Origin of the sequence: Achromobacter spanius (genome assembly GCF_039673305.1) — a bacterium.
Classification (GTDB): Bacteria; Pseudomonadota; Gammaproteobacteria; order Burkholderiales; family Burkholderiaceae_B; genus Achromobacter; species Achromobacter spanius_F.
The window spans coordinates 1-54,590 of sequence record NZ_JBDJLJ010000020.1 but is presented as its reverse complement, the minus strand read 5'-3'; the positions used below and the strand labels follow the sequence as shown (position 1 = coordinate 54,590).

Genomic DNA, 54,590 nt, shown 5'->3' with positions numbered 1-54,590 from the left:
CATGATCATCGTGGTGACGGTGGTGCTGATGATCGCGCTGACGCTGTTCATCAAGTATTCCCGCATGGGCCGCGCGTCGCGCGCCTGCTCGCAGGACATGCACATGGCCAACCTGCTGGGCATCGACACCAACCGCGTGATCTCGTTCACGTTCGTGATGGGCGCGATCCTGGCGGCGGTGGGCGGCGTGCTGATCGCCATCACCATCGGCAAGCTCAATCCCTTCATCGGCTTCCTGGCCGGCATCAAGGCCTTCACGGCGGCGGTGCTGGGCGGTATCGGCAGCATCCCCGGCGCCATGCTGGGCGGCGTGCTGCTGGGCCTGGCCGAGACCTTCGCGGCCGCCTATATATCGTCACAGTACAAGGACATCGTGGCGTTTTCGCTGCTGGTCCTGATTCTGCTGTTCCGTCCCACCGGGCTGCTGGGCAAACCTGAGGTGGAAAAAGTCTGATGTCCAAGAACAATCTCAAAAACGCCACGATGGCGGCCGTGCTGACGGCGGTCATCGTTACCCCGGTCTTCGGCCTGCAACTGATCCGACAGGGCGCCCGCACCTCGATGGAATCGAACTGGTCGCTGGTGGCGATTGCCGCCGCGGTCGTGTTCCTGTTTCAACTGTTGCGGCCCTGGCTTGCGATCCCGTTTCAGAAGCTCAAGACGGGCCTGCCCACCTTGCCGTCGGCGCCGGCCAAGAACAACAAGGCGCTGATGCTGCTGTTCCTGGCCATCGCGGTGATCTGGCCGTTCTTCGCGGGCCGCAGCTCGGTCGACATCGCGACGCTGGTGCTGATCTACGTGATGCTCGGCCTGGGGCTGAACATCGTGGTGGGCTTCGCGGGGCTGCTGGACCTGGGCTTCGTGGGCTTTTACGCGGTGGGCGCCTACACCTACGCCTTGCTGTACCACTGGGGCGGCTGGAGCTTCTGGGAAGCGCTGCCGTTCTCGGGCGCGATGGCGGCGCTGTTCGGCTTCGTGCTGGGCTTCCCGGTGTTGCGGCTGCGTGGCGATTACCTGGCCATCGTGACGCTGGGCTTCGGCGAAATGATCCGCCTGCTGCTCATCAACCTGAACAAGCTCACGGGCGGTCCGGACGGCATTTCGGGCATTCCCAAGCCCACGTTCTTCGGACTGGAAATGACGCGCCGTCCCAGCACGGAAGGCGGCACGACGTTCCACGAGTTCTTCGGACTGACCTTCCAGAACCAGGACATGGTGATCTATCTGTACATGATGGCGCTGTTGCTGGCGCTGATCACCCTGTTCGTGTCCACGCGCCTGATCCGCATGCCGGTCGGCCGTGCATGGGAAGCGCTGCGCGAAGACGAGATCGCCTGCCGCTCGCTGGGGCTGAACCCCACGCGCATCAAGCTTTCCGCGTTCACGCTGGGCGCCATGTTCGCCGGCTTTGGCGGCGCATTCTTCGCCGCCCGCCAGGGCATGGTGAACCCGGAGTCCTTCACCTTCATCGAATCCGCGCTGATCCTGGCCATCGTGGTGCTGGGCGGCATGGGGTCGCAGGTGGGCGTGATCCTCGCCGCCGTCCTGCTGACCGTCCTGCCCGAGCTGGCGCGCGAGTTCGCCGAGTACCGGATGCTGATGTTCGGCCTGGTGATGGTGTTGATGATGATGTGGCGTCCGCAGGGGTTGTTGCCCATGAAGCGTCCCCACGTGGAGCTGTCTAAATGAGCGAGGCATTGCTGAAAGTTTCCGGACTGACCATGCGCTTCGGCGGCCTGCTGGCCGTCGACAGCGTGGCGTTCGAGGTCAAGTCCGACGAGGTGTTCGCCATCATCGGCCCCAACGGGGCCGGCAAGACCACCGTGTTCAACTGCGTGGGCGGCTTCTATGCCCCCACGGCGGGCGAGATTATCATGGACGGCAAGTCCATCACGGGCCTGCCCAGCCACAAGGTGGCGCGGCACGGGCTGGTGCGCACGTTCCAGAACGTGCGCCTGTTCAAGCAGCTGACGGTGCTGGAGAACCTGCTGGTGGCGCAGCATACGCAGGTGGAATCGCGGCTGCTGCCGGGCCTGCTCAAGCTGAAGGGCTACCGCCAGTCCGAAGCCGACGCGCTCTCGCGCGCGGCGCAATGGCTGGATTTCATGGGCCTGCGCGAATTCGCCAACCGCGAAGCCGGCAACCTGGCCTACGGCCACCAGCGGCGCCTGGAGATCGCGCGCTGCATGATCACCAAGCCACGCCTGCTGATGCTGGACGAACCTGCGGCGGGCCTGAATCCGCAGGAAAAGCGGGATCTGCAATCCCTGATCGACCAGCTGCGGCGCGAGTTCGGCGTCGCGGTGCTGCTGATCGAGCACGACATGAGCCTGATCATGGGGATTTCGGACCGCATTCTCGTCATGGAGCACGGCAAGCCCATCACGACCGGCACCCCCGAGCAGGTGCGCAACGACGAGCGCGTCATCAAGGCGTACCTGGGGGAGGAATGATGCTCAAGCTGGAAAACATACACACGTACTACGGCGCCATCCAGGCGTTGAACGGCGTGTCGGTGGACGTCAACAAGGGCGAGATCGTCACGCTGATCGGCGCCAACGGCGCGGGCAAGACGACGCTGCTGATGACGGTCTGCGGCAATCCCCGGGCCCGCGAGGGCAAGATCACGTTCGAGGGCGAGGACATCACCCACAAGGACACGCACCACATCATGCGCAGTGGCATCGCCATTTCGCCGGAAGGGCGGCGCGTGTTCAAGGACCTGACCGTGGCCGAGAACCTGATGATGGGCGGCTTCTTCTCCAAGCGCGAAGAAATCCAGGCCGGCATCGACCACGTCTATGGCCTGTTCCCGCGCCTGAAGGAACGCTCCGCGCAGCGCGCCGGCCTGATGTCGGGCGGCGAGCAGCAGATGCTGGCGATCGGCCGCGCGCTGATGACGCGTCCGCGCCTGTTGCTGCTGGACGAGCCCACGCTGGGCCTGGCGCCGCTGGTGATCGCGCAGATCTTCGACATCATCCGCGAGATCCGCGAGCAGGGCGTGACCGTGTTCCTGGTCGAGCAGAATGCGAACAAGGCGCTGGGCGTGGCGGACCGCGGCTACGTGCTGGAAAACGGCCGGGTGGTGCTGCAGGACACGGGCGCCAACCTGCTGGTCAACGACAAGGTCCGCAAGGCGTACCTGGGCGGTTGACGGCTTCCCCGCGAAGGAAGTGGGCGCATCGGGAGATGCGCCTTTTTTTTGCTTTCGGCATTCCGCGCCAGGGGGAGAGGTGTCTGACACCCTTGAGCCACCGAGACTCGCCCGAGGGCATTTCGCCTGGGTGTCAGACACAGCTCGAATCGCGAGTGCGGCGTGGGGGCCTACATCCCGCCGCTCGGCCGCCCGAAGGCGGGATAGCCCCCTCGGGGGGCAGCAAGCGAGCGCAGCGTGGGGGCCTACATCAAGCCGCGATCAGCTGTTCCGGCTGGTCGGCCTGGTAGTGTGCGATCGCCGCGCGGGCGAGGGCGTCGATGGAGTCCGTGAGCGTCACGCCCAGGCTGGGGCGCAGCGCGTGCGGCACGGCCAGCGGCAGTTCGGTGCAGCCCAGCACCACGGCGTCGGCGCCGCGCGCCTTCAGGCGGGCGATGCACTCGGCGGCGGGGGCGAAGGCGTCTTCGAGCTGGTTGCCCTTGACGGCGCGGATCGAACCCATGCAATAGCGTTCGACTTCGTCGTCGTCGGGCACGATGCATTCGTAGCCCTGGGCCTCCAGGTGCCGCTGGTAGAGGCCGAGCTTGAGCGTCGCGGCGGTGCCCATCAGGCCGATGCGGCCGCTGGGCAGGCCGAGGCGGCGCAGGTCCTCGATGACGGCCTGGATGATGTGCAGGACTGGCAGGCGGGTGGACGCCGCGATCTCGTCGAACCAGAGATGCGCGGTGTTGCACGGAATGGCGATGAGCTGGGCGCCGGCCTGTTCCAGGAAGCGCACGCCTTCGACCATGTAGGGCAGGGGATTCTCGCCGCCGGCCATGTAGGCGCTGGAGCGGTCGGGAATACGCGGATCATTGCGCAGCAGCGTGGGGATGTGGTGCTGGTCGATCGAGGCGGGCGTCAGCGCCGCCAGGCGGAGGGCGAAGGCCGCGCCGGCCATGGGCCCCATTCCGCCCAATACACCCAGGTAGCAGCCCTGGGAAAACGTCTTCACTTTATGAACTCCGTGGTCATGCATCACCGGGCGTCAGAACCTGGCCCGGGCGTTCGGCACCGGTTCGTTCCCCGTCCCAGACCTGCCTGCCATTGACCCACACCGCGTGGATGCCCTGGCTTGCCTGAATGGGAGCTGAAAAAGTCGCCGCGTCAGTGACGGTGGCGGGATCGAACAGCACCAGGTCAGCATGATACCCCTCCTGGAGCAGGCCGCGCCCGGCCACGCCGTACTGGGCGGCCGCCAGCCCGGTCATCTTGTGGATGGCGGTTTCCAGCGTCAGCAGGTTCTGCTCGCGCACCATCGTGCGCAGCACGTTGGTGAAGGTGCCCCACTGGCGGGGATGCGGATGCGGATCGAAGGGCAGCCCGTCGGACCCGACCATGGTCAGGGGGTGCGCGAAGATGCGGTTGACGTCCGCCGGGTCCATCAGGAAATAGATGGCGCCGGCTGGCGCCAGACGGGCGAGGGCGGCTTCGTCGTCCAGGCCCAGTTCGGCCATGACGTCGCTGAAGTCGCGGCCGGTGGCTTCAGGGTAGCCCTTGGACCAGGTGATCATCGTGCGGCTGGCAAGCCGCGCGCGGTCGAGCCGCAGCATGGTCGAGGTGGCGGGGTAGGGGTGGCAGTCCAGGCAGACGGGCTGCGAGGCCGCCGCGCGGCTGATGATGTCGAGCGTTTCGCGGGTGCGGCCGTGGTTGCGTTCCCCGGCCAGCTTGTGGTGCGAGAACACCACGCGGCAATCGAGTTCGCGGCCGATCAGCAGCGCTTCCTCCATGGCCGGCACGATGTGGTCGGCTTCGTCGCGCAGGTGCGTGGCGTAGATGCCGGCGCGGCCGCGCAGCGGCTGGCACACGTCGATGATCTCGTCGGTGGGCGCCGCGCTGGCGGGCGGGTAGAAGGTGCCGGTGGACACGCCGAATGCGCCTGCGTCCAGCGCTTCCTGCATCAGGTCGCGCATGGCGGCGCGTTCGGCGTCGTCCGCGGCGCGCGAGGTGTCGTCCATGACGGCCACGCGCAGGGTGGTGTGCCCCACCAGGGGAATCACGTTGACCGCGGCGGGGGTGGCGCGCAGCGCGTCCATCCAGGCGCGGAAGGTGCCGAAGCGGAACAGGTCGGCCGGACCCAGCAGATCCAGCGGTTGCGGGATCTGCGTGCGCGACAGGGGCGCCAGGCTGATCCCGCAGTTGCCGGTGACGACCGTGGTGATGCCTTGCGACACCTTGGGCAGCATGTCCGGATGCGCCAGCAGGTAGCCGTCGTCGTGGGTGTGCGAGTCGATGAAGCCGGGCGCGAGGACCTGGCCCCGCCCGTCGACGACCGGCACGCCGGCGGGATGGGCGAAATCGCCAACCGCCACGATGCGTTCGCCCAGCACCGCCAGGTCGCCCTGGCGGGCGGGGCCGCCCGATCCGTCGATGAGCGTGGCGCCCGCCACGATGAAGTCAGCCTGCAAGGTGTCTGCCGTCATGGAGTGCTCAGTCGAGTTTTTCGATGCCGGCGTTATCGATGATCTGCTGCCACTTGGCGGTTTCGCGATCGATCAGCTGCTTGAACTCGGCCGGCGAGCCGGAGGCAGGTTCGGCGCCCAGCGTAGCCAGGCCCTGGCGCACTTCGGGAGCCTGCAGCGCCTTCTGGATGGCCGCGTTCAGCGTCGCCACCACGTCGTCGGGCGTGCCCTTGGGCGCGACCACGCCGCCCCAGGCGACGGTCTCGTAGCCCTTCAGGCCGGATTCGTCCAGCGTGGGGACGTCGGGCATGGTCGGCAGGCGCTTCAGGCTGCTGACGCCGATGGCGCGGACCTTGCCGCTCTTGACCAGCGGCGTGGCTTCCGAGGTGTTGACGAACAGGTAGTCCAGGCGGCCGCCCAGGAGGTCCTGGATGGCGGCGGGGCCGCCGTTGTAGGGGATGAACATCACGTCCAGCTTGGCCATGCTCTTGAAGAGTTCGCCGCCCATGTGGCCGGTGGTGCCCACGCCCGATGCGCCGTAGGACAGGCGGCCGGGCTCCTTGCGGGCGCGGTCGATCAGGTCCTGCACGCTCTTGACGGGCGAGTCCGCCGGGACGATCAGGGCGTTGTACAGGTCGAACATGTGGGCGACCGGCGTCAGGTCCTTGTCCACGTCGTAGGGCAGGCGCTTGAAGAGCGAGCGGTTCACGGCCAGCGTGTTGATGTTGCCGTAGCCGACGGTATAGCCGTCGGGCGCCGCGCGCTTGATCAGCGCGATGCCGATGTTGCCGGCGGCGCCGGGACGGTTTTCGATGACCATCGTGGCGCCGGTGTCGCGGGCGATCTGCGTCGTGATCAGGCGCGACAGCACGTCCGGCGAGCCGCCGGCGGCGGACGGAACCACGAATGTGACGGGCTTGTCGGGATAGCCGGCTGCCGAGGCCGTGCCGAGCATGGCGACGCTGAGCGCCGCCACCGAAAGCGTGCGGAAGAATTTGCGGTGCATGGTGGATTTCCCCTGTGTTGTTTTGTCGAGGAGGGCAGGTTACACCCGGCATTGCGGCACTGCGTCATAGAAAAATATCCAAAACCTATAATCCCCCGTTATTGCCAGAGGGGAAGAAAATGAATGCGGACGCCTATGCCGACGAGGTCGGCCCCAGCGCCGGACGGCCGTTGAACCTGCGCCAGATCGAGGTATTTCGGGCCATCATGGTGGCCGGTTCGATCAGCGGCGCGGGACGCATGCTGCACGTGTCGCAGCCGGCGGTGAGCCGCGTGCTGGCGCTGACCGAGAGCCGCCTGGGCTACCGCCTGTTCGAGCGGGTCAAGAGCCGGCTGTCGCCCACCGCCGAGGCGCGGCGCCTGTATGCGGAGGTCGAGCAGGTGTATGGCGGCATCCAGCGGGTGAACGACCTGGCCGCCAGCCTGGGGCAGTCGGGGGCCGGGATGCTGAAGATCGTGGCCAGCGCCAGTTTCGGGCAGCGCCTGATTCCCATGGCGCTGGAGCGCTTTCGCGGGCGCAACGCGGACGCGCGGGTCGATTACCGCAGCGTGACGTTCGACGAACTGGCGGCGTACTTTCTTTCGGGCCAGGCGGACATCGGGATCTCGATGCAGCCGCCCGACCACCCGAACCTGACTTCGGTCAGGCTGGCGCGGGTGCCGGTCGTCTGCGTGCTGCCGCCGGACCATCCGCTGGCCAGCCACGACGTGGTGCTGCCCGAGGACTTCTCGTCGGCTGCGTGGATCGGCTATCCGCGCGACACGCCGCTGGGCAGGGCGCTCAAGGCGTTCTTCGGGGAGGGGCCGCGCTGCGCGGCGGCGGTGGAGGTGCATTCCCCCGTGACCGCCTGTTCGTTCGTGCAGCAGGGCCTGGGGCCGGCGCTGGTGGACGCCTGGTGCGTCACGCCGGACCAGGCCGCGCACATGGCCCTGCGTCCGATCGCGCCGCAGGCCGGCGTGGAGATCTGGGCCACGCATTCCAACCTGAGCGCGCCGCCTCTGCTGGCGCGGCGCTTCCTGGCGGCGGTGAAGAAGACACTGGAAGGCCAGGCATGGCCCGGCGCGTCGCAGGCGTCGGACGAGCCGCAATAGCGCGCCAGCCCCAGGCCGGGCCGGCGCGGAGCCAGCGCCTTACAGCCCTTCGGCCTTCAGCGCGGCCTTCACGCCGGCGTTTTCTTCCATGCGCTTGAAGAAGGCGGCCAGATTGTCCTGGCCCGACAGGTCCACTTCCTTGGCGTGCGCCCAGCGCAGCACGACGTAGAGGTAGGCGTCGGCGATCGACGGGGCCTCGCCCGCCAGATAGGACTTGCCGGCCAGCTGCTTGTCCAGTTGCGCGAACAGCTTGGTCAGCAGCGCGGAGGCGGACGCGGCCAGTTCTTTCTGCGCGCCTTCATCCTTGAGGTAACGCTGCGCGCCGAAGATCATGGAGAAGGTCTTGTGGATGTCGGAGTTGATGAAACCGACCCAGCGGCGCACTTCGGCGCGCGAACGCGCGCTGCCGTCGCCGAGCAGATGGCTTTGCGGAGCCAGTTCGGCCAGGTGCTCCAGAATGGCTACGTTCTGCGTGATGGCCCAATCGCCATCGGTCAGGGCGGGCACGGCGCCCAGCGGATTGACCTTCAGAAACTCCGGACCCTTGAGCTCGTCGCGGCTGAGCTTGTGCGTTTCGTACGGCTTGCCGATCCATTCCAGGACGATGTGGGAAGCGAGCGAGCACGCGCCGGGCATGTAGTACAGTTTCATGTGATGGAGGCTCCTGAGAAGTAGGACGGGAGACCCCCCGTCCCAGGGCGCTATGGTACGCCACCCGGTACGCCAGCCGCGGGACGCCTCGCGCCTCCCTCTCCCTGTCATGCCTTCCCCGCCCGCCTTCCAACCTGTCGCCGCCGGAGATGTCCATGCAGTCACGCACCGCCGCGAGCACGCGCGCAATCCCCTTCATGCTGTCCCTTGCCCTGACGTGCGCGATGGCGCCCGCGATCGCGCGCGCCGCGCAGGAGCCGCCCTCGGTGGCCGCGCGTGTCACGCCCGTCGTCGGCGGCCTGGATCATCCCTGGTCGATGGCGTTCCTGCCCGACGGCGGGATCCTGGTCACCGAGCGTCCCGGCAACCTGCGCCTGCTGCGCACGCCGGGCGGCCTGTCCAAGCCGCTTGCCGGGGTGCCCAAGGTGGCGGCCTCCGGCCAGGGCGGGCTGCTGGACGTGGCGCTGTCGCCGGATTTCGCCACCGACCGCTATGTGTACCTGTCGTACGCCGAATCGGACGGCTCCAAGAGCGGCACCGCGGTGGGACGCGGCCGCCTGGCCGACGACGCCAGCGGCCTGCAGGACTTTCGCGTGCTGTTCCGCCAGGAACCCAAGCTGTCGTCCGGCCTGCATTTCGGGTCCCGACTGGTGTTCGACGGCAAGGGGCATCTTTACATCGCGCTGGGCGAGAACAACCAGCGGCCCACCGCCCAGGACCTGGACAAGCTGCAGGGCAAGGTGGTGCGGCTCAATGTCGACGGGTCCGTGCCGGCCGACAATCCCTTTGTCGGCAAGGCCGGGGCCAGGCCGGAAATCTGGTCGTACGGCCACCGCAACCCGCAGGGCATGGCGCTGAACCCCTGGTCGGGGGAGCTCTGGGAAAACGAACACGGGCCCCGCGGCGGCGACGAGATCAACCTGGTGCAGCCGGGCAAGAATTACGGCTGGCCGCTGGCCACGTATGGGATCAATTATTCGGGATTCGCGATTCCGGAAGCGAAGGGCGAAACCCTGGCCGGGACCGAGCAGCCGCTGTACTGGTGGCCGAAGTCTCCGGCCATCAGCGGTATGGCCTTCTATAACGCGGATCGCTTTCCTGCGTGGAACAAATCGTTGTTCATCGGCGCGCTGGCGAACCAGAACCTGATACGCCTGACGCTGGACGGCAATCGGGTGGTGGCGCAAGAAACGCTGCTGGTCGACCGCAAGCGCCGGATCCGCGACGTGCGGCAGGGGCCGGACGGGTATGTGTATGTGCTGACGGACGCCTCGCCGGGCGAACTGCTGCGGCTGGCCCCGGCGGAATCGGGAGGGTGACTGCCATGAGTTCCTACGAATTGATCGGGTCCGCGGGCTGCGGCTCAGCCATCGTCGAAATGGCGCTGGTGCTGGCCAATGTGCCGCACACGCTGACGGACGTGCCTTACCTCAAGCCCGGTCCCGAGCGCGACCGCCTGCTGCGTTTGAATCCGCTGGGGCAGGTGCCCACGCTGGTCCTGCCGGACGGCGAAGTCATGACGGAAAGCGCCGCGATGATCCTGCATCTGAACGACGTGGCGCCGCAGGCCGGCCTGGCCCCGCCGCCGGGCAAGCCGGAGCGGGCGCGCTTTCTCAACCTGCTGGTGCGCCTGGTGGCGGCAGTCTATCCCACGTTCACCTATGGGGACGATCCGCCGCAATGGACGACCGTGGGCGCGCCGGCAGACCTGCTGCGCGAACGCGTGCATACGCGCCGCGCCGAGCTGTGGCAGGAACTGGAGCGCCAGGCGGGCGCCCCGCACATGCTGGGCCGGCGCTTTTCGGCGCTGGACCTGTATGTGACGGTCATGACGCATTGGCGCCCGGGGCCGTCGTGGTTCGCCACGATGTGCCCGGCGCTGTCGGCCGTGGCGCGTGAAGCCGCGCAGGAGCCCAACGTGGCGCGTGTGCTGCAGCGGCACTTTCCGCCGCCCAGCGAATAGCGCGGCCCGCGCCTCAGGTTGCGGCGCGCCGGCGCGACTTGCCGCGCGCCTCGCGCACCGCGATGTAGACGCCGCTGCCGGCAATGAAGACGGCGCCCAGGTAGGCGTAGGCGTCGGGCGCCTCGCGCCAGATGAGCCAGCCGAGGATCGTCGCCCAGATCAGGCCCGTGTAGTCGAAGGGCGCAACCACGGATGCGGGGCCGATGCGGAATCCCTGCGTGATCAGCGCCAGGCCCAGCGTGCTGAAGAGCGCGATCGCGCCGAAGTAGGGCAGGTCCGCGAGCGCGATGTCGCGCCACACCCACGGCAGCGCGACCGCGCTGCACACCAGCTGGCCCAGCACGATGTAGAACGTGGTGGTGAGCATGCCTTCCGCCCGGCTGATGCCGCGCGCCGTGATCATCATGACCGCATACAGCAGCGCGGTGGTCAGGGGCAGCAGCGTGGCCGCCTGGAACGCTTCCGTGCCCGGGCGCACCACGATCAGCACGCCCGCAAATCCCGCGAGCACCGCAAGCCAGCGCTTGCCGTCCACGCGTTCCTTCAGGATCAGCACCGACAGCGCCGTGACGAACAGCGGGGCGGCGAACGCGATGGCGGTGGCTTCGGCCAGCGGCAGCGCGCGCAGTCCCAGGTAGAAGCAACAGGCCGACACCACGTTGATGGCGCCGCGCGTCAGGTGCAGACCGACATGGGTGGTGCGCAGCACGCGGCGGCCGCCCAGCCAGAGTGCCAGCGCGGTGACGAAGGGCAGCGCGATCAGCGCGCGCAGGAACAGGATCTGCAGCGGGTTGTAATGCGCGCCCAGCCATTTGGCGTTGGCGTCGCTGAGCGTCAGGAAGAAAATCCCGCCCGCCACACAGGCGATGCCTGCGGCGGCGGATGGTTCACGGGCGGCGGATAATGCGGTCGAGGTAGACATCTGAAACCTGGAGGGACGGCGGTTCCTGCCGCCGGCGAGGGGAAGGAAGGGAGATTCAGGTTTGGGCGCGGTACGCGGCCAGCGCGACCATGGCCCACGCGGCCAGGAAGGCGGTGCCGCCAAAGGGCGTGACGGCGCCCAACCAATGCGTGCCCGTCAGCGACAGCACGTACAGGCTGCCGGAGAACAGCACGATGCCGACGAACATGACCACGCCCGCCGCGGACAGCAGCGGCGACCCGAAGCGCGCGCCCAGCAGCGCGATGATGAACAGGCCCAGCGCGTGGACCAGGTGGTACATCACGCCGGTCTGCCAGACCGCCAGCAGTTCGGGCGTCAGCATGCGCTTGAGTCCATGCGCGCCGAAGGCTCCGGCGCCCACCGCCACCATGAGATTCAATGCCGCGAGTATCGTGAGCTGCCGGTCCGTCATTGCCAGTCCTTGTATGTGTGCCGAGGGGGGATTTGCCGCCGCCTATGATATGCCCAAACATGGTGCGTGGCGGGCTGCCCGGCGGTCGCTGCGCGGGTTCGGCGGGCGTTGCGCGCCGACTTCCAAATGGGATATTATAAATTCAATTTGGTAATTTCAGCTGCGCCCCATACGGCTGCGGCGCCAGGAGTACACCATGACCCTCGCCATTGCCGAAAAATCCCCCGCCAAGCGCGGCGCAAGCGCCAAGCGGCCGCCGCGCCATGCGGCCGCGCGTGCCAAACAGCTGTTCCGCGGCCTGGTCGACAGTCCCCTGACGGACATCGCGCGCGACGTGCGGCGCGGCTTGCCGGCCCAGATGGTCGATGACGCCGCCGACTACCTGCAGGTTCCCAAATCCGAAATCATGGCCATCACCGAGGTCAAGGCGGCGTCCCTGTCGCGCTGGACCCGGGAAGGCCAGGCGCTGCCGCTGGGCGAATCCGACCGGCTTGCACGCGTGGCGCGCGTGGCCCGGGTGGCCCGCCAGCTGCTCGGCAGCGACGAGGAAGCGGTGCTGTGGCTGAACACGCCCGTGCCTGCGCTGGGCAACGTCAAGCCGCTGTCCCTGCTGACCTCCGACGCCAGCAGCCGCATCGTCGAGGACACCCTGGCCCGGGCCGCCGCCGGCGTGTACGCATGACGGAGTTCGTCTCGCTGTGGCGCATCGGCACGACGGCGGGCACGTACCGGGCCGACGACCTGAGCGGCGCCGGGGCCGCCGCCGTGGGAGGCCGCTACAACAGCCCGGGCACCCCGGTGGTCTATGCATCGTCCAGCGTGGCGCTGGCGGTGCTGGAAACCGTGGTGCACTTCGCGGCCCGCGCCTCCGAACAGGCCAACCGCTACCTGATCGAGGTGGCCGTGCCCCAGGCCGTCCATGACGCGCGCCAGACGCTGTCCCTGGCTCAACTGCAGCAGGACTATCCCTTCTGGGAAGCCGTGCCCTTTGCCGAGGCGTCGCAAGCCGTGGGCGACAACTGGGTGGAATCGGGCGTGTCGGCGCTGCTGGAACTGCCCAGCGCCATCGTGCCGTACCGCGGCGTGCCGGACTGCAATTTCCTGATCAATCCGGCCCATCCCGACGCCGAGCATATCGTGGTCGTGCGGCGCGAGCGGTTCATCTACGATCCGCGGCTGCGGCCGGCGTAGGCGCCAGCGCCGCAGCCGCGCGGTGATCACTCCACCGTCAACACGGCCCGCCCGACCACCTTGCCGGCGCGCAGCGACGCCAGCACGCTGTCGGCCTCGGCCAGGGCGTGGCGATGCACCGGCATCGGCGGCACCTTGCCGGTCCGCACCAGTTCCATCAGCTCTTTCAGTTCGGCCAGGTTGCCGACGTAGCTGCCGATGATCGACAGCGCCTTCATCGGGATCAGCGCGATGGGCCACGACGATGCGCCGCCGAACAGGCCGACGATGATCAGCTTGCCGCCCTTGGTCAGGAAGTCGAACGCCAGCGACGTGGTGGCGGGCGCGCCCACGAGGTCGATCGCGGCCTGCACCGGCTTGCCGCCCGCGGCCTTGATGATCTGCTGCGCGGCGTCGGGCGCGGCGCCGTCGATCGCGGCCAGCGCGCCCGCATCCAGCGCGGCCTGGCGCTTGGCGGGGTCGATGTCGACGACGATGGCGCCCGCGCCGCCCAGCGCCTTGATGAGCGTCAGGCTCATGAGGCCCAGGCCGCCCGCGCCGAAGATGACGACGGGGTGATCGCGGTAGACGTCGGCGCCGATCTTCTTGAGCGCGGAGTAGGTGGTCAGGCCCGAACACGCATAGGGCGCGATCTGCGCCGGGTCCAGATCGCCGATGTCGATGAGGTAGCGCGGATGCGGCACCATGATGTGGTCGGCATAGCCGCCGGCGCGGTGCACGCCCAGGCAGGCCGGCGCGGTGCAGTGGTTTTCCATGCCGGCCGCGCACGAGGGGCACTTGCCGCAGCCGATCCATGGATAGACCAGGTAGTTGCGGTCGGCGGCAAGCCCCTGGACGTCGGGGCCGGCGGCCGCGACGGCGCCCACCGTTTCGTGGCCCATGGTCAGGGGCAGCGACACGCCCCGATCCTTCAGCGAGAGCGTGCGGCCCTGGCCGAGGTCGTAGCCGCCTTCCCACAAGTGGATATCGCTGTGGCAGACGCCGGCCGCCCGGACCTTGAGCAGCACCTGCGACCCCTGCGGCGTGGGCGTGGGCTGGTCCATTTCCTGCAAGGGTTCGCGGAAATTGACGACGCAATAGCACTTCATGGGTTGTCTCCTTTGTGGATATGCTTTGCCTTGCGGCCGGGCGCGTGGCCCGGCGCGGCAGGCCGGATCTATTTCTTGACCAGGGGGCATTCGCTGTCGGCGAGCGACACGAAGACCTTTTCGCCCGGCACCGTGGACAGGATGCGGTAGTAGTCGCCCGGATACTTGGATTCGGCCGGCTTTTTCACTTCCACCAGATACAGGTCCATGATGACGCGGCCATCTTCGGGACGCACCCGGGCATTCTTGATCAGTTTGGTGGTGATGGGCAACTCGCGCATCTTCTGGTTGACCTTCGCGCCCTCGAAGCTGCCGGCCGCTTGCGCCGCCTGCAGGTAGTGGGTGGTGGCCACGTAGCTCAGCGCCTGCACGATCGACGGCGCGCGCGTGACGCCCATCTTCTTTTGCCAGCGCTGCGTCCAGGCGCGCGTGTCCTCGTCGGCGTCCCAATAGAAGCCGGTGGGGAAGGTCAGGCCCTGGGCCACGGGCAGGCCCATCGCGTGCACGTCGTTGATGAAGGTCAGGAAGGTGAGCATGCGCTGCTTGCCGCCCGCCAGCCCGAATTCCTGCGCCTGCTTGATCAGGTTGACCAGGTCGCCGCCGGCGCTGGCCAGGCCCACCACGTCGGCCCTGGACGATTGCGCCTGGACCAGGAACGAGGCGAAATCCAGGGCGCCGAGCGGATGCCGCGTGCTGCCCACGACCTTGCCGCCGGCGCCTTCCACGAAGCGCGAGGCGTTGCTTTCCAGGGACTTGCCGAACACGTAGTCGGTGGTGATGAAGTACCAGGACTTGCCGCCGCCTTCCACCACGCTCTTGACCACCGCATTGGCCAGCGCATAGGTGTCGGGCGCCCATTGCGTGCTGAGGTTGCTGCATTGCTTGCCGCTGAAGTCGCCGGCAAACCCGCCGCTGATCAGGGCCGTCCCGCCTTTTTCGCGCGCCACGCCTTGCGCGGCCAGCCCCGCCGAGCTCGCGCCGCCGTCCACCACGGCGACCAGGTTCTGCGTGTCGAACCAGCGCCGCACCAGGGCGGATGCCACGTCAGCCTTGTTCTGGTTGTCGGCGCCGACGACCTCGACGGTCTTGCCGGCCACCTTGCCGCCGAAATCCTCGACGGCCATGCGCACGGCCATTTCGGAGCCCAGCCCGCCCAGGTCGGAATAGATTCCCGAACGATCGTTGGAAACACCCAGGCGCACGACGTCGGACTGGGCTTGGGCCGCGCAGGCGGCCAGGGCGGCGGCCAGCGCCGCCAACACGGGTTTGATACGCATCTGTCTCTCTCCCAGCCCGCGCGCGGGCCGATTATTGAATGTTATTGATGACGCGATACCGCTAGCCGGGGCGCCGGTTCTCCAGCCGGCTGAAATTTATTTCTTATTGGTGAATGTAAATTCCTGTGCAAGAATTTATGTACCGGCACATGAAATGTCAACCGGGTGGACTACCTACGCCGAGCGCGGGAAACCGGCAGGGACTTGCCAAGTAAGGAGGGCCGACGCCGTGGAAGTGAAGCTTGTCGCACGCACGCTGGATCTGATCGAACTGTTCGCGCAGACGCGGCGGCCGATGCCGCTGACCGATCTGGCCCAGGGCCTGGGCGCGCCCATGTCCAGCTGCCTGGCGCTGGTGCGCACGCTGGTGGCCAGGGGTTACCTGTACGAGGTGCGGCGGCGCGCGGGCTATTACCCGACCGCGAAGCTGCACAGCCTGAGCGCGCTGATCCTGACGGGCGATCCCTGGCTGGATCTGGTGCGTCCGCGGCTGGCGGCCCTGCGCGACGCGGTCGATGAGACCGTGATGCTGGGCAAGATCCAGGACGGGGGCGTGCTGTTCCTGGACGTCGTCGAGGCGAAGCAGCCGGTGCATTACGCGGCGCGGCCCGGCGAGCGCCGGCCCCTGCACACCAGTTCGGTCGCCAAGGCGATCCTGGCGCGCCTGCCGCCCGCCGAACGCGCCCATGTGCTGGCCGATGCGCAGTACACGCGCTACACGGACAGTACGCTGGCCACCCGCGAAGCGCTGCTGGCCGACGTGGATCGCGCCGCGGCGCAGGGCTGGGCGGCCAACGTGGGGGAAAGCGTGGCGGACCTGACGGGGCTGGCGGTGGCGCTGGACCTGGGCGGGGAATGGTACGCGCTATGCATGGCGGGGCCGACGCCGCGCGTCTGGACGCAGCGCGAGTCCAACCTGATCCACCTGCGCGAAGCCGCCGAGGCCATCCGGCGCGACCGCGAGGGTTAGCCCCGCGCGCCTGCGCTACGGCCCGCGGCGCACCAGCGTGGACTTGCCGAACAGGCTTTCGATCAGGTCCACGGCCAGTTCGGCCGTCTTGTTGCGCACGTCGAAGGCCGGGTTGAGCTCGACCACGTCCAGCGAGCGCATCAGCCCGGTGTCGGCGATCATTTCCATGCACAGCTGGGCCTCGCGATACGTGGGGCCGCCAAGCACCGTGGTGCCCACGCCCGGGGCGATCTCGGGGTCCAGGAAGTCCACGTCGAAGCTCACGTGCAGGTGGGTGCCGGCGTCCAGTCCGGCCAGCGCAGCCTGCATCGCGGCGCGCATGCCCATTTCGTCCAGATAGCGCATGTCGAAGACTTCCAGTCCGGCTTCATGGACCAGGCGCTTTTCGCCGGGATCCACGCTGCGGATGCCGATCTGGCGGATGCAGGCCGGATCGATGTCCGGCGTCTGGCCCGACATGCCGGTAAGGGGCGCCGGACCATTGCCGCACAGGCAGGCCACCGGCATGCCGTGGATGTTGCCGGTGGGCGTGAGGGTGTTCGTGTTGAAGTCGGCGTGCGCGTCCAGCCACAGCACGCGCAGCTTCTTGCCGGCGGCGCGGCAATGGCGCGCCACGGCGCTGATCGAGCCGATGCCCAGGCTGTGGTCGCCGCCCAGCAGCACGGGCAGGCGACCGTGCGAGAGTTCCTCGTACACGGCGTCGTGCACGGCCTGGTTCCAGGCGGCCACTTCGTCCAGGTGGCGATAGCCCTCCACCGGCGGCAGCCAGGGATTGGCGGGGCCGTACAGGTTGCCGCGGTCGGTCACCTGGAAGCCCTGCGCTTCGATGACAGGGCCCAGGTCCGCGACGCGCAGCGCTTCCGGCCCCATCGAGGCGCCGCGCGCGCCGGCGCCGATGTCGGTGGGCGCGCCGATCAGGGTGACGTGATTGGGCAGGGTGGCGTTGTTCTGCAAGTGGCGTGCTCCGGAGTACGGTTCAAGGGCCGGCGCGGCCGGGGCCGCGCGCGGCGCGTTCAGGCGGCGGATAGTACCGCGGCCAGTTGGTCGCAGGCCCAGTCCACCTCGTCGCGCGTGACGACCAGGGGCGGGGACAGCCGCACGGTATGGCCATGCGTATCCTTGGCCAGCAAGCCGCGCGCCTGAAGGCGTTCGCACCACAGGCGGGCGCCGCCGGCGTCGGGCTCAAGTTCGATCGCCAGCATCAGGCCGCGTCCGCGCGCCTCGCGCACCGGGCCGGGGAGCGCGCGCAGGCGCTCCAGGAAATAGGCGCCCAGCGTCGCGGCGTTCTCGATCATGCCTTCCTCGGTCAGCACGCGCAGCGCGGCGCGCGCCACGGCGCAGGCCAGCGGATTGCCGCCGAAAGTGCTGCCATGTTGGCCGGGCTGGAACACGCCCAGCACGTCCGCGTTGGACAAAACGGCGGACACGGGATAGAAACCGCCCGAAAGCGCCTTGCCGATGAGCGTGACGTCGGCCTCGATGCCTTCGTGTTCTTCGGCCAGCAGCTTGCCCGTGCGGCCCAGGCCGGTCTGGATCTCGTCCAGGATCAGGGTGATGCCGCGTTCGGTGCAGCGCTGGCGGACGCGCGTGAAATAGCCTGGGGGCGGCAGCACGACGCCGGCTTCGCCCTGGATGGGTTCCACCAGAAAGGCGACGGTGCGGTCGCTGATGGCGGCGTCAAAGGCGTCGAAGTCGCCAAACGGCACGATCTTGAATCCGGGCGCGAACGGGCCGTAGTGGCCATAGGCGTCGGGATCGGTGGAGAAGCCCACGATGCCCAGCGTGCGCCCGTGGAAGTTGTTGGCGCAGACGATGATCTCGGCCTGGCCCTCGGGCACGCCGCGCACCTCGTAACCCCATTTGCGGACCGCCTTGATGGCGGTTTCCACGGCTTCGGCGCCGCTGTTCATGGGCAGGATCTTGTGGGCGCCGGTCAGGCGCGCCAGGTCTTCGTAGAATCCCGCCATCTGGTCATGGCGGAATGCGCGCGAGGTCAGCGTGAGCTTCTGCGCCTGTTCGGTCATGGCGGCCAGGATGCGCGGATGGCAGTGCCCCTGGTTGACCGCGGAGTAGGCCGACAGGCAGTCCAGGTACTTGCGGCCGTCCACGTCATACAGCCACACGCCGCTGCCGCGCGCGATCACCACGTCCAGCGGGTGGTAGTTGTGCGCGCCCAGCTGGTCTTCGACCTGGTCGCGGTGGGTGGCTGCGGACTGGGTGCCGGGGACAGGGGTCGGAACCGCGCTCATGAGCATCTCCCAAGGGCGTATTGCAGCCATCTTAGCGCCGCCCCGGGGGCAGAGTCATTGCCATTGCGTGACAAAGGCCTTTCGGGGCGGCGTGGCGGCGCTGCGGCACAATAGCGCGTGTGCCGGGCCATCGCCCGGCGTCCCGATATCCTGGATGGCCTTCATGCTTTTGCACCAATTGCTTTTGAAACTGACGCGCGGCGCCGCCGTGGTGGCGCTGGGGCTGGCGGCCAGCGCGAATGCGGGGGCGCAGGACAAGCCGCTGCGGATCGGCGTGATTCCCAGCGTCGCCAATGAAGCGACCGAACTGGCGATCGCGCAGGCGAAGAAAGAGGGGCTGGACGTCAAGCTGGTGGAATTCAACGACTGGGTGCTGCCCAACATCGCCGTGGCTGACGGTTCCGTGGACGCCAACTTCTTCCAGCACGAGCCTTTCCTGGAACTCTTCAACCAGCGGCGCGGCGCCAACCTCAAGCCCATCGCCTATGGCTATTCCACGACCATCGGCTTGTTTTCCAAAAAGCTGAAGAAGGGCGATGCGGTGCCGGACGGCGCCACCATCGCCGTGCCGAACGATCCCGTGAATACTGGCCGCGCCTTGCTGCTGCTGGAGTCGATGGGGCTGATCAAGCTCAAGCCGGGCGTGGCGCACCAGGCGACCCTGCAGGACGTGGTCGCCAACCCCAGGAACCTGAAGTTCGTCCAGATCGAAGGCTCGCAGTCGGCGCGCACGTTCGACGACGTGACGGCGTCGGTCACCTACACGACCTTCGCCAAGCAGGCGGGCCTGAACGAGAAGGACGGCCTGGCGTTCGACAACACCGATCCGGACAGCATCCGCCGCTACGCCATCCGCTGGGTGGCCAAGCCGGAAAACGCGCAGGATCCGCGCCTTTTGAAGTTCATCTCCATCTACCAGAACTCGCCGGAAGTGAAGAGCACGCTCAAGCGGCTCTACGGGGACCTGATTTCGTTCCCCTGGTAGTCGGCGTCTTCAGGCGGCCGCGCGCGCGGCCGGTTTGCGGGCACCGTTCAGGCGCCATTGCAGCCCCAGCGCCGCCGCCGCGAGCAGCGCTGCGGCGCTCAGTCCCAGCGCCTCGAAGCCGGCGTGCGTGTACAGCGTGCCCCCGATCGCGGTGCCCAGGCTGGCGCCCAGATAGGTGGTGCAGGTGTTCAAGCCCAGCACCGCGCCGCGTTCATCCGGGCGCGCGCGCGACAGCAGCAGCACCAGCAGGTTCAGGCTGAGCTGCGAGGCCGCGCCCCAGGCCACGGCAATCGCCAGCACGGCCGCCAGCGCATGCGCGGCCGGCAGCAATCCCAGATAGACCAGCGCGATCGCACCCAGCGCCAGCGGCAGCGCGCGGCGCGGGCCAAGCCGCTCGGCCAGCGGCGCGGCGCAGAATCCCGCCAGCAGGAAACCCGCCCCATACGCGAACGCGATGAATCCCACCTTGCCGGCCGTCAGCGCGAGCAGGGTGCGGACATGGTCGGCCAGGAAGGCGTAGACGCCGTAGAAGGCCGAGGAAAAGGCCAGGCAGCCCAGCAGCAGCGCGGGCACGTCGCGATACGACAGCGGCGCCAGCAGGCGCGCCAGCCGCAGCGGCGGGGCGTTGGCCGCGCGACGCTCGGGCAGCTTGCGCAGGCCCAGCACCGCCATCATTGCGCACAGCGCCAACACGCCGTAGGTGGCGCGCCAGCCCACGGCGTCGGAAATCAGCGCCGATAGCGGCACGCCCGCGACCAGCGACACCGACCAGCCGGCGATGACGCGTCCCAGCGTGCGGGCCTCCTGGCCGGGGGCCGCAATGAGCGAGGCGGAACCGTAGGCCGCCGGCAGGATGACGCCCGCGGCGGCGCCGGCCAGGCCCTGCGCCAGCGTCAGAACGATCCAGTGCGGCGCGCAGGCCGACAGGATCAGCGCGGCAATCAGGGCGGCCATGGCGCCCAGCAGCGAACGGCGGATGCCGATGCGGTCGATTCGCGCCGCCAGGAAGAAGGCGCTGGCGGCCGTGGCCGCGCCGTAGGCCGAGATGGCGCTGCTGATGGTCAGCGCTGACGTGGAGAACGAGCGCGCGACGTCGCTCAGGATGGGGCTGAGGGCCAATCCGTTGGAGCCGACGACGCTCACGGCAAACATCAAGGCGGGGACCGGCGAGGAATTTTGGGTGCTGCGTTGCGACATCCGCGGATTTTATTGGAATAAAATAAGGGTTAACGCTGATAATTCCTTATTCCATAAAAGTTCGAATGCCGTTCGGCAGAATGTGATTCCAATGTCAGACCTAGATGACCGCGACCGAAAATTATTAACGCTGCTGGCGGACGATGCGTCGCCCAGCTATGCGGAACTGGGCAAGCTGCTGAACCTGTCGGCCCCGGCGGTGCATGAACGCGTCAAGCGGCTCAAGCGCGACGGCCTGATCAAGGGCATCGCCGCCAAGCTGGACGGCGCGAAGATCGGGCGCCCGCTGTTGGCGTTCGTGCACGTGGACACCAACAACTGGACCATCACGCAGCAGGTGCTCGGGCTGGCCGAGCTGACCGAGGTCGAGGAAATCCACACCATCACGGGCAAGAGCGCGATGCTGCTCAAGGTGCGTGTGCGCGACACGCAGGCGCTGGAGCTGCTGCTGGCCCGCATCCATCAGATCGAAGGCATCACCAACACCACCAGCGACATCGCGCTGACCAGCTATCTGGAACGCGGGCCGCTGCCCGAGGACGCCTGAGGCCGCCGCTGACTTAGCGCGCCGGTTTAGAGCGAAGAAGCGGCGCGCAGGCGCAGGCGCGTGATCTCGGACGGCGCCCAGAGCCGCTTGGGCGGCCCCCAGTAGCCGGTGCCGCGGCTGGTGTAGACCCACATGCCGCCCAGGCGGTGCAGGCCGGCTGTGAAGGGCTGCTGGAAGCGCACGAAGAATCCCCACGGAAAGAACTGCCCGCCGTGCGTATGGCCGGACAGCTGCAGGGTGTAGCCCAACGGTTCGGCGGCGGCCGCGCTACGGGGCTGGTGCGCGAGCAGGATGCGGGGGAAGGCGTCGGCCGGCGCGCCGGCCAGCGCGGCCCTGGGGTTGCTGCGCTGCTGCGGATCGAATGACCCGGCGCTGTAGTCGGTGACCCCGGCCACCACCATGGGCAGGCCCGACGGGTGGATGAGCGCATGCTCGTTCATCAGCACGCGCAGCCCCATGCGCCGGAACTCGGCCACCCACGGCGCGGCGCCCGAATAGTATTCATGGTTGCCGGTGACGAGGTACACGCCATAAGGCGCGCGCAGCTGCCCCAGGGGACTGGCCTGCGCGGCCAGCTGCTCGACGCTGCCGTCGACCACGTCGCCGGTGATGGCCACCATGTCCGGAAGCTGCGCATTGACGGCGTCCACGATGGCCTGCACGTAGCGCTTCTTGATCGTGGGGCCGACGTGGATGTCGCTGATCTGCACGATGGTGAAGCCGTCCAGGTCGCGCGGCAGCCCGGCGATCGGCACGTCCACGTCCACCACGCGCGCCAGGCGCCTGGCGTTGTAGAGCCCGGCCAGCGAACCCGCCAGGGACAAGCCGGCGACGGTCCACGCGCTCGCGCAGCGCAGCGTGGCCCATGGCAGCTCCGCGTGGATCGCAAGATTGGCCAGCCACGTGGCCAGCAGCAGCGCGTCGCGCAGCACGGTCAGCACGAACAGGGACGAGAACAGTCCCATCGCCAGCAGGCCGATCCAGGCGATGCGGTCGCCCCAGGGCGGGTGGATGGAGGACCGCGCCAGCATGCCCAGCGGAATCAGCACGCAGGACAAGACCAGCGCAAGAATGGCGGCGGCCGTGCCTTCGCCGCCGAGCAGGAAGTCGGGAATCAGGCGGGCGCCGACGTAGACATGGGCCAGTGCGCCCAGGGTCAGGAAGCGCAGGAAGAAGGTCGATTGGCGTAGGGACACGGTCGGGGCGGGGACGCGCGTGGCCGCGAAGCCGGACGCGCGGGTAGCAAGGGAACCGCCATTCTATGCGCCCGGCGGCCCGCGCGGCGGCACAGGCCGCGCGTCAGGCCGGCAGGTCGCCTTCCCGGCAGAGCAGGCTGGCGTCCATCTCGCGCAGCCGGTTGATGCCCAGCATCGCCATGTTGCGGTCCACTTCGGCGCGCAGCAGGCCGATGGCGTGCGCCACGCCGGCCTGGCCGCCGACGGCCGCCGCGTAGTTGAACGGGCGTCCCACGAAGACGCAGCGCGCGCCCAGCGCCAGGGCCTTGAGCACATCGCCGCCGCGCCGCACGCCGCTGTCCATCATTACCGTCATGGCGCCCGCCTGCGCGACGACCCCCGGCAATGCGCGCAGGGGCGAGATGGCGCCGTCGAGCTGGCGCCCGCCGTGGTTGGACACGATGATGCCGTCGGCGCCGTGCTGGCGCGCCAGCGCCGCGTCGCGCGGATGCAGGATGCCCTTGATCACCAGGGTGCCCGGCCACTGCCGGCGGATGCGAGCGACGTGTTCCCAGTTCAGGTGGTCGCGGGCCGTGAAGTCGCGCAGCACCGAGGCCGACACGATGGGCGCGCCGCGGGTGGCAAAGGAGTTCTCGAAGTGCGGCATGCCATGGGCGAGCAGCGTGCGCAGGAAGGTGCCGGCCAGCCAGCGCGGCCGCGACAGTCCGTCCAGGGCCAGCCGCAGGCTGGGCTTGAGCGGCGTGGAAAAGCCGGTGCGCACGTTGTTCTCGCGGTTGGCGGACACCGGGATGTCCACGGTCAGCACCAGCGTCTCGTAGCCCGCACGGCGGGCGCGTTCGACCAGGGCATCTATCTTTGCGGGGTCGCCGGGCAGATAGGCCTGGAACCACGTTCCGGGCGCCTGGGCGATGACATCTTCAAGCGGAATCAGCGAGGTGCCGCTGAGGATGGCGGGAATGTTCTGTTCGCGCGCGGCGCGGGCCAGCAGGACGTCGCCACGGTACGCCGAGAGCGCGCTGATGCCCATGGGCGCGATGCCGAAGGGCGACGCATAGGCGCGCCCGAAGAGTTCGGTCTGCTGCGTGCGGCCGGACACGTCCACCAGCACGCGGGGCGTGAATGCATACCGGGCGAAGGCCTCGCGGTTGCCGCGCAGGGACTGGTTGTCCTCCGCCGCGCCGGCGATGTAGCCGAAGATGGGGCGCGGCAGGCGCCGCTGCGCCGCGGCTTCGAAGTCGTCCAGGGACAGCATGCGCGCCAGCGCGCGGGGCGTGGGGCGGTCGGCGGCGCGGGCAGGGGCGGCGGGCAGGGCGGTGGATGTCATGGCGGGCCGGCAAAAGCCCGTAATCTAGCAACGCCATTTCATCGCATAAAGCGAATAAATGCGGAACGGGCTGTTCGCCTGGAGCGAACGAGGACCGTTCCAGCCGGGGGATCAGCCCTGCACGGGCAGCGCCAGCAGTTCGCCCATGCGCACGGGGCCGCGGACGGAGGGGGTGTCCGCCCAGCGGATCTTGCCCGGCCCGAACAGCACGATGGCGGTCGAGCCCAGCTTGAACCGGCCCATTTCGGCGCCTTTTTCAAGATGGATGGGCGCGCGCGCGGCCGAATCGTAGCGCACGGACTTCACGCGGCGCTTGTAGGGCGTCACCAGGCCGGCCCAGACGGTTTCGATCGAGGCCACGATCATGGCGCCGACCAGCACCAGGGCCATGGGGCCGTGTTCGGTGTCGAAAATGCAGACGACGCGTTCGTTGCGGGCAAAGAGGCGGGGCACGTTGCGCGCGGTCAGGGGGTTGACCGAGAACAGGCGGCCGGGCACGTGGACCATCTCGCGCAGCGTGCCGGCGACCGGCATGTGCACGCGGTGATAGTCCTTGGGCGACAGGTAGACGGTGGAGAACTGGCCGTTCTGGAACGGCGCGGCGCGTTCGGTGTCGCCGCCCAGCAGGTCGACCAGGCCGTAGCTGTGGCCCTTGGCCTGGAAGATGCGGCCCTGTTCGATCGCGCCCATCTGGCTGATGGCGCCGTCGGCCGGGCAGAGGACCGAGCCGGGCTCGTCGTCCAGCGGACGCGCGCCGTCTTTCAGTGCGCGCGTGAAGAAATCATTGAAGCAGTCGTAGGCCAGCGGATCTTCCTGCAGGGCCTCGCTCATGTCGACGCCGTACTTGCGCACGAAGCGCGAGATCATCCAGTTCTTGACCGCGGGTTCGCGGCAGTCGGATGCGTATCCGAAGAACCGCGACACCAGGTGGTGGGGCGCAAGATACTGGCTGGCAAGAAATAGTTGGTCTTTGATCGGCATCTACGAGCGCTAAAAAACGCGTCCCGCATGCAGCGGGACGTGGTTGGAGGTTGCCGCGCGTGCCCGGATGAAACCGGCTGCGGGCAATTCGCGGGATTGTAACGCGTCCGGCCTCTTGCGGGCGCGTAGGGGCGATCAGGCCGCCTTGGCCGCGAGCTTGGTCTTGTAGAGCCAGTCCTTGTAATCGTCCAGGTCGCCGTCGAACGGGCTGACGTTGCCGTCGGCCACGATGATGAACTGGTCGGTGGTGGCGCGCAGCAGGTGGCGGTCGTGCGAGACCAGCACGAGCGTGCCGTCGAACTGCGCCAGCGCCGTCGTCAGGGCTTCGCGGGTTTCGAGGTCCAGGTGGTTGGTGGGTTCGTCCAGCAGCAGCAGGTTGGGGCGCTGCCACACGATGAGCGCGAGCGCCAGCCGGGCCTTTTCGCCGCCGGAGAACGGGGCGATGGAACTCGTCGCCATGTTGCCGTTGAAATTGAAACTGCCCAGGAAATTGCGCAGCTCCTGCTCGCGCACGGTGGGCGCGATCTTCGTCATGTGCCACAACGGCGATTCGTCGTGGCGCAGCATCTCGACCTGGTGCTGCGCGAAGTAGCCGATGGACAGGCCCTTGTTGAACTGGGTCTCGCCGGCCAGCGTATCGAGTTCGCCCGCGATGGTCTTGATGAACGTCGATTTGCCCGCGCCGTTGATGCCAAGCAGTCCGATCCGCTGTCCCGCCTGCAGCGAGAAGTTGATGCCCGACACGATGATCTTGTCGGACACGGCCTCGGTGGCCTCGTCCTCGATGCGATAGCCCGCGCTGACCTTGTCCATCGTCAGGAGCGGATTGGGCGCGCGCAGCGGCTCGCGGAACTCGAACGAGAATTCGGCCGCCGCGCGCAGCGGGGCCACTTCTTCCATGCGGGCCAGGGCCTTGATGCGGCTCTGCGCCTGGCGGGCCTTGCTGGCCTGCGCCTTGAAGCGGTCGATGAACGACTGCAGGTGCGAGCGCTGGCGCATCTGCTTTTCGATCATGCCTTGCGCCAGCTCCAGCTGCGCCGAGCGCTGGCGCTCGAAGGACGAATAGTTGCCCGAGTAGCGCTTGAGCTTGCGTTCGTCGATATGGACGATGACGTTGACCACGCCGTCCAGGAAGTCGCGGTCATGCGAGATGACGATCAGCGTGCCAGGATAGCGCTTGAGCCAATCCTCCAGCCAGATGATCGCGTCCAGGTCCAGGTGATTGGTGGGCTCGTCCAGCAGCAGCAGGTCGGACGGGCACATCAGCGCCTGCGCCAGGTTCAGGCGCATGCGCCAGCCGCCGGAAAAGCTGGTGAGCGGCAGGCGCATCTGTTCCTGCGTGAAGCCCAGGCCGGTCAGCAATTGCTCCGCGCGGGAATGCACGGTGTAGGCATCGGCGTCGGCCAGCGCGGCATAGATGTCGCCCATGCGCAGCCCGTTCTCGGCGCTTTCCGGTTCGGCTTCCAGCGCGGCCAGTTCCGCTTCCAGCTTGCGCAGCGTGACGTCGCCGTCGATCGCGTATTCGATGGCGGGGCGGTCCAGCGCGGGCGTCTCCTGGGCCACGTAGGCCATGCGCCAGCTGGCCGGATAGTCGAGGTCGCCCTGGTCCGCGTGCAGCGTGCCGCGCAGGAGGCCGAACAGGCTCGACTTGCCCGCGCCGTTGGCGCCGATGAGGCCGATCTTGTCGCCGGGGTTCAGGAGCAGGTCGACCTTGTCGAACAAGGGCTTGACGCCGCGCATGAGTGAAACTTGTTGGAAGCGGATCATGAATGTAGGGCAGGGTGGCGCGGCAGGCGCGCGGCTGGGCTCCCGCCACAGGGTGCGGCGCAAAAAAGGGAACCGGGGCGGGATCGCGCACGCGTGATGGGACGCCAGGCGCGAAAGAGGATCTGGCGGCAGGCCACCGGGTTGCGGACGCTATTGTACCGGGCCGCGGGCGGCCGTGCGGCGCGGCCGGGGAAAGCCGCGCTATCGCGCCGCGATGGCGGCGGCCAGCGCCAGCACGCGTTCGGCCTCTTGGGCGTGCAGGTTCTCGACCAGCGCGCCGTCGACCACGGCGACGCCCTGGCCCGCGGCCTGCGCGGCGCGCCAGGCGTCCAGGCGCTTGCGCGCGGTGTTCAGTTCTTCAGGGGCGGGCGCAAAGGCGGCGTTGGCCGCCGCGATCTGGCGCGGATGGATCAGGGTCTTGCCGTCGAAGCCCTGGTCGCGCCCCTGGCGGCAGGCGTCGGCAAGGCCCGTGTCGTCGTTCAGGTCCAGGTGCACGCCGTCCAGCACGGCCAAGCCGTGCGCGCGCGCCGCCATCACGGCCAGCGATCGCGCCAGCAGGGTTTCATCGCGCGACGGCGTATGGCGCGCGTGCAGGTCTTTCACCAGGTCCGAGGTGCCGACGACGATGGCGGCCAGGCGGGGGTGGCCGCCGGCGATGGCGTCCAGGCGCAGAAAGCCCAGGGGCGTCTCGGCCATGGCCCATAGCGGCAGGTTGGCGTGCGCGCCCGCCGCGTCCAGCGCCTGCGCCAGCGCGTCGAGCTGGGCCGGGGACTCCACCTTGGGCAGCAGCACCGCGTGCGCGCCCGCGCGCGCAATGGCGCGCACGTCGTCCGCGCCCCAGGCGGTGTCCAGCGCGTTGATGCGCACGACGCATTCGCGGTGGCCATAGCCGCCTTCGCGCAGGGCGGCGGCGACCTGCTCGCGGGCCAGGGGCTTGGCGTCGGGCGCCACCGCGTCTTCCAGGTCCAGGATCAGGGTGTCAGCGTCCAGCGTTCGCGCCTTGTCCAACGCGCGGGCATTGGCGCCGGGCATGTAGAGGACGGAGCGGCGGGGGCGGATGGCGGTGGTCATGGCGGAAAGTGTCAGGGTTTGGGGAGGCTGCCGACGATGGTCACGGGCGTGGTGCAGACATAGCCTACGCCATACACCGTGCGTATGCCCATGTCGCCGCCGGCCTGCGCGCGCAGCTTGCGGCGCAGCCTGTGCATGTGGGCATCCAGCCGGTGGGTGTCGTAGGCCTCGGCGCTGGCGCCCAGCGCCTCGACCAGGCGGCTGCGCGACAGGGGCAGCGGCGCGGCCTGGATCAGCGCGCCGATCAGGCGGCTTTCGGTGTCGGTGATGTCCACGCACACCTGCCTGGGCGACGTCAGGGTGCGGCGCGCCGGGTCGAAGCGCCACGCCCCGGAGTCCGCGTCGTCGGCGTCGGCCGCGGGCACCACGCGCAGGCGGCGCGACAGCGCGACCAGGGTGGCGCCCAGTTCCGCCAGGTTGACGGGCTTGGTCAGGTAGTGATCGGCGCCCAGGCTCAGGCCGGACACCTTGTCTTCGCTCAGCAGGCGCCCCGTGAGCATGATGATGCCCATGGACGGGTAGGTGGTGCGCAGATGCGAGACGCGCGCAAGCCCGTCGCCATCGGGAAGCATCGCGTCCAGGACGAGGATGCCCGGGGTCACGGTGAGCAGCAGCCGGTCAAGTTCGGCCAGCGAACCCGCCGTCAGGACGGCTTTGTCCAGGCCCAGGCTGTGGATGTACTCGGCGATGGTGTCGCGCCAGTCTCCGTGGTCATCGACGACGATGATCGTCACGGCGCCGCGCGCTCCGGCGCTCCTTGGGAATACATGCGTTCCGCTCTTGTCATGCTACGGGTTCTTGTAGGGGAAACTTCGTCCGCGCGGGCGCTCGGACGGCCGTGACCGATACGGTGGGTATCGTGGGCGCCAGCGCAGAATATCATCATCGCTTATGCGGCGGCGCCGCATGGGCCGGGGATGCCATCCGGATGATCGATGAACGGATGGGTGGTCAAAAAATGCGCAGCCCGGTCCGCATCGCCCGAAAGGCCATCAGCCGTGCGTTTGCGTTTTTCTTATCCACAAATTCTGTGGATAAGAAAATGGCGCTTGGATACCGTCCGATTCAGGAGGGCAGCAGTTCGACCGGCACGCCCTCGGGCACCTTGCGCATCCGGTCGCGTTCGATACGGGGCGGCGCGAAGCGCGTCTTGCGCGCAGCAGCATTCTGCAGCAGCACCGACAGCACCGATCCCTTGTCCTGGATCCAGTGGGTCTTGCCGCGCAGCAGCTTCATGGCGTTCTCGGGCGTGCCCAGCCGATAGGACATGGCGTTGATTTCAAGGGAATTCTTGCCGTTGAAGACCGACTCGTCCTGTTCCGTGATGGCCGCCGCGTCGAGGTTGCTGCTTTCGTGGTCGATGCGGTAGACGAACTTGAAGCCGTTGAACGGATCCTGCACGACGATCAGCTTCTCCGACCCCGAGATATCGGACATCATGCCCAGCACCCGCGATTCGACCATCTGGTTGCCGCGTTGCTCTTCGGTGTAGATGAAAACGGTGTAGCGCGCGCGGGGCGCGGGGGCCGGGGCGGCCGGGACGAGACGAGTACGTTCCATACCTGACTGGAAAATTGCGGAAGGGCGCGAGGCCCGGGGGAATGCTGCAAAGAACGAGAAGCGCGGCCTACCCCTGGTGGCGCAAGCGCGCCAGCAGGCGGGCTTTCACCGACGGCCAGTCCTCGTCGAGGATGGCGAAATAGACCATGTCGCGCGTGCGTCCCGACTGCGCGATCAGGTGCTTGCGAAAGACACCTTCTTCGACGCCGCCGATGCGGAGTATGGCTTGCCGCGACTGCGTGTTGCTCAACTCCGTCTTGAACACGACGCGTATGATACCAATTGTTTCAAAGGCGTGCTGTAACAGCAGGAATTTGGCCTCGGTGTTGGCGCCGGACCGCTGGCTGGAGGGCGTGAGCCAGGTGGCGCCGATTTCCAGCCGCTTGTGGTCCAGCGCGATATCCATATAACGCGTGGCGCCGATTATCCGGCCGGTGCTTTGCCGCACGATGACGAAGGGCAGACAGGTTCCCGCATGCTGGCCCGCCAGGGCGCGTTCGACGTAGCGCTGCATGTCCTGGGCCGTGGCGACAGGCTCGGGCTGCAGGCGCCAGAGTTCCGGATGCAGGCCGATCTCGGCGAGTTCGGCGGCGTGCGAGGCGGCTAGCGGCTCCAGGCGCACGATGTCGCCGCATAGGGTTACGGGCTGCAGGTCGGGCAGGGCCATGGCGGTTCCTCGGTCGGAAAGGGCGGGGTGCGCTGTCCGGCGCATCGGTGGAAGGGCACGCGGCGATTCTACGCCGCGCCATCCTTGCCGAACATCGTGGCCGGGCGCAGAATGCGGCGCATGAAAACAGACGTCGTGGTCCTGGGCGCGGGCATCGTGGGGGTCAGCGTCGCGCTGCATCTCGTGGCGGCCGGCCGTTCGGTCGTGCTGCTGGACCGGTGCGGCCCGGGCGAAGAAACCAGCTACGGCAACGCCGGCCTGATCGAGCGCGCAAGCGTCATCCCGTACGCCTTTCCGCGCGACTGGCGCAGCCTGTGGCGCTATGCGCGCAATAACACGCCCGACGTGCGCTACCACCCGGGGTTCCTGCCGCGCATCGCGCCTTGGCTGCTGCGCTACTGGTGGCACTCGTCGCCGCAGCGGCTGGCGCGGGCCGCGCAGGCCATGCTGCCGCTCATCGAACGCAGCGTGGCCGAGCACGACGCGCTAAAGGACGACGCCGGCATTTCGCACCTGTTCCGCCGCAACGGCTGGATCGACGGCGTGCGCTCCGAGGCCGGCCTTGCCCGGGCCGTCGCCGACGCCTCGGCGCTGGCGCCTTACGGCCTGAGCTACCGCGTGCTGGACCGCGCCGCGCTGGCCGCCCTGGAGCCTTCCCTATCGGCCCGCATGGCGGGCGCGGTGCATTGGCTGGACCCGGTCAACGTGTCGGATCCGGGCGCGGTCACGCGGGGCTATGCGGCCCTGTTCGAACGGCGGGGCGGGCGGATGGCGCGAGGCGACGCGCGCAGCCTGCAGGCGGCCGGCGATGGCTGGCGCGTGCAGGGCGAGCAGGGGCCCATCGAGGCCCGCGACGTCGTGGTGGCGCTGGGCCCGTGGTCCCTGGATATCCTGCGCCCGTTGGGCTATCGCATTCCGATGGCGGTCAAGCGCGGCTATCACCAGCATTTCGCGCTGGAGAACGGCGCAACCCTGTCGCACCCGGTGGCGGACATCGAAAGCGGATTCCTGGTGACGCCGATGACGCTGGGCGTGCGGCTGACGACGGGCGCGGAATTCGCGCCGCGCGATGCGCCGCCATCGCCCGTGCAGATCCGGCGGACCCGCGCGCTGGCCGGCGAGCTGCTGCCGCTGGGGGCTGCGGTGGAGCGCGAACCGTGGATGGGGTGCCGGCCGTGCATGCCGGACATGCGCCCGGTCATCGGTCCGGCGACGCGCCATCCGGGGCTGTGGATGGCGTTCGGACACGCGCACCATGGCTTTACGTTGGGGCCGGTGACCGGCAAGCTGCTGGCCAGCCTGATCACGCGGCAGGCGCCGGAGTTCGATCCGGCGCCGTACGGCCTGGCGCGCTGACGCGGATCAGCCGCGGGCGGCGAGCTTTTCGCGGCGCTGGCGCACGGCCAGCGCCAAGGCGTCGAGCACCGGCTCGGTCTGCGTCCAGCCCAGGCAGGCGTCGGTGATGGACACGCCGCGGCGCAGCGGCTGTCCGGGCTTGAGGTCCTGGCGGCCTTCTTCCAGGTGGCTTTCGATCATGACGCCGGTGATGCGGGCGTCGCCCTGGGCGAGCTGGGCGGCGATGTCGTTGGCCACGTCGACCTGGCGCAGGTGCGACTTGTTGGAATTGGCGTGCGAGCAGTCGATCATGACCTGTTCGCGCTGGCCCGCGGCGCGCAGCGCGGCGCAACAGGCGTCCACGCTGGCGGCGTCGTAGTTCGGGCCTTGCTTGCCGCCGCGCAGGATCACGTGGGTGTCCTGGTTGCCGCGGGTTTCGAAGATGGCGGCCATGCCCATCTTGGTCATGCCCATGAAGGCATGCTTGGCGCTGGCCGCGACCATGGCGTCGGCCGCGATCTGCACGCCGCCGTCGGTGCCGTTCTTGAAGCCCAGCGGGCAGCTCAGGCCCGAGCTCAGTTGGCGGTGGCTGGGGCTTTCGGTGGTGCGTGCGCCGATGGCGCCCCAGGCGATGAGGTCCGCGATGTATTGCGGGCTGAGCAGGTCCAGGAACTCGGTGGCGATGGGCAGGCCCAGGCCGCTGATGTCCAGCAGCAGTTCGCGGGCGCGGCGCAGGCCTTCGTTGATGCGGAAGCTGCCATCGAGGCGCGGGTCGTTGATGTAGCCCTTCCAGCCGACGGTGGTGCGGGGCTTTTCGAAGTAGACGCGCATGACGATCAGCAGGTCTTTCCTGTGCCGTTCGGCGGCGTCGCGCAGCTTGTGCGCGTACTCCATGGCCTGCGCATGATCGTGGATGGAGCACGGACCCACCACCAGCACCAGGCGGTCGTCGCGGCCGTGCAGCACGTCGGCGATTTCGGCGCGGCTTTGTTCGACCAGCGTCTGGATGGCGGCGGAGACCGGCAGTTCGTCCTGCAGGAGGGCGGGGGAAATCAGCGGACGCACCGCGCTGATGCGGGTGTCGTCGGTGCGCGTGTTGTCCTGGGTGGCGTCGGCCGCGCCGACCTCGCGGTCGTGCAGGGGGTCGTCAATGCGGGTCAAGGGAAGCTCCGTGCCGTAGATGCGGGAAAGTCCATCATTATCGCACTCGCGGCGGGCGGGGTCCTCCCAAGGGCCATCCGGCGCCTACAACCTCCAGGGAATGTGTTCGCACGGAGATCCTACGACTATCGGCGATGGGGTGAATTAACCCGTTATCGATAAAGACACGTCCGGAGCGGATGCCGTAGCATTGATCCAAGTTATCCAAGCGGCCGCCTGAGAAGGCCCGCCCTATGCCGAGTAGGGCCTGTGCGAGGATCCTCTTAGTGTGAACAGGCCCCAGGACGGTCAGCGATGCCTAAATCCGAAGCCGGCGCGACCCGACGGATCCTTCTGGTGGAAGACCACCCGGTCGAACGCGCGTACCTGCAGAACATGCTCCTGGCGCTGGGCTACCGGCGGGTGGCGGGACTGGGCAGCAGCATCGAGGCGGTCGGCGCCCTGACACGCCAATACTACGACGTGCTGATCAGCGACATCGTCATGGGCGAGGGCGACGGCACGCGGCTGCCCAACGATCTGCGCCGGCTGGTGGATGCGGGGCGGCTCAAGAGCATGCCCCCCATCATCTGGATCAGCAGCCTGAGCGATGAACTGCTGCAGTCGCACGTGCGGCTGGCCCTGCAGGCGGGCTGCCCATCGGCGCAGGCGCTGGCCAAGCCCGTCTCGCGAAGCGCCATGCAGCAGGCCATCAAGGCCGCGCTGCACAGCATCGACGACGATGTGGCGTCTCCGCGCCAACCCAAGGCGGTGCGGCGCGATGTGATGGAGGCCGCGCTGAGCCAGGCCCTGGTCTCGGGCAAGGGCTTCTCCGTGGTGCTGCAGCCGCAGATCAGCCTGTCGACGGGGCGGGTGGTGGCGGCCGAGGCGCTGTCGCGCTGGACGCACCCGGACCTGGGCGCGATTCCTCCCGCCGACTTCGTGCCGGCGGCCCACCGGCTGGGGCTGGACCGCATGCTCTTTACCCGTGTCACCGACCGCGTCCTGGAGGTGCTGCGCCAGATGCAGGCCGAGGACATCGCCGTGCCCGTGGCCATCAACGCCTCCGCCTCCACGCTGTGCTCGCGCGACCTGCCCGGCATGCTGGAGCAGCGCGTGGGGCAGGCGGGCTTGCCGGCGCGGCTGCTCAAGGTCGAACTGACCGAGGACGAGCCCGTGACCGATTGGCTGGCGCTGTCGTCGACGCTGAACCTGCTGCGCGTGCGCGGCTTCGAACTGGCGATGGACGACTTCGGCGCGGGCATCGCCTCCATGCGGCTGTTTTCGGCGATGCCGTTCACCGAACTGAAGATAGACCGCGATTTCATCCTGCACATGCACCGCGAGCCGGCCTCGCGGGCGGTCGTGGCGGCCGCGATCGAAATGGGCCGGGTGCTGGGCCGCCGCGTGGTCGCCGAAGGCGTCGAACAGGAGCGCGACGTGCAACTGCTGCGCGAACTGGGCTGCGACGTGGCGCAGGGCTACGGCATTTCCGTGCCGCTCGAGCCGGCGGCCTTCATCGAATTCTGCCGCTCGCGCTGAGGGTCGTGGACCGCGGCTTTTTTTGCCGGGCACGATTGACACCGGTCAACAACACGGCCTCGTGGCGGAAAATGCGGCCGACGGCGACACTACCATTGATGCAAGCGAGCCGCCCTCGCGTGGCGCGGCTCCGGATCATTGATGGAGCGATGCCCGATGCGACGTGTCCTGACCCCTGTTCTTCTCGTTTCCCTGCTGGCCTGGGCCGGCGCCTGTTGGCTGCAGCCCCCCGCGCAATTGAATGTCTGGACCGCGCGCGACCAGCTCATCCTGCTGACGGGGTTGGCGGCCTATGTGCTGATGGCGCTGATCATGCTGCTGGCGGTGCGGCCCATGTGGCTCGAACGCAGGCTGGGCGGCCTGGACAAGCTGTACCTGCTTCACAAGTGGAGCGGCATCGCCGCCACGGTCCTGGCCGCGGCGCATTACCTCATCAAGCTGGCCAAGCCGCTGCTGCTGGCGGTGTTCGAGCCGGTGGCCAAGACGCCGCGCGAAGCGGCCTTGCTCGACGTGTTTCGCGGTTCGGCCAAGGACATTGGCGAGTGGGCGGTCTGGATACTGGTCGCGATGGTGCTGCTGACGCTGTGGCGGCGCTTTCCTTACCACGTGTGGCGCCAGGTGCATCGCATTGCCGCCGTCATTTTCCTGGTCGCGGCGTTCCATGGCGTGGTTCTGACGCCGGCGGCCTGGTGGTGGCAGCCGGCCGGCTGGCTGGTGGGCGCGGCGACCGTGGTCGGAACCGTGTGCGCCGTGCTGGCGCTGACCGGCAACATCGGCAGGGCGCGGCGCTACAAGGGAACGGTGCTGGATGTCCAGCATCTGTCGGACGACATTCTTACCGTGACCTGCAAGGTGGAAGGCAACTGGCATCATCGCGCCGGCCAGTTCGCTTTCCTGACCGCGGACCGGCGCGAGGGCGCCCATCCGTTCACGGTGTCGGGCGCCGATGACGGCACGGGGCGGGTGCAGTTTTCCATCAAGGCGCTGGGCGACTACACGCGCCGCCTGCAAAGCAGCCTGGCCGTGGGGCAGGCGGTGACCGTGGAAGGCCCATATGGCTGCTTCGATTTCGAGCGCGACGACGCACGCGCGCAGATCTGGGTCGGGGCGGGCATCGGCGTCACGCCCTTCATTTCGTGGCTGGAATCCCTGCAGGCCCGGCCAGAAGGCGCGCCCCGGGCCACGCTGTACTACTGCGCCCGCAACGCGGCCGATGCGCCGTTTGCGCAGCGCCTGCAAGAACTGAGCGCGCGCGTCCCGAACGTGACGCTGCACGTGCGCTACAGCGACACGCAGCGGCCATTGACCGCCGCGGATCTCATCGACGGCCACCCGGCGGGCGCACCGTGGCCCAGCGTGTGGTTCTGCGGTCCGATGGGTTTTGCCGACGCGCTGAAGGACGGCCTGCACCGGCGGGGCATGCTGGTGCGCCAGCTATTCCATCAAGAAGCGTTCCAGATGCGCTAGGGCCGGTCGGCAGCGCCAGCCCACGCGCGTCACAGGCCGGATACGTCGATATCGCCGGGATAGTCGACCGAGAACTTAAGCACGGTCTCGCGTGACTTGCCGGGTTCCAGCTCCCAGTCCCAGGCCAGCTTGCCGTCCTCTTCGCGCTTGATGTCGCGGTCGGCGGGCGAGAGCAGCTTGACCACGATCTTCTCGTTGCGGGAAATGGGCAGGCGGTCCTTGAACGACACCTGCTCCTTGGTGGCCTTGTTGTTCTTGACGGTGATCTTGTACTCGTAGGTAACGCGCTTGCCGCTGCCCGAAAAGCCCGTGCTTTCGGTGTAACGGTTGACCAGCTGGCGCTTGATGGAAATGCCTTCGTCGGCGCCCAACGCCAGGTCCAGTTTTTCGCCGGGCATGACCGCCTTCATCGAGCCGGACGCCACGAACGCGTCGTCCAGGAACGTGTTCAGCGGGCCCGCAAGGAACGGGAAGTCGGTGGCGTTGCTGGCCTGCGCGGTCAGGTACGCCGTTTCGCGCAGCGCCGGGGTGGACTGGTACTGCAGCGTGGCGGGCAGCTTGGCGGTGGCGATGGCGACGCGCTGGGCGGTGTTGTCGGACAGCAGGGTGGCCGGGTTCTGGATCTGGAACGACGCGCTGGTGGCGGCATTCTGGACCTGGGCGGTGGACACCTCGATGGCTTCGGGTTCGGGCATCGGCGCCGCCGCGTCTTCCATGGCGCGGGCGCGCGGGGCGCGCTTGGCCTGCATTTCGGCCGCCGCGCTGATCGGCGCGGGAGCGGCCGCGGGGCGGGGCGGGGGCGGCGGCGCGGCCACGTCGATGATCCACGGCCGCAGCTGCGGCGCGCCGCCGCCCAGCGAGGGGCGTGCAGTGGACAGCGTCAGCTTCACGTTGTTCCAGTCTTCGCCCGTGTTCTGGCGGATGACGCCGAAATAGCCCAGGTCCACGTTGCGATCGGCCGCGCGCAGCCGCGCATCGTACGTCGGCGTCCAGCGGGCGCCCGAGACCGCATAGGAAACGTCCAGGTCCAGCTTGCCCGGGCGGGCCATGTTGACGCGCAGCGTGACCGTCTTGCTGCGCCGGCCAAGGTCGTTGCGGACCTGGTCCAGCTGCATCTGCAGGGCCTCCAGGTCGCGCTCCAGCGCGGTCTTCTGTTCGGCGACCTTGCGCAGGCCAGCAAGCGCGCCGGCGAGCGAGTCCGCGCTGAGCGACTGGATCGCCTTGAGCTCGTCCAGCGTGAGGCGCGCGCCGTCCTTGGACGGCTCGGTGGCGCCGCGCTGCATCATCAGCACCAGTTCGCGCTGGTTGTCCAGCACCGCCGCCTCGTCGTCCAACGCGGCCTGGCGCGCTTCGAGCTTGCGGATCTGCTCTTCAATCTGCCGCACCCGATCGTTGGGCGTGTCGGCCAGGTAGGCGTCGCGGACCTTCACGTCCAGCAAGGTGGCCTGGCCGGTGCTCCTGGCCGAAACCTGCAGGGAATTCTCCTGCAGCGTGGCGGGCAGCTTTTCGAGCACCAACTCATGTTCGCCGGCGGCCAGTTCGCGGCTGGCGGCGCGGGTCACGACGGCGCGGTCCTGGTATACCGTGACCGCGCCGATGGACGACGGGAGTCCGGCGGCGGCGGCGAAGCCGGGGATCACTGCGATGGCCAAGGCCAGGAGAGTACGGGTCACGGGGGCACCTCTGGAGGGTTGAAGGCTGCCGGATCGCGCGCCGCGCAGGGGGACGCATCGCCGGCAGCGCGAGAGTCTATTCCTTGCCCGCGGGAGCGGGTTTACAGAAAATGACAAACGCGACAGGGAGCTACCGCGGATTTTGCCCGCAGCGTTCAGGCTCGTTCGGGGTGGGCCAGCTTGCGCAGCATGTCCACGGCGTTTTCCGCCGCCACCGAGCGGTCGTGGCGCCGGTAGGCCATGTCGAGCAGGGCGTGCGGGGCGTCGCCCTTGATGGGGCGGTATTCGATGCCCTGGGCGCCCATGTGGCGCATCGCGGCGGGCACGATGGAGATGCCCACGCCCGCCGCCACCAGGCTCACGATCGACGCCATCTGGGGCGCTTCCTGGATGACGCGCGGCGCAAAGCCCGCCCGCTGGCAGGCGGACTGGATGGCGTCGTACAAGCCCGCGCCGAGGGGCCGGGGATACAGCACGAAGTCCTCGTCCGCAAGCGCGGCGATGGGCACGCCGCGCTTGCGGCTGTGCGGGTGGTCGGGGGGCAGGGCGACCAGCATGGGCTCGTCCAGCACCCGTTCGGATTCAAACTCGGCATCCAGCACGTAGGGCGGGCGCACGAACGCCACGTCGACTTCGCCCACCCGCAGCCCGCGCAGCAGGGACACGGTGTTGCTTTCGGTGAGGGTGACGCGCACGTCGGGATAGCGGTCGCGAAATGCGCGGATGGCGCGCGGCAGATAGGGGTGGAACACGGCCGACGCGGTGAATCCGACGGTGACCGCGCCGCGCTCGCCGCGCCCCAGCCGGCGGGCCAGGTCGATGGCCCGGTCGGCGCTGGCGAGGATGGCGCGGGCGTCCTCGAGAAACTGCGCGCCGGCCTCGGTCAGGGCGATGCCGCGGGGCAGGCGAAGGAACAGGGGCGTGCCGATCTCGCGTTCGAGCTGCTGGATCTGTTGGCTGAGCGGCGGCTGCCCGATGCCCAGGCGCGCGGCCGCCCGGGTGAAGTGCAGCTCTTCGGCGACGGCCGTGAAATACCGCAGGTGGCGCAGTTCCATCGTTATTAAATATGAAGAAGTGTAGTTTCATATATTGGACATATGCAGGGGAAAAGTCTACCTTTGCAAGGACGGGCTACAGGTCCGTTGCTATTCGAGAATCCTGATGTCTACCCCCACTGCAAGTTCCGCCACCGCCTCCGACGCCGCACCGGCCGAGTATCTGGCGCGCGGCACGCCCGGGCTGCGCCGCGCCCAATGGGCTCTGTTCGCCGCCGGCTTTTCCACTTTTTCCCTGCTGTATTGCGTGCAGCCGCTGATGCCGCTGTTCACGCACGCGTTCAATGTATCGCCGGCCCAAAGCAGCCTGGTGCTGTCCTTGTGCACGGGGTTGCTGGCGATCGCCATCTTTTTCGTCGGCCTGTTCTCGCAGGCCTTGCCGCGCAAGCGTGTCATGGCGTTCTCGCTGTTCGCCTCGGCGGTGCTGGGCACGATAGCGGCCGTGGCGCCCGACTGGCACAGCCTGCTGGCGCTGCGCGCGCTGCAGGGGGTGGCGATGGGCGGCGTGCCGGCTGTCGCCATGGCCTACCTGGCGGAAGAGGTCGAACCCGGAACGCTGGGATTCGCCATGGGGCTGTACATCAGCGGCAGCGCGTTCGGCGGCCTGTCCGGCCGGGTCATCACCGGCCTGGTTTCCGACCATTTCGGCTGGCGCGCGGCAATGGGCACGCTGGGACTGCTGGGCATCGTGGCCGCCTTGCTGTTCGTGTGGCTGCTGCCGGCCTCGCGCCGTTTCGCGCCGCGGCGCGGGCAGGGCTGGGCCGGCGTGTGGGGCGACGTGCGGGCCGGGGCGGGCGCGCACCTGAAGAACGGCCCCCTGTGCGGCCTGTTCGCGATGGGCGGGCTGCTCATGGGCGCTTTCGTCGCCGTCTACAACTACGTCGGCTTCCGGCTGCTGCTGCCGCCGTTTTCGCTTAGCCAGACCTTCATCGGCTTCATTTTTGTGGTCTACCTGGTGGGCATCTTCGCTTCCACCTTTTTCGGCCGGCTGGCGGATCGCCATGGGCGCGGCGCAATGCTGTCCGCGGCTACGGGCCTGGCGCTGGCTGGCTTGCTGCTCACGCTGTCGGACGCGCTGCCCGTCCTGATCGCGGGCATCGTCGTATTCACCTTTGGCTTCTTCGCCGCGCATGCCGTGGCCAGCGGCTGGGTGGGGCAGATGGCGCGCGGCTACAAGGCGCTGGCCGCGTCGCTGTACCTGCTGGTCTATTACGTGGGCTCAAGCGTGTTGGGCTCGCTGGGCGGGCATTTCTGGACCGTGGGGGCGTGGCATGGAGTCGCGGTCATGGCCGGCGCGCTGCTGGTCGGGGCGTTGTCCATCAGCGCGTGCCTGGCCTGGCGCACCGGCCGCCGCCATCGGGCGGGCGGGACGGCGGAACCAGCGCCGGGCGGCACGGCGGTGCGCGGCGGGTAAAAGCGATGGGCAAGGGCGGCGGGGCGGCCCCTGCGTGTTTGCATATTACTTAAAAGATAAAGATTCTCATTTATACTTGGCCGGATCCTCCGCGGCGCCGGCTTCTGCCGGGCCGTCCCATTTCACGCCGAGGTCCGCGATGAATCCAGAGTCCCCCGACCGCCAAACGCTGCAGCGCGAACATGCGGCGCTGCTGGCCGCCTACGGGCAGGCCCAATCCCATTGCAGCAGGCTGCTGAGCGCGCAGGCGTTGCGCATTGCCCATCTGGAAGGCGAGGCCATGCGGCTGCGGGCGGCGGTGATCCAGCGCGATACGGCGCTGGCCTGGGAACGGGACGATCGCAAGGCGCTTGAAGGCGCCATTCCCGGGTTGCCGCGGCGCGTCGCGCTGGCGCGCCGGGTGACCCAGCTGATGGAGCGCGTGCAGGTGCTGATGCGCGAGCGGCTGGCATGGCAGGACAGGGCGGCCTGGGCGCGCGAGCGCCCGCTTGAGCCATTGCCCGAGGCGCCCGCCGCGCGGCCCGCCGTGGCGGCGATCGCGCTGCGCGAAAAATCGGTGCTTTGCGTGGGCGAGGATGCCATGGCGCTGATGCTGACGCGCAAGATGGTGGAGATGGCGGGTGGCCGGTATCTGGGCCACAGCGGCGCGGAAGAGTCCAATGGCGACGCGCTGGAAGCCAGCCTGGTCGCCGCGGACCTCGTGATCTGCCAGACGGGCTGCGTCAGCCACGGCGCCTATTGGCGCGTGAAGGACCACTGCACGCGCACGGGCAAGCAGTGCGTGCTGGTGGACAAGCCCGAGGCCTTGGCCGCGTTGCAGCTGGAGCGCCGGACGGCGGACAGCGCGGGCTGAGTCCGCCCGGCGGCATCCGGCGTAGCGTCGCGTTACCTAGGGTTTCGGCTTGCGCGATTTCCCCGCAATACAGTCCGTATTGGATGAGGGGAAATCATGCTGAAGAAGCAAGACCGAGTGTCGCTGCCGTGGACCGATACGCTGGCCCGGCTGGAAGACGAACGCATCATGCTGGAGCGTATCGCCGCCGGCGTGCCGCTCCAGCAGGTGCTTGAACACGTACTGCACGCCATCGAGGCGCAGTCCAGCGTGGCGTTGAGGACCTCGATCGCGCTGGTGGACGAAACGGGCACCGTTCTGCGGCATGGCGCGGCGCCCAGCCTGCCAGACACCTTCAATGCGGCTGTCGACCGCGCGCCCATTGGCGCTGGCGTGGCATCGTGGGGCGCCGCGGCGCACAGCGGCAATCCTGTCTACGTCCAGGACATAGGCCAGGATCCCAGCTGGGCGCCGTGGCGCGATCTGGCCCTGGCCCATGGCCTGCGCTCCTGCTGGTCCACCCCCATCAAGCGTCCCGACGGCAAGCTGCTGGGCGTGTTCTCCAACTACTACGACACCATCCGCGTGCCGTCCGCTCATGATATCGACGCCATTGCGCTGGTGACGCGAAGCGCCGGGCTGGCGATCGAGCGGCATCTGGTCGACGTTGAACTGCGGCGCAGCGGCGAACGCTGGCGCGCCATGTTCGACGGCATGCAGGAGGCGTTTTTCCTGGCGGAGGCCCTGCGCGGCGAAGACGGCCGCATTGTCGATTTCCGCTTCCTGGAGGTCAATCCCGCATTCGAGCGGCAAAGCGGCATGAAAGAGGGCGACACCCTCGGCCACACCCTGCGCGAAATGATCCCGGGCGTGCCGGGCCAAATCCTGGATACGTTTGCGCACGTCGTGGAGTCCGGCGAACCCGCGCAGTTCGAGTTCGCCGTGCCTGCGCCCAAGGACGCCTGGTACGAGGCGCGTGCGCGCAAGGCCGACAGCGACTGCATCATGGCGCTGTTTCTGGACGTCTCGGCGCGCAAGGCTGCTGAAACTGAGTTGTGGGAAGGACAGCATCGCAAGAACTTCCTGCTTGCGCTGGGCGACCGCATGCGCGAGCTGCACCTGCAATCCGCCATCGAGGACACCGCCTGCGAAGGGCTCGGGCAGCATCTGTCCCTGGGACTGGTCGCGGTGCTGGATTGGGCGGGGGACGGCGCAACGCCGACGGTCTCGACCTGCTGGCGATCGCAAGCGGATCTGGCCCGGCTGGAAGTCCTGTACCCCGACCAGTTTGGCGAGGATTTCTACGCGGCGCTGCGCAAGGGGCGCACCGCCTACCTGCAGCCGCTGCTCGGGCAGGAGGGCGGCGAAGTCCTTCCGTCGGCCATCGTCGTGCCGATGCGCCGCTGGGCGCGGCAGGGCAGCGCGCTGGTCGTGCGGCCCCTGTCGACCAGCCGCCTCAAGGCTGCCGATCTTGCCTTCATCGAGGAAGTCGCCGAGCGCATGTGCGACGCCGTCGAGCGCTCGCAGTATGCGCGCATGCTGGAACAACGCGTGGAGAACGCGATCGCCGAGCGTGACCGCATCTGGCGCCTGTCGCCGGAACTGCTCGCCATCATCGATGCGAAAGGACGGTTCGTGAGCGTGAATCCCGCGGTGCGGCCGATCCTGGGGTGGAGTCAGGACCAGTTCCTTTCGATGCATCTGGCCGAGCTGATCCATCCGGACGACCTGGACAAGACGCGCGCCGCCTGGTCGTCCGACACGCAGTCCGGCCCCGCGCAGACGGTGCGACATCTGGAGAACCGCGTGCTCAGGCGCGAGGGCGGCTACAGCTGGATCACCTGGAGCATGTCGTGGTCGCAAGACAGCCTGTATGTGACCGGCCGCGATGATTCTGACCTGAAGGCGCAGGCCGAGACCCTGCTCGACACCGAGAACGCGCTGCGGCAGTCGCAGAAGATGGAGGCCGTGGGGCGGTTGACGGGCGGCATCGCGCACGACTTCAACAACATGCTCCAGGGAATCACGGGAGCCCTCTACCTGATCCAGCGCAAGCTGGCGGGCGACAGGCCGGATCAGGCGCAGCGTTTCATCAATGTGGCCATGGAATCCGCGAACCGCGCGGCGCATCTGACTCAACGGCTGCTGACCTTCTCGCGCCGCCAGCCGATCGATCCCAAGCCCTTCAGCATCCAGGCCGTGCTCCACTCCATGACGGACCTGTTCCACCGCTATACGGGCGAACGCGTGACGCTGGTGGTCGACGTCGAGCCGGGACTGTGGCCGGTGAAGTGCGACAAGAACCAGTTCGAGAACGCCATGCTGAACCTGGTCATCAATGCGTGCGACGCGATGCCCGACGGAGGGATGTTGACCGTCGCGGCCGCGAACGCGGCGCTCGATGGCGCCGTGCAGCGGCAGATCCCTGGAATCGGCGCGGGCGCATTCGTCGAGGTGACGGTCGCCGACGTGGGCTGCGGCATGACGCCCGATGTGCTGGCGCATGCGTTTGATCCGTTCTTCACCACGAAGCCGCTGGGCGAGGGCACGGGCCTTGGCCTGTCGATGACTTACGGCTTCGCCAAGCAGGCGGGCGGGGCCGCCGCCATTGACAGCGCGGCGGGGGTCGGCACTGCGGTCAAGATCTATCTGCCCCGCTACGAAGGCGGGGATGCGCTGTCCCAGGAACTCAAGCCCGCTGCCGAACCGCAGGCAGCCACGGCCCGGCAGTCGGTGATCGTCGTGGTGGAAGACGACCTCAACGTGCGCGAGATGGTGCGCGAGAGCCTGCTTGAAATGGGCATGCAGGTGCTGACCGCGGCGGACGGACAGGCTGGCCTGGACCTGGTCAACTCGACGCCGGCCATGAGCCTGCTGATCACGGACGTGGGCCTGCCGGGACTGAACGGCCGTCAGTTGGCCGACGCCGCGCGCGCGGCCCATCCCGGACTGCGGGTGCTGCTGATGACGGGCTATGCCGAAAGCGCAGCCAGCTCGGACGGCTTTCTGGAAGAGGGCATGGAACTGATCGTCAAGCCGTTTTCGCTCGATGCGCTGGAGGGCCGCGTCAGGCGCATGCTGGAGGCGGGCGTGGGGCCGCAGCGTGGGCAATGAGGTCCCAGTGTTGCAAAGGCAGGTAAAAAATGCCCCTCAACCCGCACTGGCGCCGTCGCGCGGCGGGGGCGAATCCGGGCACGTGGCTTGCGGGTAGGTTGGAGCACTTCAACCTAGGAGCTACGCTATGAAGAATCGTGCCATGACTTGTGCGCTTGTATTGATCGCCGGGCTGGCGACTGCCGGCGGGGCGATGGCCCAGTCGTCGGGCCGCTCCACGCCCTCCACCTCTCCCTCCACCACGCCGAACGACGGGACTGCCGTGCCGCCGAACACGCCGGTGCCTGCCGGCACGATTCCGCCCGCGCCCAACGCGGCGCCGAATACGCCGACCACCCCGCCGAATCTGGACAAAAGCAACCACATGAAGTCGGGAAAGCATGAATCCGACACGCCGAAACGTGCGCGTGAAGCCAACGACAACGTGCCGCGCACGCCGGCCGGCGGCGCCACGCCGCCTCCGGGGTATCCGAACACCGGCGGCAGCAAGTAAGGCAAATGAAAGAGGCTTCCGCAGGGAAGCCTTTTTTCATGGGGCCGGCTGGCGCCGGGAGCGCCCGCCCGGCCTAATGCTGCCGCCGCAGTTCAGCGGGCGGCACGCGCAACTGGCCGCGGTACTTGGACACCGTGCGGCGCGCCAGCAGGATGCCGCTTGAGGCGAGCTGCTGCGTCAGGGCGACGTCGGACAGGGGCATCGCGGGGTCTTCGGCGTCGACCATCTCCTTGATGAGCGCCCGCACCGCGGCGGCGGAGCACGACCCGCCCGATTCGGTGGCCAGTTCGCGCGAGAAGAAATGCCGGAATTCGAACACGCCGCGCGGCGTCGTCATGTACTTGCTGACGGTCGCGCGCGACACGGTCGATTCGTGCATGTTGAGGTCGTCCGCCACCTCGCGCAGCATCAGCGGACGCAGCGCTACCTCGCCGTACTCGAAGAACGTTTGCTGGCGCTTGACGATGGCCTCGGCCACGCGCTGGATCGTCGTATAACGCTGTTCCACGTTTCGCACCAGCCAGCGCGCTTCCTGCAATTCCTGCGCCATGGGGCTGCGGTCGTCCAGGCGCGCGCGGCGGAACAGGTCCGCATAGGCGCTGTGCAGGCGGGCCCGCGGCATGGCGCTGCGGTTGGGCAGCACCCGCCAGCGACCCTGCCATTTGTCCACGAAGACATCCGGCACGACGTAGACCGGCGCTTCGCCGCTGTACCGGCTGCCCGGTTTGGGATCCAGGCTGCGGATCAGCGCGCAGGCGTCGCGCAGCGCATCGTCCGGGCATCCCAGCGTGCGCCGCAGACCCATGTAGTCGTTCTTGCCCAGGCGGTCCAGATGCTCGTGCACGATGCGCAAGGCAAGCGCGCGGATGTCGTCATCGGCGTCGCGCTCGGCGGCCAATTGCAGCGACAGGCATTCGCGCAGGTCGCGCGCGGCCAGCCCCGGCGTGTCGAGCTGCTGCACCAGGCGCAGCGCGGTCATCCATTCGCCTTCTTCCGGGGTGGGGCTGAAATCGGCATTGGCGGCGCTGCACAGGCCCTCCAGGGGCACGCGCAGGTACCCATCGTCGTCAAGCGCGTCGATGATGAATTCGGCCAGCAGGCGATCGCGCGCCGCGAGGTGATAATTGCCCAGCTCCGCAGACAGGCGCTCGCGCATGGAGACGCTTGCGCAGGCCCACTGGCCCAGGTCGGTGTCGCCGCCGCCCGCCGTGTGGACCGGGTAATCGCCGGAATAGGCCGGCGCGTCCGGCGGCGGTTCATCGGTGTCCGGGGAGTCGGCCGCGGCGAGCGCGTCAGCCACGGGTTCCGCAGCCGCGCCGGCGTCTTCGCCGCGCGCACCGGGCGGGGCCGGCGCCGCGTCGGGTTCCTGTTCGTCCGGGTCTTCAAGAAAGGGGTTGGTGGCTAGCGCCTGCTGGACCGCCGTGGTGAATTCCAGGGCGGACATCTGGAGCAGCTTGACGGACTGCTGCAGGCGGGGCGCCAGCGTCATCTGCTGGCGCAGGCGCAGTTCTTGCATCGGGTGGCCCAATCGAGTCTCCTGGAGGGGCGGCCGCCGAAAGACGGCTCATCCCTTGGTAGATGCAAAGATCGTGCCAGGCGCGATTGCGGGGAGAACCGGATTTGGGCACGCGGCGTGCTGGGCCAGTATTACAAGCTGGCGGTAAGAACTGCTCAAGCCGCCGGATCGGGCGCGTCTTTCTCGTAGAGGTCCAGGCGGTTGTACAGCGTCTTCAGGCTGACGCCCAGCGTTTCGGCCGCGAGGCGCTTGTCGCCTGCGTGGTGGGCGAGTGTGGCCAGGATGAATTCGCGCTGCGCGCGCCCCAGCGGCATTCCCACCGGAAAGTTCAGGGCGCCGTCGCGCAGTTCGGCTTGCCGGGGCCCGCGGTTGCGCGCCTGCAGTTCGGCATCGAGCACAGAGTCGGCCAGGATGTATGCGCGTTGCACGACGTTGCGCAATTCGCGAACATTCCCCGGCCAATCGTATTGCGCGATGGCGTCGAGCATGCGCGGCGCGAAGGTCTTTTGCGTACCGTGCTGCGCGTTGAGCGTATCCAGGAACTGGTGCGCCAGGATCAGAGAGTCGTTGCCGCGTTCGCGCAGGGGCGGCACCCGCAGCGGGATCACCAGCAGCCGGTGTAGGAAGTCCTGGCGCAGGCGGCCGTCGGCCACCGACGCCGCGGGGTCGCGGTTGCTGGCGCAGATGATGCGGGCGTTGGCGCGCAGCAGATCCGTGCCGCCCACCCGCTGGTACGTCCCGGCTTCGAGCACACGCAGGAAATGCACCTGCATGTCCGGGGGCATTTCCGTGACCTCGTCCAGGAACAGCGTGCCCCCGCTGGCATATTCGAAGTAGCCCGCATTTTGCGACACGGCGCCGGTGAAGCTGCCTTTCTCGTGGCCGAAAAGCTCGGCGTGCGCCAGCGTGCCGCTGATGGCTCCGCAGTTGACGGCCACGAAGGGCTGGTTGCGGCGGTCGCTTGCGTCATGAATGGCGCGCGCCACGATTTCCTTGCCCGCGCCGCTTTCCCCGATGATGAATACGCTGGCGTCGGTGGCCGCAGCCAGGGATATCTGGGCGCCCAGCTTGCGCATTTGCGGCGACAGGGCGTCGATATCGGCGAAGGCGGTGGGGGACACAGGCGCGCTGTCGCGAGGGGCGGTGTTGCGAGTGGCCATACGTAGTCCTGATCCCGGGAGCTAACCTGTAATGAAGTCATCGTAGATGGGCGGCGGCTGTCCGATTGCGACCAGTTGCAAGCAATGGAAAACCTTCGTCGAAAGTGGCGAATATTTGCGCCGACCGACCCCATAGTGGCTATTCTGAGACTGAAACAAAGGACACGGAGATAGCATGCCTCACCTCCTTATCGTTGACGACGACGACGCGATACGCGAGACGCTGGCCGAGATCGGCCGTGAGAGCGGGTTTTCGGTGGCGGTGGCCGCGAGCGTCAAGGACGCATTCATCCAACTGGAACGTCAGGCGCCAGACCTGGTGCTGACGGACGTGCGGTTGCCGGGCGGCAGCGGCATGGATATCTTCAAGAACGTGGCCATCAGCAGTGCCGAGGTCGTGGTGATGACCGGACACGGATCGGTCGACAACGCGGTTCAGGCATTGCGCCTGGGCGCGACCGACTATCTGGTCAAGCCCATCTGCATGGAACGGCTTACCGAGATCCTGGCGCGCATCGTCGAAAACGCCGGCGGCGAGCTGCCCGGAACCCCATTCGAAGAGCCCGGGCGCTTCGGAAAGCTGTACGGCAAGTCCGAGCGCATGCTGGAACTGTATAGGCAGATCGGGCGCGTGGCGCCCACCAACGTCACCACCTTGCTGATCGGCGAAAGCGGCACCGGCAAGGAACTGGCCGCGCATGCGATCCACGAGCTCAGCCCGCGGCGCCAGCGTCCCTTCATCGCCGTCAACTGCGGCGCGATTTCCCCCAATCTGATCGAAAGCGAAATGTTCGGCCACGAGCGCGGCAGCTTCACCGGCGCCGACCGCCAGCACAAGGGCTACTTCGAACGCGCGGACGGCGGCACGCTGTTCCTGGACGAGGTCACGGAAATGCCGCTGGACCTGCAGGTCAAGCTGCTGCGGGTGCTGGAAACGGGGCGGTTCATGCGCGTCGGGACGAACCGCGAGGTCGCCTGCGACATCCGGATCGTGGCGGCCACCAACCGCAATCCCGAACAGGCCGTGCAGGAAGGCAAGCTGCGCGAAGACCTTTTTTACCGGCTGAGCGTCTTTCCCATCGAACTGCCGGCATTGCGTGAGCGGGGGAGCGACATCCTGTTCCTGGCGCAGCGCTTCCTTCAGAGCCTGAACCAGGAGGCGGGCAAGAACAAGGCGTTTGCGCCGCAGGCGCAGGCCGCGCTGGAACAATACGATTGGCCCGGCAATGTGCGGGAGTTGAAGAACTTCGTGCGGCGCGCCTTCATCATGGCGGATGGCGACGTGCTGGACCTTGACATGCTGGCGCCGCACATGTCGCCGGCGAGCGCGCCCGCCGGAGGGCAGGTAAGCGTGCCGGTGGGCGAGACGCTGGCCGAGGCGGACCGCCGCCTGATCCTGGCCACGCTGGAACGATGCAACGGCGTCAAGAAGCAGACCGCGGCCGTGCTGGGCATCAGTCCGAAGACCCTCTACAACCGGCTGGAGGAGTACGCCGCGGCGGGGTATGTGCTGCCGGGCGAAGATCCCCAGGCGGACAATCCGACCCGGGGATCCGCCTAGCGGCGCGGCTTACTTGCCGTAGCGCGTCTTCAGGTCGGCCATGCAGGCATCCTTGGCGTTGCCCGACATGCCATCGCACTTTTCCTTGCCGACCTTATAGTCGGCGTCGTTGCGCGCCTTGCTTGCATCGCGGTTGGCTTCGGCCTTTTCCTTGCCGGCCTTGGCGTCAGCCTTGGCCTTGTCGCGCGTGGCCTCGGCCTGTTGCTGGCAGACGTCCTTGGCGTTGCCCTTCATGCCGTCGCAATGCTTCTTGTCCATCTTGTACTGGTTGTCGATCTGGTCGTCGCTGCGTACGCCGGCGGCGCCGGTTTGCGCCGAGGCCTGGAATGCCAGGACGGACAGGCAGAGGGCGAATGCGGGGCAAATCGTTCTGGACAGCTTCATGACTGACTCCTTTGGGATGATGGTCCGATATGGAGCGGACCCGCGCATACCGAAGCAAGCGCTGTTCCCGCCCGCGCCGGGAACGGCGCTTGCGCGCATGGATAGAGCCCGGCCCGCAAGCAGGCGGACCCGGCCGGACACAAGGAGACGCACATGAACACAGGACGCGAACAGGAAGCGGGAAAGTCCAAGGCCAACACCCCCAAGGACGATGCAGAGGCGGCCCGCCAGAGCGGGCAATTCGGCGCGGACAAGCCGGGCGAAGACGCGTCGGCCGCCAAGCGCCCGTCCGACAGGAAGCCCAACAGCAAGGGGCCGGAGTATGAAGAGGGCGGGCAGTACCCGGGCAAGCGGCCCGAAGGGCAATAGCGGGACCGCTATTCGTCCTGCTCCTGTCCCAGGCGGAACAGCAGGACCACGCAATACAGCGCGGCCAGCCCGATGACGCCGTAGAAGGCGCGGGCCGCCGCCGCGTGAGGCAGGACTTTCGCGAAGACATCCAGATTGACCGCTGCGATCAGGCCGCTGTTCAAACCGCCGGCCACCACCGCGATCAGCGCTGTCCAGTCCAGCACGGACAGTCCCCGCCCGATGCGCGCCTGCGCGTCGGGCTCTGCCGCGCCCTCGGACTGCTCGGACAGCTTGTCCTCATCGCTGGGTATATCCATGTTTCTGGCTCCTTGAAGGGCAGGCGAACCGCGTCCCGAAGGGCGCGGACGCGGGGCGTCCTTATCCGCCGTTGCGGACGGGGTCGGGGTCGTCGCGGGACAGGCCGGCTTCGTCCGCGTCGGTGACGCGGTCAGGCGCGATGTCGGAACCGTCGTCCTCGCGTTCGTCCGGGTCGACGCTCTCGCGTTCTCCGGTGGCCTGGGAATCGCTGTCGGTATGCGCCCGGCCGGGCGGGAGATCGCTGGCGGAGTCCGAGGAGTCGCTGGGACCGAGGTCCGGGCGGCCGCTCTCGTCGATGGCGGGAAGGTCGGGGTCGGGGATGCGGGGCATGGCGGTCTCCGTTGGGGATGGCTGGCCGCGCGCGGGGGGCGCCTTGCGTGGCGCGCGGCGCTCCGCCTTTTGCGTAGCCTAGCCCTTGCGCAGCAAGCGCCGTGCCGGTTGCGGGCGGGTATGGAAGTTGCTGTCCCGACGGCAATTCTCAACGCGGGAGAGTGCCATGTCTTTGATAGTCGCTGCACGGTTCCAGACCTTCGACCAGGCCAGCACGGCGACGCAGATGCTGGTTGCCGAAGGCTATACCGAAGATGACATCCATACCTTCTACGTCAGCCCGGCGGGAGAGCACGGACGCTATCCGCTTGGCGGAGACCGTCTGGCCGATCCTGACGCCAGGGGCGGGCATTTTGGCGCCGTGGCGGGCGCGTCGCTATTGGGCCTGCTGTTCGCGCTGCTGGGCGGGCTGATCGCCGCGCGCCTCTCCGCATCGGTGTTCATCACGATCGCGGCGGCGGGCGTGGGCGCCTATATCGGCGCATTGGCCGGCGCGCTGTGGGTCATCGGACGCAGGAAACGCACCGCGCGGGCCGCGCCAGGCGAAATGGCCCAGGCCCATCCGGCGGTGCGCCAGGCGGGGGTGATGCTGGCGCTGCACGTGGAGGCCGGGCGCGAGCCGCAGGCCAGGCAGCTGCTGCGCCAGGCCGGCGGGACCGACATCGAGCGCGCGAACGGTCGCTGGCAGGACGGGAAGTGGCAGGATTTCGATCCCTTGACCCCGCCGCGGCCCGTCGAGGCGCGCACCACAGTCAGTTGAACCCGGTCATGGGCTCGCGAGGAGACAGACAATGAAGACATCGCCAACACTGATGGCGGCGGCGCTGGCGGCGACGGCCGTGCTGGCAGGCGCGCCGTTCATGATCCACGCCGCGGACCTGGCCGCGTCCGACGCGCGCTTCCTGGAGGCCGCGGCCGGCGCCGGCATCTTCGAGGTGGAGGCCGCCGAACTTGCCGGCAAGCGCGCCCAGGACGCCCAGGTCCGGGCCTATGCCGCGAAAATGCTGGAACAGCATCGCAAGGTGAATGGCGAGCTGAAAGCGCTGGCGGCGGCCAAACAGGTCGAGCTTCCGGGGCAGCCCTCCGAACCCGATCGCGCGACCCTCCAGGACCTGCGCGCGAAGACCGGCGCGGCGTTTGACCAGCTGTACGTGGAAAAAGCGGCGGTCGACGCGCACGCCACGGCCAACCGCCTGTTCCAGACGGCGGCCAAGGAGTCCGAGGACCCGCAGATCCGTGAATTCGCCTCGCGCACGTTGCCCATGCTGGCGGACCATTATTCGATGAGCCGCACGCTCAAGGGCGATGCCGCCGCCAGCGGCGAAAGGATCCAGCCGGCGCCCAAGGGCGAGGCGCCCGCCGTGTCGCCCGCGTCGCGCGAGGCGCCGGCATCCGTTGTGCCGCCGAAATGAGCCGCAGGCGCGGCCGGCCTGAAAGCGCGTTCAATCGCCCGCGCTGCCCGTGATGGGCAGCACGATGCCGGTGATATAGCTGGCGCAGGCCGGCGAAGCCAGGAACACGTAGGCGGGGGAGATTTCCTCGGGCTGCGCGGGGCGGCCCAGATCGGTCTTTTCGCCAAAGGACTGGATGTCCTGGGCGCTCCGGTCAGCGGGATTGAGCGGCGTCCATACCGGTCCGGGCGCCACCGCATTGACGCGTATGCCTTGCTCCGCCAGGTTGGCGGCAAGCGATCGGGTGAAGGCGTGGATGGCGCCCTTGGTGGACGAATAGTCCAGCAGCTTGGCGCTGCCGCGCAAGCCGGTCACCGATCCCGTGTTGATGATGGAAGCGCCGGCCTTCAGATGCGCCAGCGCCGCGCGCGCCATGTAGAAGTAGCCGGTGATGTTGGTGCGCAAGGTCCTGTCCCACTTGTCGTCGCTGATTTCCGGCAGCGTGTCGGTGTGCTGCTGGTAGGCGGCATTGTTCACCAGGACGTCCAGCCGGCCGAAATGCTTGACGGCCTGCGCGACGGCCTCGTTGCAGAACGCGGCGTCCTGGACGTCGCCGGGAATCAGCAGGCATTGCCGGCCTTCGGCCTGCACCGCGCGGCTGGTTTCCTTGGCGTCTTCATGCTCGTCCAGGTAGATCACCGCGACATCCGCGCCTTCGCGGGCGAACAGGACGCTGACCGCCCGGCCTATGCCGGAGTCCCCGCCGGTGACAATGGCGGCCATGTCCTGCAGCTTGCCGCTGCCCTGGTATCCGGGCGCCTGGTACTGGGGCTTTTGCACCATGTCGGCTTCATTGCCCGGCTTTTCCAGGTGCTGTGCCGGCATGGGCGGCGTGGGATGCGGGCGGTAGCCGGTCTGGGCGCTCTTGGGTGTGCTCATGCGTGTCTCCGGTTGACGGCGGCGCGGGATGCGCCTGGTGCCGGAGAGCCACGCAAACGCCGTTCCCGGCGGTCGAGGGCGCCTACTGCCGGCCGACGATCACGCCCAGCAGAAAGGCCGCGCCGGCAGCCAGGCCCACTGCCTGCCACGGCCGCGCATGGATGTATTCCTCGGTGCAGTCCAGGGTCTCGCGCATCAGGTCGCTGGCGTTGTCGGAGGCCTCGCGCAGGCTCTGGCGCGTTGCGTGCAACTGGTCGGACAGGCGCGCCTTCAGGGCGTCCAGATCCGTTGCCGACGTGTCTCGCAGGGTGGCTTCCAGTTCGTCGATCCAGCTCTCCGGATGACGCGAACGCCTGTAGGCGCCACGATTGTCGGGGCCGTTCTCGGGAAAATCGGAAGGCAGAGGGGTATTCGTCGTGGCCATCGAAAGCTCCTGACTGTCGGGCGGAAAATGCGCCTGTGCGGACCGGCCCGGGCGGCCGCCAGGCGGGCCGGGGCTTCAGCCCTCGACCATGTCGCGGCATGCCAGCGTGCAGCCCAGGCAGGCGCCCGCGCAGACCTGGCAATGTTCGGCTTCGTGCGTGGAACACAGGCGCGCGCAGGCGTCGCAGACCAGGGCGCACAAAGTACATAATGCGTTCGCGAATTCGCCGTTGCGGGCGAGCATTGCGGCGCACAGCCGGCACACGGCGGCGCAGTCGGTGCACAGGCCGATGCAGTGCTTCATGCGCGTCGCGTTCTCCTGCAGGCAGGCGGCGGCGCACTGGTCGCAAGCCACGGCGCATTCATAGCAGGCTTGCACACATTGCTCGAAGTTTGGGTCTCGCATTGCATCTCCTTGTGAGCAGCCGATGCCGCCGGGCCGCCGGGGCGGGGTGCGCATCGCGTGCACATCCGCTTGCAATTTGAAGAGTTGGCTTGTTTTCTCGGGCGGCTTGCCCCCGTAGCATGAAGATTCGCATCGGGCAGGAGATACCCATGAAATCGTCATCCGCATCCAAGGCAGCCGCATCATCCGGGCGCGCCGAGAAACACGCGCCGGACAACGCTAAGATACTGCCGCCGGGCGGTCCCGTCGACGTCCCCAGGCAGCCGGACAAACCCGATGCCCATACGCCCGACGAAGCACGCCGCGACAAGCGGGCGGTGGTCGACAACAAGACCGAATCGAACTGGGCCGATGGCTCCGCGCCGCAGCCGCGCGCCAAGAACGCGCGTTCATCCATTCTTTGATGCCTTCGCCTGCTGGCCCAGGAAAGCCAGCAGGCGGCGTTCATCGGCGTTCAGCCCGCGCGGACCGGCGGGCGCCGCCGACCTGGCGGGCAGCGTGCCCGCCAGATACGCGTCCAGAATGGCGGGATGGACGTAGCAGGCGCGGCAGACGGCGGGCGTGTTGGCCAGCCGCTGCGCCACCTGCTTGATGACGTCGGCGGCTTCCTGCCGGGCGTGGCGCTCATCCGTCGGGGGACGCGCTTGCAGCGCGGCGTAGGCCAGCACGGAGCCGGCCCAGGTGCGGTAATGCTTGGCGGTGAATTCGCCACCGCCGGCGGCGCGCAGATAGGCGTTGACCGCCCCGGAGTCCACCGGGTGCTTTTCGCCGTCCTCGTCCAGGTACTGGAACAACTGCTGGCCCGGAATGTCCAGGCAGCGCCGGATGATGCGGGCGACGCGGCGATCGTTGACGGTCACGTCGTGCGGCACGCCGCTCTTGCCCTGAAAGCGGAACCGTAGCCGGCTGCCCGCCAGCGTGGTGTGCCGGCGCTTGAGCGTGGTCAGTCCATACGACTTGTTGGCGCGGGCGTACTCCCGCGCGCCGATGCGGATCAGCGTAATCTCCAGCAGGCGTACCAGGACGGCGATCACTTTTTCCTGCGCCAGCCCGGGCATCGCCATGTGCCGTTCGGCCTGCCTGCGGATGCGGGGCAGCGCCTGGCCGAAGGCCAGCAGGTTCTGGTACTTGGAAGCGTCCCGCACCGCCGTCCAGGCCGCGTGGTAGCGGTACTGCTTGCGGCCGCGCGCGTCGCGCCCCGTGGCCTGCAGGTGCCCCAGCGGCGACGGGCAGATCCAGACATCTTCATAGGCCGGGGGGATTGCGAGCGCGTTGATGCGCTGGATTTCCGCCTCGTCGCGGATGCGTTTGCCGTCCGCGTCCAGATAGTGGAATCCGTGGCCGTTGACGCGCACCCGGCGGTAGCCGGCCTGCGTGTCGTCCACATAGGTCAGCGAGGCCTGCGGGGCGGCGCCCGGTTCCGGTGCGGCGTGGGTGCGGGTGTCCATTCGGTGTCTGGTCTGGGCAAGAGGGGCGCATAGGGCGCCGCGGCAGTCAGCATGCGACGTTCCCGGCGGGCGGATCGCGGGGAGGGGATGTGGCCGGGAACGCCGCTTGCTGAGCTGTCTGCCGGCAGCAATGCCGTCGGAACGGTCCTCGCGGGCCGGATCCGCCGCCCTGGCGAGAAACTTCGAAGGAGAGCTCAATGCAAACCATCCTGCAACTACATGTGCCGCCCAAGCCGGACCCGATACCGCCCGGCTCGCCGCCCGGCGACCTTCCCGTCGATCCGGATACGGACGAGCCCGACGTGGACCTGCCGCCGCTGTCTCCGCCGGTCAAAGAGATCGTGCCGCCGAAAGACCATTGATCGATGTTTGCCGCCGAATAACTCGAACCAATAAAGACGAGGAGTCACCATGTCGACCATCCTGCTGATCATCCTGATCCTGCTGCTTATCGGCGCCGTGCCCGCCTGGCCGCACAGCAAGGGCTGGGGCTACTACCCCAGCGGCCTCCTGGGCATCGTCGTGATCGTGCTTATCGTGCTGCTGCTGATGGGACGCATATCGCGC

General features: G+C 68.2%; 57 protein-coding genes (1 of these 57 running past the window's edge). 26 read left to right on the top strand and 31 right to left on the bottom strand.

All coding sequences use genetic code 11. The annotated features are described in order from the left end of the window. The 4 genes in view from livH to ABE485_RS17330 are tightly spaced (each overlapping or abutting the next) and all read left to right on the top strand, a layout consistent with a single transcriptional unit that may run on beyond the window. Positions 1-454, top strand: partial view of a high-affinity branched-chain amino acid ABC transporter permease LivH gene (gene livH, locus ABE485_RS17345; RefSeq protein ID WP_346516499.1) — the 3' end only. Its footprint begins 473 nt before the window's first position; only the last 454 of its 927 coding nucleotides appear in the window; the start codon falls outside the window, past its left edge; its stop codon occupies positions 452-454. Then, positions 454-1,689 (top strand): high-affinity branched-chain amino acid ABC transporter permease LivM, encoded by a 1,236-nt coding sequence (locus ABE485_RS17340; protein WP_346516498.1) that lies wholly within the window; start codon positions 454-456, stop codon positions 1,687-1,689. The genes livH and ABE485_RS17340 overlap by 1 nt, the downstream gene beginning before the upstream one ends. Further along, complete coding sequence (livG, locus tag ABE485_RS17335; RefSeq protein WP_346516497.1) at positions 1,686-2,453, top strand: high-affinity branched-chain amino acid ABC transporter ATP-binding protein LivG; 768 nt, start codon at positions 1,686-1,688, stop codon at positions 2,451-2,453. The genes ABE485_RS17340 and livG overlap by 4 nt, the downstream gene beginning before the upstream one ends. Continuing rightward, positions 2,453-3,154, top strand: coding sequence for an ABC transporter ATP-binding protein (locus ABE485_RS17330; protein WP_346516534.1), 702 nt, complete (start codon positions 2,453-2,455; stop codon positions 3,152-3,154). Before livG ends, ABE485_RS17330 begins: the two co-directional genes overlap by 1 nt. A 250-nt stretch (positions 3,155-3,404) precedes the next feature. Here the strand turns inward: ABE485_RS17330 and ABE485_RS17325 are convergent, their stop codons facing one another. Genes ABE485_RS17325 through ABE485_RS17315 form a run of 3 tightly spaced genes read right to left on the bottom strand, consistent with a single transcriptional unit; the run spans position 3,405 to position 6,601 of the window. After that, positions 3,405-4,148 carry an aspartate/glutamate racemase family protein gene (locus ABE485_RS17325; protein ID WP_346516496.1) on the bottom strand — a complete coding sequence of 248 codons (744 nt, stop codon included), beginning with the start codon at positions 4,146-4,148 and terminating at the stop codon, positions 3,405-3,407. 16 nt (positions 4,149-4,164) lie between these two features. Then, the gene (locus tag ABE485_RS17320) at positions 4,165-5,616 is read right to left on the bottom strand and encodes an N-acyl-D-amino-acid deacylase family protein (protein WP_346516495.1); all 1,452 of its coding nucleotides are present in this window, start codon (positions 5,614-5,616) and stop codon (positions 4,165-4,167) included. Positions 5,617-5,623: 7 nt separating this feature from the next. Next, complete coding sequence (locus tag ABE485_RS17315) at positions 5,624-6,601, bottom strand: Bug family tripartite tricarboxylate transporter substrate binding protein (RefSeq protein ID WP_346516494.1); 978 nt, start codon at positions 6,599-6,601, stop codon at positions 5,624-5,626. A gap of 119 nt (positions 6,602-6,720) precedes the next feature. Between ABE485_RS17315 and ABE485_RS17310 the strand changes: the two genes are divergently transcribed. Next, entirely contained in the window at positions 6,721-7,692 is a 972-nt protein-coding gene (locus ABE485_RS17310) for a LysR family transcriptional regulator (protein ID WP_346516493.1), read from the top strand. Between the two features lie 39 nt (positions 7,693-7,731). Here the strand turns inward: ABE485_RS17310 and ABE485_RS17305 are convergent, their stop codons facing one another. Beyond that, positions 7,732-8,343, bottom strand: a complete 612-nt coding sequence (locus ABE485_RS17305; protein WP_346516492.1) for a glutathione S-transferase family protein — start codon at positions 8,341-8,343, stop codon at positions 7,732-7,734. Positions 8,344-8,498: 155 nt separating this feature from the next. Between ABE485_RS17305 and ABE485_RS17300 the strand changes: the two genes are divergently transcribed. Then, on the top strand, positions 8,499-9,662 hold the full coding sequence (locus tag ABE485_RS17300) for a PQQ-dependent sugar dehydrogenase (protein ID WP_430795435.1): 1,164 nt from the start codon (positions 8,499-8,501) through the stop codon (positions 9,660-9,662). A gap of 5 nt (positions 9,663-9,667) precedes the next feature. Then, positions 9,668-10,306: a glutathione S-transferase family protein gene (locus ABE485_RS17295; protein ID WP_346516491.1), complete on the top strand. Its 639-nt coding sequence runs from the start codon at positions 9,668-9,670 to the stop codon at positions 10,304-10,306. Positions 10,307-10,319: 13 nt separating this feature from the next. On the opposite strand, the gene ABE485_RS17290 is transcribed toward ABE485_RS17295, so the two are convergent. Both ABE485_RS17290 and ABE485_RS17285 read right to left on the bottom strand, forming a co-directional pair. After that, positions 10,320-11,228 (bottom strand): DMT family transporter, encoded by a 909-nt coding sequence (locus tag ABE485_RS17290; protein ID WP_346516490.1) that lies wholly within the window; start codon positions 11,226-11,228, stop codon positions 10,320-10,322. A 55-nt stretch (positions 11,229-11,283) separates the two neighbouring features. After that, positions 11,284-11,661 (bottom strand): DUF423 domain-containing protein, encoded by a 378-nt coding sequence (locus tag ABE485_RS17285; RefSeq protein WP_346516489.1) that lies wholly within the window; start codon positions 11,659-11,661, stop codon positions 11,284-11,286. A gap of 196 nt (positions 11,662-11,857) precedes the next feature. Here ABE485_RS17285 and parS point away from each other — a divergent pair, with 196 nt between their 5' ends. Together parS and ABE485_RS17275 are read left to right on the top strand one after the other, a co-directional pair. After that, on the top strand, positions 11,858-12,343 hold the full coding sequence (gene parS, locus ABE485_RS17280; protein WP_346516488.1) for a type II RES/Xre toxin-antitoxin system antitoxin: 486 nt from the start codon (positions 11,858-11,860) through the stop codon (positions 12,341-12,343). Beyond that, positions 12,340-12,852 carry an RES family NAD+ phosphorylase gene (locus ABE485_RS17275; RefSeq protein ID WP_346516487.1) on the top strand — a complete coding sequence of 171 codons (513 nt, stop codon included), beginning with the start codon at positions 12,340-12,342 and terminating at the stop codon, positions 12,850-12,852. Before parS ends, ABE485_RS17275 begins: the two co-directional genes overlap by 4 nt. 26 nt (positions 12,853-12,878) lie before the next feature. Here the strand turns inward: ABE485_RS17275 and ABE485_RS17270 are convergent, their stop codons facing one another. Continuing rightward, complete coding sequence (locus tag ABE485_RS17270) at positions 12,879-13,940, bottom strand: alcohol dehydrogenase (RefSeq protein WP_346516486.1); 1,062 nt, start codon at positions 13,938-13,940, stop codon at positions 12,879-12,881. A 68-nt stretch (positions 13,941-14,008) separates the two neighbouring features. Next, positions 14,009-15,217: an ABC transporter substrate-binding protein gene (locus ABE485_RS17265; RefSeq protein ID WP_346516485.1), complete on the bottom strand. Its 1,209-nt coding sequence runs from the start codon at positions 15,215-15,217 to the stop codon at positions 14,009-14,011. A 229-nt stretch (positions 15,218-15,446) separates the two neighbouring features. On the opposite strand from ABE485_RS17265, the gene ABE485_RS17260 reads away from it, so the two are divergent. Beyond that, positions 15,447-16,187, top strand: coding sequence for an IclR family transcriptional regulator (locus ABE485_RS17260; RefSeq protein WP_346516484.1), 741 nt, complete (start codon positions 15,447-15,449; stop codon positions 16,185-16,187). Between the two features lie 15 nt (positions 16,188-16,202). On the opposite strand, the gene rocF is transcribed toward ABE485_RS17260, so the two are convergent. Both rocF and rocD read right to left on the bottom strand, forming a co-directional pair. Next, positions 16,203-17,141 carry an arginase gene (gene rocF / locus ABE485_RS17255; protein WP_346516483.1) on the bottom strand — a complete coding sequence of 313 codons (939 nt, stop codon included), beginning with the start codon at positions 17,139-17,141 and terminating at the stop codon, positions 16,203-16,205. Between the two features lie 59 nt (positions 17,142-17,200). After that, entirely contained in the window at positions 17,201-18,436 is a 1,236-nt protein-coding gene (gene rocD, locus ABE485_RS17250; RefSeq protein WP_346516482.1) for an ornithine--oxo-acid transaminase, read from the bottom strand. 163 nt (positions 18,437-18,599) lie between these two features. On the opposite strand from rocD, the gene ABE485_RS17245 reads away from it, so the two are divergent. After that, positions 18,600-19,421, top strand: coding sequence for a MetQ/NlpA family ABC transporter substrate-binding protein (locus ABE485_RS17245; protein ID WP_346516481.1), 822 nt, complete (start codon positions 18,600-18,602; stop codon positions 19,419-19,421). Between the two features lie 9 nt (positions 19,422-19,430). Here ABE485_RS17245 and ABE485_RS17240 read toward each other — a convergent pair whose 3' ends face one another. Next, positions 19,431-20,573, bottom strand: coding sequence for an MFS transporter (locus ABE485_RS17240; protein WP_346516532.1), 1,143 nt, complete (start codon positions 20,571-20,573; stop codon positions 19,431-19,433). Between the two features lie 136 nt (positions 20,574-20,709). On the opposite strand from ABE485_RS17240, the gene ABE485_RS17235 reads away from it, so the two are divergent. Next, positions 20,710-21,165, top strand: a complete 456-nt coding sequence (locus tag ABE485_RS17235) for an Lrp/AsnC family transcriptional regulator (RefSeq protein ID WP_008165816.1) — start codon at positions 20,710-20,712, stop codon at positions 21,163-21,165. A 26-nt stretch (positions 21,166-21,191) separates the two neighbouring features. Here ABE485_RS17235 and ABE485_RS17230 read toward each other — a convergent pair whose 3' ends face one another. The 8 genes from ABE485_RS17230 to ABE485_RS17195 all read right to left on the bottom strand — a co-directional run bounded on the left by ABE485_RS17230 (position 21,192) and on the right by ABE485_RS17195 (position 29,731). Further along, positions 21,192-22,361 (bottom strand): metallophosphoesterase, encoded by a 1,170-nt coding sequence (locus tag ABE485_RS17230; protein ID WP_346516480.1) that lies wholly within the window; start codon positions 22,359-22,361, stop codon positions 21,192-21,194. Positions 22,362-22,464: 103 nt separating this feature from the next. Continuing rightward, a complete protein-coding gene (locus ABE485_RS17225) occupies positions 22,465-23,685 on the bottom strand; it encodes an alpha-hydroxy acid oxidase (RefSeq protein ID WP_346516479.1) in 1,221 nt (406 codons plus the stop codon). Between the two features lie 111 nt (positions 23,686-23,796). Beyond that, entirely contained in the window at positions 23,797-24,666 is an 870-nt protein-coding gene (asd, locus tag ABE485_RS17220) for an archaetidylserine decarboxylase (protein WP_346516478.1), read from the bottom strand. 135 nt (positions 24,667-24,801) lie between these two features. Then, complete coding sequence (locus ABE485_RS17215; RefSeq protein WP_346516477.1) at positions 24,802-26,433, bottom strand: ATP-binding cassette domain-containing protein; 1,632 nt, start codon at positions 26,431-26,433, stop codon at positions 24,802-24,804. A 201-nt stretch (positions 26,434-26,634) separates the two neighbouring features. Then, positions 26,635-27,504: an HpcH/HpaI aldolase/citrate lyase family protein gene (locus tag ABE485_RS17210; RefSeq protein WP_346516476.1), complete on the bottom strand. Its 870-nt coding sequence runs from the start codon at positions 27,502-27,504 to the stop codon at positions 26,635-26,637. Between the two features lie 11 nt (positions 27,505-27,515). Continuing rightward, positions 27,516-28,238, bottom strand: coding sequence for a response regulator transcription factor (locus tag ABE485_RS17205; protein WP_346516475.1), 723 nt, complete (start codon positions 28,236-28,238; stop codon positions 27,516-27,518). A 331-nt stretch (positions 28,239-28,569) separates the two neighbouring features. After that, positions 28,570-29,064 carry a hypothetical protein gene (locus ABE485_RS17200; RefSeq protein WP_346516474.1) on the bottom strand — a complete coding sequence of 165 codons (495 nt, stop codon included), beginning with the start codon at positions 29,062-29,064 and terminating at the stop codon, positions 28,570-28,572. Positions 29,065-29,131: 67 nt separating this feature from the next. Next, entirely contained in the window at positions 29,132-29,731 is a 600-nt protein-coding gene (locus ABE485_RS17195) for a GNAT family N-acetyltransferase (RefSeq protein ID WP_346516473.1), read from the bottom strand. Between the two features lie 120 nt (positions 29,732-29,851). On the opposite strand from ABE485_RS17195, the gene ABE485_RS17190 reads away from it, so the two are divergent. Further along, positions 29,852-31,087 (top strand): NAD(P)/FAD-dependent oxidoreductase, encoded by a 1,236-nt coding sequence (locus ABE485_RS17190; protein ID WP_346516472.1) that lies wholly within the window; start codon positions 29,852-29,854, stop codon positions 31,085-31,087. A gap of 6 nt (positions 31,088-31,093) precedes the next feature. Here the strand turns inward: ABE485_RS17190 and ABE485_RS17185 are convergent, their stop codons facing one another. Then, complete coding sequence (locus tag ABE485_RS17185; protein ID WP_346516471.1) at positions 31,094-32,227, bottom strand: 3-deoxy-7-phosphoheptulonate synthase; 1,134 nt, start codon at positions 32,225-32,227, stop codon at positions 31,094-31,096. Between the two features lie 294 nt (positions 32,228-32,521). Between ABE485_RS17185 and ABE485_RS17180 the strand changes: the two genes are divergently transcribed. Then, the gene (locus ABE485_RS17180) at positions 32,522-33,748 is read left to right on the top strand and encodes an EAL domain-containing response regulator (RefSeq protein WP_346516470.1); all 1,227 of its coding nucleotides are present in this window, start codon (positions 32,522-32,524) and stop codon (positions 33,746-33,748) included. A 156-nt stretch (positions 33,749-33,904) separates the two neighbouring features. Beyond that, entirely contained in the window at positions 33,905-35,215 is a 1,311-nt protein-coding gene (locus tag ABE485_RS17175) for a ferredoxin reductase family protein (RefSeq protein WP_346516469.1), read from the top strand. Between the two features lie 29 nt (positions 35,216-35,244). On the opposite strand, the gene ABE485_RS17170 is transcribed toward ABE485_RS17175, so the two are convergent. Together ABE485_RS17170 and ABE485_RS17165 are read right to left on the bottom strand one after the other, a co-directional pair. Then, the gene (locus ABE485_RS17170; RefSeq protein WP_346516468.1) at positions 35,245-36,888 is read right to left on the bottom strand and encodes a mucoidy inhibitor MuiA family protein; all 1,644 of its coding nucleotides are present in this window, start codon (positions 36,886-36,888) and stop codon (positions 35,245-35,247) included. 155 nt (positions 36,889-37,043) lie between these two features. Continuing rightward, on the bottom strand, positions 37,044-37,943 hold the full coding sequence (locus ABE485_RS17165) for a LysR substrate-binding domain-containing protein (protein WP_346516467.1): 900 nt from the start codon (positions 37,941-37,943) through the stop codon (positions 37,044-37,046). Positions 37,944-38,049: 106 nt separating this feature from the next. On the opposite strand from ABE485_RS17165, the gene ABE485_RS17160 reads away from it, so the two are divergent. From ABE485_RS17160 to ABE485_RS17145, 4 genes are all read left to right on the top strand, one after another. Next, positions 38,050-39,357: an MFS transporter gene (locus ABE485_RS17160; protein ID WP_346516466.1), complete on the top strand. Its 1,308-nt coding sequence runs from the start codon at positions 38,050-38,052 to the stop codon at positions 39,355-39,357. Positions 39,358-39,496: 139 nt separating this feature from the next. Further along, on the top strand, positions 39,497-40,210 hold the full coding sequence (locus ABE485_RS17155; protein ID WP_346516465.1) for a DUF2325 domain-containing protein: 714 nt from the start codon (positions 39,497-39,499) through the stop codon (positions 40,208-40,210). Positions 40,211-40,306: 96 nt separating this feature from the next. Then, positions 40,307-43,303 (top strand): GAF domain-containing protein, encoded by a 2,997-nt coding sequence (locus ABE485_RS17150; protein ID WP_346516464.1) that lies wholly within the window; start codon positions 40,307-40,309, stop codon positions 43,301-43,303. Between the two features lie 127 nt (positions 43,304-43,430). After that, positions 43,431-43,796, top strand: coding sequence for a hypothetical protein (locus ABE485_RS17145; RefSeq protein ID WP_346516463.1), 366 nt, complete (start codon positions 43,431-43,433; stop codon positions 43,794-43,796). Between the two features lie 73 nt (positions 43,797-43,869). Here ABE485_RS17145 and ABE485_RS17140 read toward each other — a convergent pair whose 3' ends face one another. Together ABE485_RS17140 and ABE485_RS17135 are read right to left on the bottom strand one after the other, a co-directional pair. Continuing rightward, a complete protein-coding gene (locus ABE485_RS17140; protein WP_346516531.1) occupies positions 43,870-45,312 on the bottom strand; it encodes an RNA polymerase factor sigma-54 in 1,443 nt (480 codons plus the stop codon). Between the two features lie 155 nt (positions 45,313-45,467). Then, the gene (locus tag ABE485_RS17135; protein ID WP_346516530.1) at positions 45,468-46,388 is read right to left on the bottom strand and encodes a sigma-54 interaction domain-containing protein; all 921 of its coding nucleotides are present in this window, start codon (positions 46,386-46,388) and stop codon (positions 45,468-45,470) included. Between the two features lie 259 nt (positions 46,389-46,647). Here ABE485_RS17135 and ABE485_RS17130 point away from each other — a divergent pair, with 259 nt between their 5' ends. After that, positions 46,648-48,033 (top strand): sigma-54-dependent transcriptional regulator, encoded by a 1,386-nt coding sequence (locus ABE485_RS17130; protein WP_346516462.1) that lies wholly within the window; start codon positions 46,648-46,650, stop codon positions 48,031-48,033. Between the two features lie 9 nt (positions 48,034-48,042). Here the strand turns inward: ABE485_RS17130 and ABE485_RS17125 are convergent, their stop codons facing one another. Next, positions 48,043-48,417, bottom strand: a complete 375-nt coding sequence (locus tag ABE485_RS17125; protein WP_346516461.1) for a hypothetical protein — start codon at positions 48,415-48,417, stop codon at positions 48,043-48,045. 153 nt (positions 48,418-48,570) lie between these two features. On the opposite strand from ABE485_RS17125, the gene ABE485_RS17120 reads away from it, so the two are divergent. Next, positions 48,571-48,786 carry a hypothetical protein gene (locus tag ABE485_RS17120; protein ID WP_346516460.1) on the top strand — a complete coding sequence of 72 codons (216 nt, stop codon included), beginning with the start codon at positions 48,571-48,573 and terminating at the stop codon, positions 48,784-48,786. An 8-nt stretch (positions 48,787-48,794) separates the two neighbouring features. Here ABE485_RS17120 and ABE485_RS17115 read toward each other — a convergent pair whose 3' ends face one another. Next, positions 48,795-49,085, bottom strand: a complete 291-nt coding sequence (locus ABE485_RS17115; RefSeq protein WP_346516459.1) for a DUF378 domain-containing protein — start codon at positions 49,083-49,085, stop codon at positions 48,795-48,797. Between the two features lie 61 nt (positions 49,086-49,146). Beyond that, entirely contained in the window at positions 49,147-49,416 is a 270-nt protein-coding gene (locus ABE485_RS17110; protein ID WP_346516458.1) for a hypothetical protein, read from the bottom strand. 166 nt (positions 49,417-49,582) lie between these two features. On the opposite strand from ABE485_RS17110, the gene ABE485_RS17105 reads away from it, so the two are divergent. Together ABE485_RS17105 and ABE485_RS17100 are read left to right on the top strand one after the other, a co-directional pair. After that, positions 49,583-50,176 carry a hypothetical protein gene (locus ABE485_RS17105; RefSeq protein WP_346516457.1) on the top strand — a complete coding sequence of 198 codons (594 nt, stop codon included), beginning with the start codon at positions 49,583-49,585 and terminating at the stop codon, positions 50,174-50,176. Positions 50,177-50,207: 31 nt separating this feature from the next. Further along, the gene (locus tag ABE485_RS17100; RefSeq protein ID WP_346516456.1) at positions 50,208-50,828 is read left to right on the top strand and encodes a DUF4142 domain-containing protein; all 621 of its coding nucleotides are present in this window, start codon (positions 50,208-50,210) and stop codon (positions 50,826-50,828) included. 30 nt (positions 50,829-50,858) lie between these two features. Here ABE485_RS17100 and ABE485_RS17095 read toward each other — a convergent pair whose 3' ends face one another. From ABE485_RS17095 to ABE485_RS17085, 3 genes are all read right to left on the bottom strand, one after another. After that, positions 50,859-51,746 carry an SDR family oxidoreductase gene (locus ABE485_RS17095; protein ID WP_346516455.1) on the bottom strand — a complete coding sequence of 296 codons (888 nt, stop codon included), beginning with the start codon at positions 51,744-51,746 and terminating at the stop codon, positions 50,859-50,861. A gap of 82 nt (positions 51,747-51,828) precedes the next feature. After that, the gene (locus ABE485_RS17090) at positions 51,829-52,170 is read right to left on the bottom strand and encodes a DUF883 family protein (protein ID WP_346516454.1); all 342 of its coding nucleotides are present in this window, start codon (positions 52,168-52,170) and stop codon (positions 51,829-51,831) included. Positions 52,171-52,245: 75 nt separating this feature from the next. Then, positions 52,246-52,575, bottom strand: coding sequence for a four-helix bundle copper-binding protein (locus ABE485_RS17085; RefSeq protein ID WP_346516453.1), 330 nt, complete (start codon positions 52,573-52,575; stop codon positions 52,246-52,248). A gap of 119 nt (positions 52,576-52,694) precedes the next feature. On the opposite strand from ABE485_RS17085, the gene ABE485_RS17080 reads away from it, so the two are divergent. After that, positions 52,695-52,979 (top strand): hypothetical protein, encoded by a 285-nt coding sequence (locus ABE485_RS17080; protein WP_430795434.1) that lies wholly within the window; start codon positions 52,695-52,697, stop codon positions 52,977-52,979. Here the strand turns inward: ABE485_RS17080 and ABE485_RS17075 are convergent. Continuing rightward, a complete protein-coding gene (locus ABE485_RS17075; RefSeq protein ID WP_346516452.1) occupies positions 52,965-54,023 on the bottom strand; it encodes a DNA topoisomerase IB in 1,059 nt (352 codons plus the stop codon). The two genes, ABE485_RS17080 and ABE485_RS17075, sit on opposite strands and share 15 nt — an antisense overlap. Before the next feature lie 197 nt (positions 54,024-54,220). Between ABE485_RS17075 and ABE485_RS17070 the strand changes: the two genes are divergently transcribed. Both ABE485_RS17070 and ABE485_RS17065 read left to right on the top strand, forming a co-directional pair. Then, positions 54,221-54,385 (top strand): hypothetical protein, encoded by a 165-nt coding sequence (locus ABE485_RS17070; RefSeq protein ID WP_346516451.1) that lies wholly within the window; start codon positions 54,221-54,223, stop codon positions 54,383-54,385. Positions 54,386-54,434: 49 nt separating this feature from the next. Beyond that, the coding region (locus ABE485_RS17065; protein WP_346516528.1) for a DUF3309 family protein at positions 54,435-54,590 on the top strand (156 nt) is incomplete at its 3' end.

Bases quoted from the DNA above. Each gene is read 5' to 3' on its own strand.
- ABE485_RS17095 (WP_346516455.1), bottom strand. From the start codon at position 51,746: ATGAGCACACCCAAGAGCGCCCAGACCGGCTACCGCCCGCATCCCACG.
- livG (WP_346516497.1), top strand. From the start codon at position 1,686: ATGAGCGAGGCATTGCTGAAAGTTTCCGGACTGACCATGCGCTTCGGC.
- ABE485_RS17145 (WP_346516463.1), top strand. From the start codon at position 43,431: ATGAAGAATCGTGCCATGACTTGTGCGCTTGTATTGATCGCCGGGCTG.
- ABE485_RS17215 (WP_346516477.1), bottom strand. From the start codon at position 26,433: ATGATCCGCTTCCAACAAGTTTCACTCATGCGCGGCGTCAAGCCCTTG.
- ABE485_RS17165 (WP_346516467.1), bottom strand. From the start codon at position 37,943: ATGGAACTGCGCCACCTGCGGTATTTCACGGCCGTCGCCGAAGAGCTG.
- ABE485_RS17275 (WP_346516487.1), top strand. From the start codon at position 12,340: ATGACGGAGTTCGTCTCGCTGTGGCGCATCGGCACGACGGCGGGCACG.
- ABE485_RS17330 (WP_346516534.1), top strand. From the start codon at position 2,453: ATGCTCAAGCTGGAAAACATACACACGTACTACGGCGCCATCCAGGCG.
- ABE485_RS17305 (WP_346516492.1), bottom strand. From the start codon at position 8,343: ATGAAACTGTACTACATGCCCGGCGCGTGCTCGCTCGCTTCCCACATC.
- ABE485_RS17310 (WP_346516493.1), top strand. From the start codon at position 6,721: ATGAATGCGGACGCCTATGCCGACGAGGTCGGCCCCAGCGCCGGACGG.
- ABE485_RS17120 (WP_346516460.1), top strand. From the start codon at position 48,571: ATGAACACAGGACGCGAACAGGAAGCGGGAAAGTCCAAGGCCAACACC.
- ABE485_RS17320 (WP_346516495.1), bottom strand. From the start codon at position 5,616: ATGACGGCAGACACCTTGCAGGCTGACTTCATCGTGGCGGGCGCCACG.
- ABE485_RS17090 (WP_346516454.1), bottom strand. From the start codon at position 52,170: ATGGCCACGACGAATACCCCTCTGCCTTCCGATTTTCCCGAGAACGGC.
- ABE485_RS17070 (WP_346516451.1), top strand. From the start codon at position 54,221: ATGCAAACCATCCTGCAACTACATGTGCCGCCCAAGCCGGACCCGATA.
- ABE485_RS17080 (WP_430795434.1), top strand. From the start codon at position 52,695: ATGAAGATTCGCATCGGGCAGGAGATACCCATGAAATCGTCATCCGCA.
- ABE485_RS17100 (WP_346516456.1), top strand. From the start codon at position 50,208: ATGAAGACATCGCCAACACTGATGGCGGCGGCGCTGGCGGCGACGGCC.
- ABE485_RS17315 (WP_346516494.1), bottom strand. From the start codon at position 6,601: ATGCACCGCAAATTCTTCCGCACGCTTTCGGTGGCGGCGCTCAGCGTC.
- ABE485_RS17195 (WP_346516473.1), bottom strand. From the start codon at position 29,731: ATGGCCCTGCCCGACCTGCAGCCCGTAACCCTATGCGGCGACATCGTG.
- ABE485_RS17105 (WP_346516457.1), top strand. From the start codon at position 49,583: ATGTCTTTGATAGTCGCTGCACGGTTCCAGACCTTCGACCAGGCCAGC.
- ABE485_RS17135 (WP_346516530.1), bottom strand. From the start codon at position 46,388: ATGCGCAAGCTGGGCGCCCAGATATCCCTGGCTGCGGCCACCGACGCC.
- ABE485_RS17210 (WP_346516476.1), bottom strand. From the start codon at position 27,504: ATGACCACCGCCATCCGCCCCCGCCGCTCCGTCCTCTACATGCCCGGC.
- ABE485_RS17245 (WP_346516481.1), top strand. From the start codon at position 18,600: ATGCTTTTGCACCAATTGCTTTTGAAACTGACGCGCGGCGCCGCCGTG.
- ABE485_RS17190 (WP_346516472.1), top strand. From the start codon at position 29,852: ATGAAAACAGACGTCGTGGTCCTGGGCGCGGGCATCGTGGGGGTCAGC.
- ABE485_RS17290 (WP_346516490.1), bottom strand. From the start codon at position 11,228: ATGTCTACCTCGACCGCATTATCCGCCGCCCGTGAACCATCCGCCGCC.
- ABE485_RS17160 (WP_346516466.1), top strand. From the start codon at position 38,050: ATGTCTACCCCCACTGCAAGTTCCGCCACCGCCTCCGACGCCGCACCG.
- ABE485_RS17180 (WP_346516470.1), top strand. From the start codon at position 32,522: ATGCCTAAATCCGAAGCCGGCGCGACCCGACGGATCCTTCTGGTGGAA.
- ABE485_RS17265 (WP_346516485.1), bottom strand. From the start codon at position 15,217: ATGCGTATCAAACCCGTGTTGGCGGCGCTGGCCGCCGCCCTGGCCGCC.
- ABE485_RS17150 (WP_346516464.1), top strand. From the start codon at position 40,307: ATGCTGAAGAAGCAAGACCGAGTGTCGCTGCCGTGGACCGATACGCTG.
- ABE485_RS17155 (WP_346516465.1), top strand. From the start codon at position 39,497: ATGAATCCAGAGTCCCCCGACCGCCAAACGCTGCAGCGCGAACATGCG.
- ABE485_RS17200 (WP_346516474.1), bottom strand. From the start codon at position 29,064: ATGGAACGTACTCGTCTCGTCCCGGCCGCCCCGGCCCCCGCGCCCCGC.
- ABE485_RS17225 (WP_346516479.1), bottom strand. From the start codon at position 23,685: ATGACATCCACCGCCCTGCCCGCCGCCCCTGCCCGCGCCGCCGACCGC.
- asd (WP_346516478.1), bottom strand. From the start codon at position 24,666: ATGCCGATCAAAGACCAACTATTTCTTGCCAGCCAGTATCTTGCGCCC.
- ABE485_RS17240 (WP_346516532.1), bottom strand. From the start codon at position 20,573: ATGTTTGCCGTGAGCGTCGTCGGCTCCAACGGATTGGCCCTCAGCCCC.
- rocD (WP_346516482.1), bottom strand. From the start codon at position 18,436: ATGAGCGCGGTTCCGACCCCTGTCCCCGGCACCCAGTCCGCAGCCACC.
- ABE485_RS17235 (WP_008165816.1), top strand. From the start codon at position 20,710: ATGTCAGACCTAGATGACCGCGACCGAAAATTATTAACGCTGCTGGCG.
- ABE485_RS17285 (WP_346516489.1), bottom strand. From the start codon at position 11,661: ATGACGGACCGGCAGCTCACGATACTCGCGGCATTGAATCTCATGGTG.
- ABE485_RS17300 (WP_430795435.1), top strand. From the start codon at position 8,499: ATGCAGTCACGCACCGCCGCGAGCACGCGCGCAATCCCCTTCATGCTG.
- parS (WP_346516488.1), top strand. From the start codon at position 11,858: ATGACCCTCGCCATTGCCGAAAAATCCCCCGCCAAGCGCGGCGCAAGC.
- ABE485_RS17125 (WP_346516461.1), bottom strand. From the start codon at position 48,417: ATGAAGCTGTCCAGAACGATTTGCCCCGCATTCGCCCTCTGCCTGTCC.
- ABE485_RS17075 (WP_346516452.1), bottom strand. From the start codon at position 54,023: ATGGACACCCGCACCCACGCCGCACCGGAACCGGGCGCCGCCCCGCAG.
- ABE485_RS17085 (WP_346516453.1), bottom strand. From the start codon at position 52,575: ATGCGAGACCCAAACTTCGAGCAATGTGTGCAAGCCTGCTATGAATGC.
- ABE485_RS17110 (WP_346516458.1), bottom strand. From the start codon at position 49,416: ATGCCCCGCATCCCCGACCCCGACCTTCCCGCCATCGACGAGAGCGGC.
- ABE485_RS17115 (WP_346516459.1), bottom strand. From the start codon at position 49,085: ATGGATATACCCAGCGATGAGGACAAGCTGTCCGAGCAGTCCGAGGGC.
- ABE485_RS17175 (WP_346516469.1), top strand. From the start codon at position 33,905: ATGCGACGTGTCCTGACCCCTGTTCTTCTCGTTTCCCTGCTGGCCTGG.
- ABE485_RS17295 (WP_346516491.1), top strand. From the start codon at position 9,668: ATGAGTTCCTACGAATTGATCGGGTCCGCGGGCTGCGGCTCAGCCATC.
- ABE485_RS17340 (WP_346516498.1), top strand. From the start codon at position 454: ATGTCCAAGAACAATCTCAAAAACGCCACGATGGCGGCCGTGCTGACG.
- ABE485_RS17130 (WP_346516462.1), top strand. From the start codon at position 46,648: ATGCCTCACCTCCTTATCGTTGACGACGACGACGCGATACGCGAGACG.
- ABE485_RS17140 (WP_346516531.1), bottom strand. From the start codon at position 45,312: ATGCAAGAACTGCGCCTGCGCCAGCAGATGACGCTGGCGCCCCGCCTG.
- ABE485_RS17270 (WP_346516486.1), bottom strand. From the start codon at position 13,940: ATGAAGTGCTATTGCGTCGTCAATTTCCGCGAACCCTTGCAGGAAATG.